This window comes from Aurantibacter sp. (genome assembly GCF_039941195.1).
Lineage (GTDB): Bacteria > Bacteroidota > Bacteroidia > Flavobacteriales > Flavobacteriaceae > Aurantibacter_A.
Genome location: NZ_JBDVFA010000085.1, coordinates 115,343 through 173,013, shown reverse-complemented (window position 1 = coordinate 173,013; position 57,671 = coordinate 115,343). Strand labels below are relative to the sequence as shown.

Below are 57,671 nucleotides of genomic sequence, written 5' to 3'. Positions count from 1 at the left end.
TAGAATTGGAAAATCAGTATTGAATGTGTACCTCACATTAGAACCTTGGCAAAGAAACCTCGGTATTTCAGGACTATTATTATCCGGTCCCGTATTATGGTTTTATGGTCGGTTATTATTGAAAAAAGAAGGTAGAATTTTTGCTAAAGATTACATTCACCTAATCCCCTTTGTTGGATTCTTTGTTTTTAGTTATTTCATTCCAAATGATGGCACGGCTTTATCGTATTGGATTTATATAGCTGTTTTTATTCATCTGTTGGTGTACCTTATTTTATCTATTTTAATTTATAACCATCACAAAAGTAAAACGGATGTAACAATTAAGATTGTTTATCGAAATCTACTCATAGGAACTGGTTTAATATGGGTCTTTTATATGGGCAATTTAGCAGGCATTTTTCCATTTTACATCGGAGGTGCCATTTTCTTCTCCCTATTAGTCTATGTTTTTTCTTTTCTTCTTTTAAAAAAACCACTATTTGCTGTTGAAAAATATGCTAATTCATCTATGGATAAAGTGACATCTAAAAAACACATAATACAATTAAAAACTCTTCTTAAAAACGAACAGTTGTATTTAGACAACATGATTAATTTAGAGCAGATTGCAGAAAAAATGAAAATTTCGCCTCGAAATCTCTCACAAGTGATTAATGAAAATGAGCAAAAAAATTTCTCTGAATTTGTTAATGAATATCGTATTGAAAGAGCCAAAGCATTATTAATCGACTCGAAATACGCACAAGAAAAAATTGCCACAATCGCCTATGATTGCGGCTTTGGAAATGTAACTTCATTTAATCTAGCCTTTAAATCGGCAACTAAACTCACCCCTTCACAATACCGTAAGCAAAACAAATCCTAGATTTAAATTAGTAAGTTTTCGTTTTAAGAATCATGATTTTTAAAGGATTTTAATCTGATTGTTCTGATTTTTGAATCATCAAATTATCAAGAATGAAAACGATTCTATTATTCATCGCACTTAGCTTTTTTGCTTGTGCACAGACAAAAAAAGACAACCTTTCTCCATCTGAAATTATTCCTAAAAAAGAAGTAATTATCGATAGTCTGTCTCGACCTTGGAGCATGGCATTTTTATCTGAAAATGAAGTACTAGTTACTGAAAAAGATGGCGACCTGTTACGAATAAACTTATCGACTAAAAAAAGAGTTCGAATCAAAGGTTTTCCCAAAGATCGAATAGATAGTTTATTGTATGAAAAAAGGAATTATGAACCAGGCGTATTCCCAAGTCGGATGCCAAATAGTATTAAAGAAACTTTTAATGCGGGCATTTTAGACATTCAACTTGACCCTAATTACGCCAAGAACAATAACATATTCGTTTCTTATGTAAGCAAAGGCATTGGTGGGTCTACAACAAAAGTGATTAGAGCTAAACTAGAAAACGACTCCTTAAAAAATATAAAATCTATATTCTTAGCATTGCCCTATTCTCATGGCATGTACCATTATGGAGGTGGAATGACATTTGGACAAGACAACAAATTATACGTAACTGTTGGTGAACGTTTATTCAATGAAGACAATCAACCCGAAATACCAATAGCACAAAACACAGCAGACCGCAGAGGTAAAATTTATCGCCTTAATTCTGATGGAACGATACCTTCAGACAATCCCGATTTTGGAATGGATGCCATTCCAGGATTATACGCCACCGGAATTAGAGCAGCCCAAGGCATAACAGTTGAGCCAGAAACAGGAAATATTTGGTTTAGTGAACATGGTACCACACAAGGTGACGAAATTAATTTACTAACCAAAGGAGCCAATTATGGCTGGCCGATTATCACTACCGGAAAATATAGGGGCAGCAAATTCATTCCAAAAAAAATAAAGGGCATAACATATACAGATCCTATATGGTTTTGGCTACAGACTGTAGCCCCTACCGGTCTTACATTTTACACTGGAGATGAATTTCCACTTTGGAAAAATAATTTGATAGTTCCTGGCCTATCTAGAGGTAGCCTTTGGAGAGTCCGAATTGAGGGAGAAATAGTAAAAAGTATGGAAGAACTATTTGTTGATGACCGCGAGCGTTCGAGAAAGGCAATTTTAAGCCCCGAAGGCAAACTATATATTTTAACTGAAGACCTATCTAATCGGACAAACGGGAAAATAATCCGAATTAAACCAGAATAATAATTTAAAGAAAAAAGTATGTACAAATTAATATTTACTATCGCATTACTATTTACAATTGGATCAATTAACGCACAATCAGAAGAAAATGAGATTCGCCAAGCGCTTCAATTATATATAGATGGCAGTTCTTATAACGATCCTGAAAAAATAAGTGAACCATTTTATGAAGATGTTCAAATGTTCTTATCAAAAAAAGATCAGCCCATTTACATTCTTTCTATTTCGGAATATGCCTCATTGTTTGAAAAAAGAGAAAAAGGAAAATTCAATGGAAGGGTTGGAAAAATATTATTTGTGGACCAAGAAAATGATATAGCATTGGCAAAAGCTGAAATACTAATAACCGAAGAAAACCTCCGCTTTATTGATATGTTTATCCTTAAAAAACTTGAAGACGGTTGGAAGATAATTAGCAAAGCAGCAACGTTAATGCCAGAAGAATAATCAACCCAACGTCTTAGAAATTTCCCGTTTAAATAAACACCCTTTACAATCGTTAACAAGACATCCGAAATAGGAAATGACAACCAAACGCATAATTCTAAATAAAAACCTGGAAATGTTAGAATCAATGGAATAAAAATTCTTCCATGACGCGTTAGTGATAAAAACAGTTCCGGTTGTGCTTATTTAAGCATTACAAAATGTTCTCCACTAAAACTAAAAATTCAATTATTATGTAGAAACTACATATTATCGTAATTTAGAAAGCAACTAAGTATAATGTAATTGTATCAACTATAAAAGCTCCCGAAAAAGAAAGCGTATGAAATATACTTTCAAGTCCCTATACATATTACTATTTCTTTTACCTATCATTCACAACACTGTTAATGCACAAAACAATGAAAAACCGCAACCAAATTTTGTTATTATATATTGCGATAATCTAGGTTATGGTGATATTGAGCCTTTCGGCTCTACTGCAAATCGTACTCCCAATTTAAATCGCATGGAAGCTGAAGGCCGCAAATTTGAACAATTCTATGTAACTGCTGGAGTATGCACCCCTTCTAGAGCATCTATAATGACAGGTTGCTATGCACAACGCGTGGGCATGCACTTTAATGAACGTGATGGGCATGTGCTACGACCTATTTCTCCATATGGTCTTAATCCTGATGAAACCACTATAGCTGAAGTATTAAAATCTGCCGGTTATAGAACAGGAATTATAGGCAAGTGGCATTTGGGTGATCAAACTCCCTTTTTACCATTAGCACAAGGTTTCGATTATTTTTATGGTATTCCCTACAGTGATGATATGACACAGGCTGTTGGAGCTACTTTCGGAAAAAAACTTGATGGGAATTTATGGCCACCACTACCAGTAATGTTGAACAATAAGGTACTAAAAGCAGGAATAGATAGAAATAAATTGACTCAAGAATACACTAAAAAAGCGTTAGATTTTATATCTGAAGCAAAAGACCGCCCTTTCTTTTTATACTTACCACATGCAATGCCTGGAAGCACAACCAAACCTTTTGCAAGCGCTAAGTTTCGTGGCAGAAGCAAAAGTGGCCCTTGGGGAGATAGTGTAGAAGAATTGGATTGGTCTACAGGTCAAATAATGAAAAAACTGGAAGAATTAGGTTTAACCAATAAAACTTTGGTGCTTTTTACTTCCGACAATGGGTCACCGATGGGTAAAGATATGAATGCATTGGTTCGAGGAACAAATAAGCCCTTACATGGAAGAGGCTATACAACCTCAGAGGGCGGTTTTAGGGTGCCTACTATAATGTGGTGGCCTAATACTATTCCTAGGGGCACTATTTGCCGTGAACTGACCACTACAATGGATTTACTACCTACATTTGCAGAAATGGCCGGAGTAAAAAAGGACCTAATTATACCTATTGACGGCTATGATATTAGTTCCCTTATCTATGGTAAAACCATAGGTCATTCACCTTATGAAGTTTTCTATTATTATGACCAAAATCAATTGCAAGCAGTACGTCGAGGGCCCTGGAAACTATTTGTCCCATTATCAAAATTTCAAAATCATCCCCACTTCACTGTGGGAAATAGCCAAAAACCTCTACTATTTAACTTAAAAGAAGATATTCAATCACTCCACAATCTCGCAGATGCAAACCCAGATGTTGTAAAAGAGCTTATGGATTGGGCAGAAAAAGGCAGGAAAGATTTAGGAGATTGGAATAGAAAAGGGGAGGGACAAAGACCACCAGGAAAAGTAGCCAAACCTGTTCCAGTAACTCTAAACTAATCTACTACATAGAATAAATTGTCCAAAAAACTTTAAGGCAAAACGCCTTCTTTTTCCCAATTATTAACCCAATCAGACATAACTGATACCCAAGCATCACCATCATTTAAACAAGAAATATGACGGTAATCTCCACCACCTGCTTCTTGAAATTGATCTTTCCCTTCCATCGCAATTTCTTCTAAAGTCTCTAGACAGTCTGAAACAAAAGCTGGTGTAATAACTGCCAAATTCTTTTTACCTTCTTCTGCAAACCGAACAAATTCAAAATCTGTATATGGCTTCAACCATGGGTCGTTGGGCAGCCTCGACTGAAAAGAGTTACTAATTTTATCATCTGGCAAATTTAAATACGCCTGAACTTTTTTAGTTGTTTCAAAACACTGATGACGATAGCAAGTATTATGCGCTACAGAATTCGTATTACAACAACTCCCATTTATTTTACAATGAAAACGTGTTGGGTCACTTTTTCGAATATGCCGTTCTGGAATACCATGATACGAAAACAATATATGGTCATAGTCAAAGCCTTCCAACCCTTCTTTTATGCGTTCCGAAAGCACTCTAATAAAGTCCTCGTTTTTATAAAATGCAGGTAAAGTGGTTATTTTAATATTTGAAAAATATTCTTCTTGAACCTCCATAGTTTTCACCACTACGGTTTCAAAACTAGACATCGCATAATGTGGATATAATGGCACCAACAAAACTTCGTCTACTCCTTTATCTACAAGTTCTTGTAAAGCATTTTTTATTGTCATCGTACCATAACGCATACCCAATGCAACTGGCAACGTAGTTTGTTTTTGCACCTTTTCTGTAAATCGTTCAGAAATTACAACTAAGGGCGAACCTTCTTCCCACCAAATTTTTGCATAGGCTTCTGCCGATTTTTTAGGGCGTGTTCTTAATATAATACCGCGGACAATAATATTTCTAAGCCAATTTGGGACATCTATAACCCTTTCATCCATTAGAAATTCATCTAAATAGGGTTTTACATCTTTCGCAGTCGGACTTTCAGGTGATCCTAAATTTACAAGTAGTACTCCTTTCATCTGTTATTTCTAATATTTTTCAAAGGCAAGATTTAATTTACCGACAACCATAATTTAATGGCTTTTATATTCTTGCGTCTCATTTCACAATAATAGCTTCTTTTTCGGGTGTAAAAATACTACATGTAACCAAATTCCGTTAAAATAATTCGTGGCATTATTTATAGCACAATAAGAAATGGTTATAATAGACTGCTCTTACGTTTATGTAATTGTTAATACAATTAATTTACAAGTGTTTTTAGGCAACTAAATTATCTCAAAATTCCCGCAAGAATATATATGCAAAAGAAGTTTACTTTAGTTCTATTGTTCTTTGTTGCTGGCCTCTCAGCCCAGTCAGGCAGTAATGCTATCAACAAGAACATGAACAGTTTACTTTGGGAAATTTCCGGTAACGGATTGCCCCAATCTTCATACCTCTACGGTACAATGCACGTTAGCAAAAGGATTGCATTTCGTTTAGATGATGTTTTTTACGAGGCTTTAGATAAAAGTGAAGTTGTTGCTCTTGAATCAGACCCCGATACATGGCTTGAAAATTCTGATAATTTCGGAGGTATGGGCACAGGTTTAAATCCCAATGGATTTTACTCAACCCGATTCGCCATAAAAAATCCTAAAAAAGAAGAAATTGGCGCTTACCTTTCTTTTGAAGACCGACGCGTTAACAATATTCTTTACCGTACAAACGAATATTCTCAAAATTTTGAAGAGGAAACCTATTTAGATATGTTTATCTATCAGGCAGGTAAGAAGTTTGAAAAACCGGTGGTTGCCTTAGAAGACCTTGAAGAATCAGCCGCTCTCGTTGGCCGCGCCAGTCTAAACGCAATGAAGCAAAAACCAGACGAATGGCTGCAGAAAAAAATGCAAGAGCAAGATCCTATGAGCATCTTACAAGACGCTTATAGAAATCGAAATATTAATCTACTTGATTCTATTGATAACGCAATGTATACAAAGCATTATTTAACAAATATGCTATATACGCGGAATCGAAATATGGCCAACAAGCTAGATTCGGTAATGCAAACCTCCAAAGTTTTCACCGGAATTGGCGCAGCACATCTACCAGGAAAAAATGGAGTGATTGCTATGCTCAAAAATAGAGGCTATACCGTAAAACCACTGACCTCCAAAGCCACTTATAAAGGAAGGCGTTTAAAGGAAATGTTTGAAACTAAAATTAGACAGAACGGCTACAAAACTACTAAACCCGATGATAGTTTCTTTACTATTGATTTACCTAATAAATTATATCCGGTTGCCGAATATTCAAGTACTACCTACATTTCGCCAGATCTTGCAAATGGTAGTTATGTTATGGTCAATAGAATCCCGACATTCCAATACCTTAAGCAAGATGATGTTTTTTCATTGGATGATATCGATAAACTATTATTTGAAAACATCCCAGGTAAAATAATAGAAAAAACAAGATTTAAGCGTAGCGGTTTTGAAGGTTTAGATATTAAAAATAAATTGAAAAATGGAGACCACCAACGGTATCACATTTATCTAAGCCCTCTTGAAATTGTTATTTTTAAAATGGGTGGTGAAGGCGATTTTGTAACGCAGCATTCGGACACTATTTTTAATAGCATACAATTTAGAAAGCCTATTAATAAAGAAGTTTCCATAGCTTCTGCCTTTAAAGATTTTGAAGTTACAATGCCTTCTTTATATAACTTTAAAAACCAATTACGCAATGGCGATCGCTTTGCTGAGGCTTATGATTCCATTTCGGACTCGTATTATTTTCTACGAAAAATCACTTTAAATGATTTCAATTTTATTGAAGTCGATTCTTTTGAACTCAAACAAATTCAAAAACGATTTTATCAAGATTTAAAATTGAAGCCTAAATATAATGTAGTTGATAGCAACACCCTTACTTCTAATGCTACGATTAATGCCGCGCAACAAAAAAACATCTATCTAAAAACTGCATTTAAGCGGGGGGACTATTATTTATTAGGAATCGTTACTAAAAATGAAGAAAAGGTTGCTCCATTTTTTAAGTCCTTCAAAATAAAAGAAACTACCTACCGTAACAAATTTGAGACTATACGAGATACTGCCATGCTTTTTAGTACAGTTTCCAATGTAAAACCTCCAAAATTTGTTGAGAATTCTAACAATTATTACACTGGCACCGAAAAGCCAAAAGCTTATAGCTCTTTCAATAAAAAATCTGTTTATCAAAACAAAAATAATGAAGCGATAACAGTAGAATTAAATAAGGCTCATGATTTTATGATGTTACCTTCAATTGATTCATTATGGTCTATTCGCAAAAAAAATCATGCCTACAAAGAATTTATTATTTACAGTGAAAAAGACACCACCTATACAGACGGAACACATGAACTACAATTAACATTAACCGACACAGCGAGCACCAGAGGCATCTTAGTAAAAAATGTTGTTAAAAACGGACTTGCATATGAATTAAAGGCACAAATAGATACTCTTGAAAAACCAAGCAAATTTGTTGGTGAGTTTTTCGACAATTTTAAACCTATCGATACTGTTATTGGTAAATCTATTTTTGAAGATAAAACTTTAGCCTTCTTTAAAGCACTTCGAGAAAATGACAGTATACTAATAGATGGTTACAACTTAATATCTTTTAAGCATACAACTGTAGACTCGTTGAAGTATTATATTGAAAATTTTGATTTTAAAGATGACCAAAAATATATTCAGTCTTTTCTTATTCAAAAACTAGGCAAGCTAAATGACCCTAAGGGAATTGATTTCTTTAAAAGATTTTATGCCAAATCTTACAATAATTCAGATGCGCAGACTAAAATTTTAAAGTCGGTTACGAAAAATGCTGATGTTAAATCGGTTAAATTACTATTGGAATTATTAGCTCAAGATTTACCGCTTACTTCCAATAAACATGAGATAACTCAAATCTTTAGACCTTATATGGATAGTCTTCCGATGGCTAAAAAATTATATCCTGACCTATTAGATTATAGTGGTATAGAAGAATATAAATCGCCTATTTTTTCGCTGCTCGCACGTTTGGTAGAAAAAGAAATTATTAAACCTAAGAGTTATAAGAAATACCGAAAACAAATATTGAATGATGCCAAAATTCAACTAAAACGACAATTGAGCAGATCTGGTAATTATGGAAGTGCTACCGCAGCATTTACTGAATCTAACAATTCGAATAATGGGATATTAGAAGCCTACGCTGTCTTGCTCTACCCGTTTATAAATGAAAAAGATATTACCCAATTTTATAACCGATTGCTTTTAGTTAAGAATAATCGCATTAAAACAACCTATTTATCGCTATTAGCACAAGATGAAACAACGTTACCCGCTGGTATGTTACATGAAATTGCCGAAGATATTAACGGACGATTGTTCCTATTTAATAAGTTGAAAAAAATAAAGAAACTGAATCTTTTTCCATCTGACTATAAAAATGAACAGGCACTGGCCGAAGCCAGCGTTTTTGAGTTTTCTTATTACAATAAAAAGCAAGATTCAATTCTGTTCTTAGACAAAAAGCCTTTGAGTTATGAAGGCAAATCGTATACAGGGTATTTCTTTAAGACAAGAGATAACAAAGAATACGATAAGAACTTTACAATGAACTTGGTTGTCTTTGAAAAGGGAAAACCACTTACTACCAATCCTTATTATAAAAATGCAGGAATGCGTATTGAAGACACAGAAACTGACCAAGATGTTATTGGCTTTGTTATTGAAGAGTTTCAATTAAAAGACCGAAATAGAGCAGAAGTCTACAAGCCAAACGGTTATGGCATGTATGGGTATCATGGTTATTAATTCTTATTTTTGAATATCACCTTTCTATTATGAAGAATATTTTATATTTATTCTTATTATGCTCTGTTTCAGCATTATCCTATGCCCAACAGATAACCTGCTCCCCAGCTGACAAACAGGCTTTCGAAGATAAAACTATCGAAATCGATGGACTTTTAGAGAACGATTTCGGCAAAACTTTGGTTGCGATTGGAAAGACTTTTAAAGGCATACCCTATGTTGCAAAAACCCTAGAAATTGGTGAAACCGAATCGCTAGTTGTAAACTTACACGGACTCGATTGTACCACTTTTGTTGAGAATGTACTTGCCTTCGGTTTGCATTTAAAAGAAGGAAAATCGGGTTTTAATTCATTTACCAAACATCTTGAAACCATTCGGTATAATGATGGAAACCTCAATGGATACGGGTCTCGTTTGCATTATTTCTCTGAATGGATAACGAACAATGAAGAAAAAGGTTTGGTTAAAAATATTACCAATGAATTAGGGGGAGTTGCCATAGATAAGGAAATCAATTTTATGGGAACTCATCGTGAGCTCTACCCATTTTTAGAAGATCATACCAATTTCGAGAAGATTTTAATAACTGAAAAGGAATTGGCAAAAGAAACCTTTTGTTATCTCCCTCAAGATGAAATTGCCAAAAATGAACATCTTATTAAATCGGGAGATATTATAGCATTGGCAACCTCCATTAACGGATTAGATGTTACGCATACTGGTATTGCCACTCGAGAAAAAGATGGGCGCATTCATTTATTACATGCCTCTACTGGCTCTATGGAAGTAGAAGTTTCGAAGCTACCCTTAGCTGAATATTTAAAAGGAATTAAAAAGAATATTGGTATTTTGGTTGCACGGCCCAATTAATATTAACGCTCCAAGCAGTATGCTATACCCCCCAATAAATGCTCTTTAAAATCTGACAAGTCGTACACTTCTTCATTATGACCAATGCCAGTATAAAACGAGCGACCACCATCATATTCTTGATACCAAGCTATAGGATGATTTTCGCCATTTGCACCACCAACATAAGTAGCTTCGTCTAAATTTAACAAGACGCTTACATTCGGACTAATTTCTTTAAAATCGTACCATTCATCAGTTAATTCCCAAGAATCACTTAAATGATTTGTAGCTTCATGTGTATTGTTTACCACATCAATAGTAGCTTCTTGAATTTCTGGGTGACTTAAAAAGTATGCGCCCACCAATTCTCCATACCATGGCCAATCATATTCGGTATCACATGCCGAATGAACACCCATAAAGTTTCCGCCGGATTGAATATAGTTTTCAAAAACTTCCTGTTGCGTATCGTTTAAAATATCACCGGTTGTGTTTAAAAAAATAACCAAGTCATAATTTTGAAGATTTTCAGTAGTAAACAACGCACTATCATCAGTGCTTTCCAATAAAAAACTATTTGCTAACGCTAATGCTTCAAGTGTTTCAATGCCTTTCGCTATGGATGTATGTTTAAAACTAGCCGTTTTATAAAAAACTAATACGGATTCTTCAGTTACCTCTTCCGAATTCATCTTCTCGAGAATTGCCTTCTCTTCAGTAGCTTCGATATCTTGTATTAACTCATTGTCTTTCTGGCAACCTACTGCACAAAGTAGTGCAGCAAAAAGTATTAATTGTAGTTTACGGGGGAACATAATTTCATTTTTGCAGTTGCAAAAATATACCTTACAGTCTAATAAATCTTACTAATAAGGGTCAAGTTTATGTTAATTTGATGACATCACGTACTTCTTGGGCGTTGTCCCATACTTCTTTTTGAATGCAGAAATAAAGTGACTGGCAGTACTATAACCAACACGCAAGCCTACTTCGTTTACATTATGTTGTCCAGTTTCAAGCATTTTACGAGCAAATTCCATTTTATAATCGAAAAGAAAACTATAAACCGAATCGCCATAAATTTGTTTAAATCCTTCTTTCAATTTTTTAAGACTAAGCCCTATTTCTTCTGAAAGTTCAGCCAATGTAGGAGGCTCAGCCATTCTAGAAATCATTATCTCTTTTGCCTGGCGGATGCGACGCACATTATCCTCATCTACCAAAAACGGACATTGTTCAATATCGGCATCATCACTTTTGTTAAAATATAAGGCAATTAACTCATACACCTTACCCTTTATATATAAAGTCTTAATGGAAGGATGTAAGTTATAATTAATTAACTGGCTTAAAATAACTGCAATAGCAGGGGATACTTTTTCTTGAGAATAATATTTCTTCTCTTTATTATCCGCACTTAAAAATGGAATATAATCTGCTTCAGAAGAAAACAAAGAGTGAAACTTTCGAATGGTCATAACGACAGAAACCAACCAAGATTTTTCACTTAATTCCAAATTTAATGGCAAGTCTACCTGTGTATTGTACAGTAAAAGTGAATTCTCTTCGGAAACCTCTAAAGCATAGCGACCATCATTAAATATAAACTTGGCATTGCCTTTTAAACAAAAATGAAATTGAATAAAAGAACTATCAATTTCACGCGTAACTTTCTGAATGCTAGACTCATCGTTTTGTAATTTCAATACAAAAAAGCCATCATCTATCAATACTTCCTGAAAGGAACCTTGAGCGATGTTTTTTACTTCGAGTAGACCTTCTTTTTTCATAATATTTATTTAGAAACGTTCTAAATAGGAACATTGTAAAACGCAGTATTTACTACGAAAATACTGGATTTCAACGTATTTACATTCATTTATAACTAAAAATACTCATATCGATACTTATTGTTCCTCTAGCGTTATTTTTAGAAGTTGAATGCCATTATTTTTGCTTCCGTTTCACACTTACATGAAAGCTTACCACTTATCTAAACATAGCTCATTCTATACCATTGGCCTCAACTACAAAAAGGCTGATGCAGTAATTCGTGGTAAATTTAGTCTGAACGACACTGCAACCAATAATTTATTGGTACAAGCCAAGGAAATTGGTTTGGATGGTATTTTGGCTACTTCAACATGTAACCGTACAGAACTACATGGTTTCGCGCAGCATCCGTTTCAATTAATAAAATTACTTTGCGACAATACCAAAGGTTCGGTTGAAGAATTTCAAGAAGTTGCTTATGTGTATAAAAACAATGAAGCGATTAGTCATCTTTTTAAAGTAGGCACTGGACTAGACAGCCAAATTTTAGGTGATTTTGAAATAATTAGTCAGTTACGATCAAGTTTTAATAAGTCGAAAAAACAAGGTCTTGCCAATCCATTTATAGAACGACTTTGCAATTCTGTTATTCAAGCAAGCAAACGTATAAAAAACGAAACCGAAATATCCTCTGGTGCTACTTCTGTCGCTTTTGCTTCTGTACAATATATACTTAAGAACATTCCCGATATTTCTCAGAAAAATATTTTGTTATTTGGTACAGGAAAAATAGGAAGAAATACTTGTGAAAACTTAATAAAGCATACGAAGAATAACCATATCACCTTAATTAACAGAACTAAAGACAAGGCAGAAAAGATTGCCGGTAAGTTTAATTTAGTAGTTAAAGACTATGGAGATTTACAAACAGAAATACGCAATTCTGATGTTTTAATTGTAGCAACTGGTGCGCAATCACCAACGATTTCTAAAGAATTAATTTACAATAAAAAACCGCTATTAATACTAGACCTTTCTATTCCAAAAAACGTCTCCGATGATGTTTCCGAATTAGAAAATATCACTCTTATTCATTTGGATCACCTTTCTCAAATGACTGATGAAACTTTAGAGCGTAGAAAACTTTTTGTTCCACATGCCGAATCTATCATAAGTGAAGTAAAAGGTGAATTTAGTCAATGGCTAGAAACCCGAAAGTTTGCTCCAGTGATTAAAGCTTTAAAGCAAAAGCTTAATACAATGAAAGACGAAGAGCTAGATTATCAGTCCAAAAAAAGAATTGATTTTGATGCGCAGCAAGCCGACGTTATTTCAGGTCGTATTATTCAAAAAATTACCAAACAATTCGCCAACCATCTTAAAGGCGATAATGTTGATTCCGATACTAGCTTAGAACTTATTCAAAAAGTATTTCAACTAGAACTAGACCCTGTTACCACAGCAAATGAGTAAAACCATACGCATTGGCACTCGCGATAGCGAACTAGCCTTATGGCAAGCAAACACCGTTAAGAATAAATTAAACGAACTTGGATATGCCACCGAAATTATTGCGGTGAAATCTACAGGCGATTTAATTCTCGACAAACCACTTCATGAATTAGGCATTACGGGTGTATTTACAAAAACGCTCGACGTTGCCATGCTCAAAGGTGAAATTGATATCGCAGTGCATTCAATGAAAGATGTACCAACAGTTCTACCACAAGGTATTGTGCAAGCTGCAGTTCTTGAAAGAGGTAACCATTTCGATATTTTAGTCTATAAAAACAATGAAGAATTCCTCGGACATCGTGATGCTACAATTGCTACAGGTAGTCTTAGAAGAAGAGCACAATGGCTAAATCGATATCCCACACATTCGCTTGTAGATTTACGCGGCAATGTTAATTCTCGAATGCAAAAACTAAATGATAGCGAATGGAACGGAGCTATTTTTGCTGCAGCAGGTTTAGAGCGTATTGGCATTGAACCAGAAAATACTATTGGACTTACTTGGATGCTACCGGCACCGGCACAAGGTACTGTAATGGTTGTGGCAATGCATGATGATGAGTACGTGCTGGATGCTTGTTCTTCATTAAATCACGAACCAACTGAAATATGCACGAAATTGGAGCGGGAATTCTTAAACAAATTAGAAGGAGGTTGTACTGCTCCTATCGGGGCTTTAGCAAAAATTAATGAAGAAGAAATAACACTACAAGGTGTTTTATTAAGTGTTGATGGTGGCAAGAAACTGGAAGCAGAATTAACTGCTCCATTAGGCAAACATGAGAATTTAGGAATAGATTGCGCTAATAGTATTTTAAGTAGAGGAGGAAAACGCGTCATGAGCGAAATGCAAAAGGCAACCTTAAAAAATAATGCCGACAACGCTACTATTTTCTCTACTAAAAAACTCACACACGACCAACAAAATCGAGTAAACGATAAAGTAATTATTGACTCAGAAGACTTTATTAAAATAAGTCCAAATAGACTTTCGGCAGCAATTTTAAAACAAGAATATCAGAATGTTGTAATTACGAGTCAGAATGCTGTAGATGCCTTATTGAAAAACATTTCTGCTGATGAATTACAATTCAAGAACATTTACTGTGTAGGCCGTAAAACAAAACGATTAATTGAAAAAAGCATTGGACCAGTAAAACACAGTGAGCGGAATGCAAAAAAATTAGCAACACATTTAGTAGATTTTATTGAAGGTATAAAAGTAACTTATTTCTGCAGTAATATTAGAAGAGATGAATTGACCGATATATTGACCGCAAATAATATTCAAGTAAATGAGCAGGTTATATACGACACAAAATATGTTGCTCAAGCACTCGACGAAAATATAAAAGCTGTTTTATTCTGTAGTCCTTCTGCAATTGCTAGTTTTTTAACAGTAAATGAAGCCAACAAAATAGCTTATTGTATTGGAGAAACCACAGCTAAAGAGGCCAGAAAAACCTTTAAAGATGTACGGGTAGCTAAAATACCCACTGTTGAGAGTTTGATAGATCTTGTTAATGAAGATGCCATAGGTTAATTAGCAATGTAAATGATATGATAAAAAACGATTTATTTCTTAGAGCGATAAAAGGTGAAACTGTTGAAAGACCACCTGTTTGGATGATGCGCCAAGCTGGACGATATCTACCTGAGTTTATGGAAATCAAAGCTAAATATGATTTCTTTACAAGGTGTCAAACTCCTGAATTAGCATCGGAAATTACAGTTCAACCCATTCGAAGATACGGTATGGATGCTGCCATATTATTTTCAGATATTTTGGTTATTCCGCAAGCGATGAATATTGAAGTAGAAATGAAACCTAATTTCGGTCCATACCTACCTAATCCAATTCGAACACAAAAAGATGTAGACAATGCAATTGTACCAGATGTAAATGATTCGCTAGACTATGTAATGCAGGCCATAAAAGCCACAAAAGAAAAACTGAATGACGACGTGCCATTGATTGGCTTCGCTGGTTCTCCATGGACCATTCTTTGCTATTGTGTGCAAGGGCAGGGCAGCAAAACTTTTGACAAGGCTAAGGAGTTATGCTTCACTCAACCTGATGCTGCCCATCAATTACTACAAAAAATTACAGATACTACAATTGCATACCTAAAAGCGAAAGTTAAAGCAGGTGTAAATGCAGTACAAGTATTTGATTCTTGGGGAGGTATGCTTTCTCCTGTTGATTATCAAGAATTTTCATGGAAATATATTCAACAAATAATTGATGCACTTAAAGATGAAGCGCCAGTTATAGTTTTCGGAAAAGGATGTTGGTTTGCCTTAGGTGACATGGCAAAATCTGGTGCTTCAGCATTAGGGGTTGATTGGACATGCTCTGCAAGAAATGCAAGATATCTTACCGGTAGCAATATTACATTACAAGGAAATTTTGATCCAGCAAGACTACTTTCTCCACCGGCAGAAATTAAAAAAATGGTCACCCAAATGATTCACGAATTTGGAAAAGACAAGTATGTTGTAAATTTAGGACATGGCATTCTACCAAATATTCCTGTAGAAAATGCAAAGGCATTTATAGACGCTGTAAAAGAGTACAAACCCCTGTAAATATTGATAAAATACTTTAAGGTATAAAATTATATCAAAGTGATTGTTACGTTCGAAAAATACGGCATCGATAGCATTAAGGAAAAATATGCTTGGCGTATTTGTGATTTAATGATTGTAAATGCAGAACGCTTTAAACGTTATTTCCCTTTAACACTTGAACAAAATCTCACTCCTGATTTATCGAAATATTTTGTTGAGAAAAAAGTCAAAGAATTCAATAAAAAGGAAGAATTTCTTTTCGTTTTAAAGTCGATTAGTGAAAGTAAACTAATCGGCCTTATTTATATAAAAGAATTGGATTGGGTTAAAAAACAGGCAGAACTTGCATACTGTATCGATTATCAATACACTGGCCAAGGTATTACAACAGAAGCTGTTCAATATCTTTCAAACTATGCATTTAAGAACTTAGGGCTCTCTTCCCTTCAAATAATAGTTCACAAATCGAACAGTGCAAGCATTAAAGTGGCTAAAAAATGTGGCTATATTTGGAAGCAAACTTTAGAAAAAGAACATAAACCACCTAACGAAGCCCCATTAGACATGGAACTTTATGAATTATATAAATGAAAGATAAATTCTACGCATACATACAACAATTGCAAAATAAAATTACTTCCAAACTTGAAGAAATTGACGGGCAAGCAAAATTTAAAGAAGATAAATGGACACGCGCCGAAGGTGGCGGTGGTCATTCCAGAGTTATAGAAAACGGTGCCGTATTTGAAAAAGGTGGTGTAAATATTTCTGCTGTTCATGGTGCTTTACCAGAAAGTATGCAGAATTATTTTGGTGTTAAAGATGCAGATTTTTTTGCTTGCGGACTGAGCTTAGTAATTCATCCAAAAAACCCAATGGTGCCGACTGTTCATGCTAATTGGCGCTATTTTGAAATGTATGATAAACATGGAAAAATTGTGGATCAATGGTTTGGAGGTGGACAAGATTTAACCCCATATTACCTTTTTAATGAAGACGCCGCACATTTTCATTCGGTTTGTAAAAAAGCATGTGACGCACACAATGCTAATTTCTATCCTACCTACAAAAAGAGATGTGATGAATATTTTTATAATGCACACAGAAATGAAGGCCGAGGTATAGGCGGACTGTTTTTTGACTATTGTAAAGCAACTGACGAAATGTCAATGCAAAACTGGTTCGATTTTGTCACCGAAGTAGGCGACAGTTTTTTAGAAGCTTATGCACCTATCGTTGAAAAAAGAAAAGCATTAGCTTACACTCCTGAACAGCGCGATTGGCAAGAAATTAGACGTGGTCGATATGTTGAATTCAACCTGGTGCATGATAAAGGAACATTGTTCGGACTTAAAACTAATGGGCGCATTGAAAGTATTTTAATGAGCCTACCGTCTCATGTGCAATGGCGTTATAATTATCAACCCGAAATAGATAGTGAAGAAGCTCGATTGGTTGAAATTCTTCAGAATCCTAAAGATTGGGTGTAATAAAATAAAAGTTGACGGAAAATAGACAACAATATGGCTAAAAAAGGAAAAGCAAAAAACACCGTCAATAAAGCAAAGCACACCAAGCTGTTAAATAGGAAAAAGGCAAAGCTAAAAAAGGAACAAGAGACCCGTAAAGAACGACTGAAAGAGATTTCTAAAATGAAGACTTCTAAAAACGAAAATTTTTGAATACTACTAAATGCTATTGTGGCCTACCAAATGATTATACAAATTGTTGTGGTAAAGTTCACGCAAATATTAATAATGCATCCACAGCAGAACAATTAATGCGTTCTAGATATTCAGCTTTTGTATTGGCGGATGGCAACTATTTAATGAAAAGTCATCATTCATCAACAAGACCACTAAAAGATAAAAAAGCAATTGTAAACTGGGCGAAATCGGTAACTTGGGTTAAACTTGAAGTAACAGCAAAATTCGAAGGCAATAAAGAAGATGATGAAGGCACAGTAACTTTCGATGCCTATTACTATGAGCATGGAAAATTGGAGGTAATTCATGAAAAATCAGCTTTTAAAAAAGAAAATAAGCATTGGACATATTTAGGTTTAGCAACATGAAATTATTTAAAAGCGTTTTAGCACTTACGCTCTTCGGCTTTCTCTTAATAGGATGTCAGTCGAAAAAAGGTAAAAGTGAAATAGAAGTTATCTTTACCCCAGATACTTTAAATGTTGGCTATACCTATTGGTGGCCAGAATCTGGGCCTTTTATTGGCAATTGCGGTGAAGAACTCTCTCTTGTTTTTACTGGTATTGTTAAACAAATAGAAGATACCACAGAAGATGCTGGACCATTATACACCTCGCAAAACGGAATTGTAGCAATTGACAAAGTCTATAAAATCAAGGAAATTGGCAGAAATACATATTCCACCCAAAAGTTCTTTAAATCGGATTGTTTTAGTGAATCTGGATTACAAACCGGTGACCGTGTATTGGTCTTTTGTTACGATTACGAAGATGATTATAGTATTCCTGGAGGGCAATCAATATTAAAAATTGAATCGCTTGATGATCCACTTATTACTTCTATTCGAAAATATATTGATAGCGACCAAAACGCCAAAAAATTAAAAAAGGATACAGGACTCTGGTCTACCCAAAATCTTGGGCGAGCATTAGAAGAGATTATTGAATGCCAGAATGAGATGGAAAATAATTCAACAGCAGATAGCAGTATGCAATAAGTAGTTTTATTTCCAAGTAATTGCTTTTTGAGACACTTCTTTAAACTGATATAAAATATGAGAAAGCCTAGCTTTTAATAAGGACTTTCTACCTTCCTCGGAACGGGTATATAATAGTTTAGAAGAATCTACATGTTCTTTCCAAGACTTATGAAATAACTCCGCATCTTCTTTTCTTCGCCCATAAATTTGTGGCACCACATAATAAGTGCGAAGTCCCCAATGTCGTTTTATCCAATGCCTATAAACCAACAAATACCTTGGATTCTCAACAGGTGCTAATATTTCAGCCAATAAATTCACAAACATTTCACTTTCAGCATTAGTCGCACCTTGTAAATAACAAACAAAAGTTCCATTCGCTTGTTGTTCTGCAATTACATCAACATCATAAATAGATGAACGCAATGCTTTTGTTTTAACCATTGCAGCGAGTAAAGCTGCTCCTATCTTTTTAGTTTTTTTATAGGTATTCCCAAATAAAAAGTAAAGTTTAATCGCTTTGTACGTTTTTGGCGCAAACCCAACAAAGACGGCAGCTAAAAAAGCATATAAAAATTTGAAAACACCCTGACTTAATAAAGTGCCTAGATTTTTAGCTAAAAATTCTGGAAAAAAAAGTCCTGCACCTACGACCACTTCCAAAAACATAAATCGCGATGCATTTCCCCATCTTAATTTGCGGACCTCTTCAAATGGTATCTTATCTATGTATGGAATCTTTACTTCTCTAACTAAAACATCGCCTATAGAAATAGCCTTAAACCAACGTGACTTTAAAAATTTTCTTTCTGAAGCTATCTGTACAGATTTTATATTCAACTCTTCCAAACTAGTCTCCACAGAAAAAATCTCCGGCAGCTTAAGTCTATCTAAACCATTCTCAATATATGCATCCCCTGACACAGAAACACCCGAAAAAGCTTCAAATCTTCTTTGTAACTTTTCAAAATCTTTTCCTCCATTTTCAGTAGTTGGATCTAAGCAAGCTAAATGCCAAATATTTCCAGTTTTGTCAGAATTTTTCGGATTGATTCTAATGGCGCGCCCCCTCATTTGATTAGATGAAACAAACGAACCAACATACGATGCGAGAATCAAAGTGTTTATTGCCGGCGCATCCCAACCTTCCCCCAAAAGGGATTTTGTACCAATAAGTATTTTAATTACCCCGTTTTGAAATAACTCCGTAACTCGCCCTACTATAGCACTTTTTGCTTTCCCAAATGAATTAACAACCACAAATTCATTATCCGTAGCCATTGGTGTTACATTAAATTGTGCATCGCTAAATTTACTTTTAAACTTGGCTGCTGCATCTTTATGCAATATCACCAAAGACCCTGTTAATACAGCAATATCCTTTTTCCAACTATGAGTTGTTCTTAAATATTGAAAAATAGAAACAACACCTAATTTATTTAATTTACCAGTATCGCTACCTTCGAAATCCAAATACTCTTTACGAATAAAATCTGTTAACACCACCGCTTTAATATCTGTCCCAAGATTTTCACTTTCGGCAATAATAATATCAGAGATACTTTTTAACTTAGAAGGACTATTTGCCAACGTTCGATACAATTGTTCATCCCCTATAAAATTGACTTTCTTCTTCTCGAAAACACCAATTTTTGCAAGCTCCTTTTCAATTGTGTGTAGCAACTCTTCATATACTAGTAAAGATTCTCGTTGTGCAACAATAAGTTCTTGTAATAAAACCTCTAACCACTCGTATGTCAGGTTAGGAAACTCCACTTCTTTACTTTTGAATCCGAGAAATTCCAACTTTTCATTCTCTATTTGATGTCCCGCGGCATTTAGAAATATTAATATCGAAGAAAAAAATTTTGGATTGTCATAAATGGCTTCGAGTTGGTTTTCTGAATTTGCATAAATTGGCAACGTTAATAATAGTTCGTTAAAAGTCGTATTTGAAAGCAACTTATTATTAAAATCAATTATTTGCTCCCGATAAGAAACATTATATTTTATTTTAATTTCATCTGGTTTTGAAAAATACACAAAATCTTGATGTGGACATAAATCTTCATTTTTGATTAAATCGGGCACCGCAATTTCATCATCTAAAGGTCCACAAAGCTCAAAATATTTATTTAATTCATGGTTTGTGCTATCGTAAGGTGGAGTTGCTGTTAATGAAATTATTGTAAGGCCTTCAATTTGCTTTAAGGCAATTAAGCATTTCCACCACTCGTTTTTTAAATGATGTGCTTCGTCTAATACAATTGTATTAATTCCATTTTTATGAATAAAATCAGCTAGTGATTTACCTTTCTCTACTAACGATTTATTTAAAGCATGTAAAGATTGATAGGTTGAAAAGGTTAGAATAGCTGGATGTTTTATATCCATGGTATAGTCATCAAATCCTTTATCCTTAATAAAAAAAGACTCAAGCCTACTTTTCCATTGATTTCTTATGGTTAGATTAGGAGCTAACACCAAACACCTTTTATTAACTCTACGCAACATCTCAAGACCCAAAATAGTCTTACCAGATCCAGGTGGAGCGACTAAATGCAAATGATTATCCTCCAAATGACTTTCAAAATTCTTCAGAAATCGTTCTTGATAGCTACGCCAAGTAAATTTAAATTCTAATTTTTTAGAAAGTTCAATCAAGAGTTAAAGGTTTTCGCAATTTAAAAGGATAATAAGTACCTTAGGGCTTCTAAAAACAGGTCTATTAATGTATCCTTTAAGAAGAAACCGCAGACTAAGAAGTAACGAAGCTATCCGCAATCTAGTACGTGAAACTGTAATAACTCCCAATGATTTTTTAGTGCCCCTTTTTGTAGTAGAAGGTAAAGGCGTTCGCGAAGAAATCGCCTCAATGCCGGACTATTATCGTTTGAGTCTAGATAATCTAGAAAAAGAAGTAAAAGAACTATGGAATATGGGACTGTGCGCAGTTCTACTTTTTGTAAAAGTTCCCGACAATCTAAAAGACAATTTTGGAAAAGAAGCCTTAAATGCTAATGGATTAATGCAATTGGCTATTAAAACGGTTAAAAATGCTTGTCCAGATATGCTAGTAATGACGGATGTAGCCCTAGATCCATATTCAATATATGGACATGATGGAATTATTGAAAATGGCAAAATTCTAAACGATGAATCCGCAGAATTCTTAGCAAAAATGAGTGTTTCTCATGCCCTTGCAGGTGCAGATGTTGTTGCACCAAGTGATATGATGGATGGCCGCATTCAAATAATTAGAGAATCTTTAGAAAACGAAGGGCTTGTAGACACTGGAATTATGAGCTATAGTGCGAAATATGCTAGTGCATTTTATGGCCCTTTTCGTGATGCATTAGATTCTGCTCCTGTAGATTTAGTTGATATTCCAAAAGATAAGAAAACCTACCAGATGGATTTTGCTAATCGTGAAGAAGCGATTCGCGAAACTCGCATGGATGTTGAAGAAGGTGCCGATATAGTTATGGTAAAACCCGGACTTTGTTATTTAGATATTGTGCGCGATATAAAAAACACTTTTGATGTGCCCGTAGCTGTATATCAAGTCTCAGGAGAGTATGCTATGCTAAAAGCGGCAGCTGAAAAAGGATGGTTAGATCACGATGCCGTAATGATGGAACAAGTGTTGGCAATTAAAAGGGCAGGTGCTAGCATCATTGCCAGTTATTTTGCTAAAGATGTAGTGAGATTGATAGGGTAGGCAAAAGAGAATTAATTACAAGGAACACCGAAATGCCTTTACGATGAATAAAATAATTTTTATACTAATTGGTTTATTATTAACTACTACATACGCGCAAGAAGGCGCATCTACCCCATTAAATATAGGAGTATCGGACGAACTGACACTAGGACTTCCATCTGAAGTAGGTTTAGATTCAACCTATATTTATCAAAAAGTTGATTCCATTATGTCGCTTGGCATTCAACAAGAAGCTTTTCCTGGAGCACAATTATTGGTAGCTAAAAACAGTAAAATTGTTTTTCATCAAGCTTATGGTTTCCACACTTATGACAGTATTCAACCGGTTGCACTCAACGACATTTATGATTTAGCATCCGTAACAAAAGTAACTGCGGCATTACCGGCCTTAATGAAATTACATGGTGAAGGCAAACTGGACTTGGACAAACCTTTTAGCACCTATTGGAAGCCTTGGCAAAAAAAAGCTGATAAAAAAGATTTAACCGTTCGTGAAGTACTAGCACATCAAGCAGGTTTAACACCTTATATTATCTTCTTAAATGAAATCATTAAAAAAAATGGCAAGCTTAAAAAGCGTTGGGTAAGCAATCATCCTAGTTCAAAATACAACAGCCATGCCTACGAAAACTTATACATTAGCAATCGATTTAAAAAGAAAATTTATCGTGAAATAAATAAATCTACAGTTTCTGATGAAAAAAAGTACAAATATTCGGGACTCACATTTTTATTGTATCCGCAGATAGTAGAGAATTTAACAGGAATGGAATATTCCAAGTATTTACGTACTAATTTCTACGACCCCTTAGGAAATACTACAATGGGTTTTAATCCTAAAGAAAAAGGGTTTCCCAATAAAATTGTACCAACCGAAACCGATACTATTTTTAGGCACACTTTAACTAGAGACTGGGTTCACGATGAAAATGCCGCACTTATGGGTGGTATTTCAGGTAATGCAGGACTATTTGCAACTGCCGAAGATTTAGCACGCTTGATGCAAATGTATATGAACTATGGAGTTTATAAAGGCAAACGATATCTCGAAGAAGCCACCATAAAAGAATTTATACGTGTACAATACCCTGAAAATGAAAACAGACGAGGATTAGGCTTCGACAAACCGCTATTAGATAATTCGGACCAAGACTTAAAAGATGCTTACCCTGCGCCACAGGCCAGTGCAGAAAGCTTTGGACATTCTGGTTTCACCGGCACTTTTATTTGGGCAGATCCAAAGAATGAAATGGTTTTTATATTTCTTTCAAATCGAGTAAACCCAACACGTGATCATCGAAATATATATCGATTAAACATCAGAACTGCTTTGAATTCTGTATTTTATGAAGCAGAACGCACTAAATTAAATTAGTATTTTCTTAGTAAATTTGAGCCTTAAAACCACTATATGGGTCTGTTGATTTTTTTCGCAATTGTTTCTATTTTTTTCTCCTTTCTCTGTTCCATTTTAGAAGCAGTGTTACTTACTATCAATCCTACTTTTGTTAACATCAAGAAAAAAGAAGGTAAAGCGTATGCTGAAACCCTCGAAGAACTTAAGAAGGATGTTGACAAACCTTTAATTGCCATTTTAACACTAAACACTATTGCGCATACTGTTGGCGCAATATTAGTAGGGGTACAGGCCAAAGTTGCCTATGTAGAGCTTTACGGTAATTCTACACGTTCTTTTTTTGGAATTGAATTTACGGAAGATTTAATGGTTGGTGTTGTATCTACTATAATGACCATCTTAATTTTGGTAGCTTCTGAGATAATACCAAAGACTATTGGAGCAACGTATTGGAGACAACTAGCTAATTTCACTGCCAAAACTTTGAAAGTAATGGTATTGATTTTAAAATGGACCGGCTTATTATGGCTTCTACAACTTTTTACCAAACTAGTTGGTGGAAAAGGGCATCACGGCAGTGTACTTAGTAGAGATGATTTTAGTGCCATGGCCGACATTGCACATGAAGAAGGTGTTTTTGAACAATCAGAATCTACTATCATCAAAAACCTTTTACGTTTTGACGAAGTAAAAGTAAAAGATGTGATGACCCCGCGCACGGTAATGAAAATAGCTTCTGAAGGTCAAAGTATACGCGAATATTTTGATGAAAACCCAAAAATGCGATTTTCGCGAATTCCTGTCTTTAACGAAAAGGTAGACCATATTACAGGCTATGTCCTAAAAGATAATATTTTAGAAGAATTGGTTCATGAAAACGGTGACACTCCTTTAGGTGAAATCAGACGCGATTTACTGATTACAGATAGAAATACCCCAATACCAGAATTGTTTGATACGCTCATTGCTAAAAGAGAGAATATAGCTCTAGTAGTAGATGAATATGGATCGGTAAGCGGAATTGTAACTACAGAAGATGTTATTGAAACATTATTAGGACTCGAAATTATGGATGAGAGCGATAATGTAGCCGATTTACAACAATTAGCACGTAAAAACTGGGAACTAAGAGAACGTTCTGTAAACACAGAAAAAGATAATAAAAAAGAATAATGGAGACAGCATTTATTCAAACTCCCTTAGGTATCGCAAAACTCATAGGCGATTCTAATGGTCTTGAATCTTTTTCAGTTTTGAATAATGAGGAAACTTTAACCGATGTAATCCCTGAAGTTTTAGAAGACGCTGTTTATCAATTAAACGAATATTTTGAAGGCAAAAGAGAACACTTCGATTTAGAACTGAACCCACAAGGAACAGATTTTCAACAAAGGGTATGGAAAGCACTTTCTGATATCCCTTTCGGAAAAACTACATCATATTTAGATTTATCTAAAACTTTGGGCGACGTAAAAGCTATTAGAGCCGTTGCGGCTGCAAATGGCAAAAATCCACTTTGGATTATTGTTCCATGCCACAGAGTTATTGGCAGTGATGGTTCTTTAACAGGATATGCTGGCGGTTTGCATCGTAAAAAATGGCTTCTAGATCATGAAAGTCCTGTAAAACAGCAATCCTTATTTTAGTTTTTACCAACTACATGGTTTGTAAATAAGTTTCTTCAATAAATATCAAACGGAAAGAATCCGTTTATCGATAAATTGCCCATTTACATAGTGTTTACAGTAGTGAATCCACAATTATTGGCTCACTTTACCGACTACATAGTCAGTAATCATAATTTACCTCTAATTTAAAATACAAACCATCTCAATATCATTTCTGTCAATAGACAGTACAACAAAGCCCGTGATTTTAACATATCACAGCGCAAATTTTGTATCTTGTTTTGCACTAAAACCAAAAAAGAGCACGCTTTCATCTCATGCTACAAAAACTTAATTTAGAACATATCTTATTTCTTGATATTGAAACTGTTCCTCAAAAAGAAGGTTTTGATGAGCTTGATGATGAGCTAAAATCACTTTGGGAACACAAAACTCAATACCAACGCAAAGATGAATTTACTGCGGAAGGGTTTTATGATCGCGCTGGAATTTGGGCTGAATTCGGCAAAATTGTATGTATCTCAGTTGGGTATTTTAAGCACGAAGGCAGCACTAGAAGTTTTAGAGTAACCACCTTTCATGGTACAGAAATAAAACTTCTTAAAGAATTTAAAAACCTAATAATTACACATTTTAGCGCTACTAGACATCTACTTTGTGCGCACAATGGTAAAGAGTTTGACTTTCCTTATATCGCTAGACGAATGATTATTAATGGGATAGAATTACCATATAAACTCGATTTATTTGGAAAAAAACCTTGGGAAGTTGCACATTTAGACACCATGGATTTATGGAAATTTGGTGATTATAAAAACTATACTTCTTTAAAACTAATGACAAAAGTACTAGGTATACCTTCTCCAAAAGATGATATCGATGGCAGCCAAGTACGTGATGTCTTTTATGAAGAAAATGGAATAGATCGTATTATTAATTATTGTGAAAAAGATACAATCGCTGTAGCTCAAGTACTACTCCGATTAAGAAATGAGAAAATTTTATCAGCTGATGAAATTAGACATGTATAACTCTTTTATTTTATAGAAAAAGCCAACTATTTACGTCTTAAAAGGTATTGCTTTTCTATATTTGTCCCCTAAAAATTATGCCTTTTATGAAATATGCTGTTTCCCTCCTATTAGTATTTATTTGTTTCGCTTGTGCGGATGACAAGAAATCTGAACAAATAGATTATACTGCACAAAACGAAGAAGATATTACCGCATACATTGCCGAAAACAATTTAACTGCTGAAAAGAGTGCCACTGGCCTCTATTATGTTATAAACAATCCTGGTGCAGGTGAACAACCAACTTCAAACTCTAATGTAACAGTTGCTTACAAAGGCCATTATCTTGATGGAACAGTATTCGATCAAAGTGATGCTGAAGGAATTTCATTTGGCTTGCAAAATGTTATTCGTGGTTGGACAGAAGGTATCACCTACTTTAAAGAAGGCGGTAATGGCATTTTATTAGTCCCTTCTCATTTAGGTTATGGCAGTTCTAATTACAATGGTATACCAGGTGGTTCGGTACTTATTTTTGATGTAAGCCTACTAACTGTAAACTAATTATATCTACTTATTATATTTAAGTTGAATATACACTGGAAAGTGATCACTATAACCTCCAATATATTTACGTCCGGCATACGTTCTATAAGGAGAACCAGAGTATTTACCTTTAATTTCCTTTAGGAATTTTTCATCAAAAATATTGGCATGTGCAAAACTATGCGTGCCTTTTTCATAGTTGAAGAAATTATGAGAGAATAGGATTTGATCAAACAACGACCAAGACCGCTTATAGTTAGCACTACCCCTTTCTTCGGTTAGCAATTTCTCCATCGGATTATATAAGGTAGTATCTTCCATTAAAGTAGTGATGCTTTTCTCAAATGGACCATCATTAAAATCACCCATTACAATGTAATTAGGATTTATAGTATCCATTTCTATTTGAGACATGAACTCTTTAAGTGTCTGAGCAGCCTTTACCCTTTTAAATCCAGTTTCTTGGTCACCATCGCGCCGAGATGGCCAATGGTTTACAAAAACATGAAGCTCTTCACCATTTAACTCGCCTTTTACATAAAGTATATCGCGTGTAGTGTCTCGTACTCCATTCTTTTCAATTAAAAGCAACGTAATAGGTTCTGAATGCAAAACCTTAAAACTCGGTTTATGGTATATTAATGCCGTATCTATTCCACGTTCATCTGGTGAATCGTAATGTACAAATCCGTAATCAATACTTTGTAATGGTTGTGCATCAATTAAATCCTGAACAACGGCCTTATTTTCCACTTCTGCTACTCCTACTAAAACTGGAGGTTTATTCGCTGAAATTTTTCCGATTTCTGAAATAGTTTTAGCTAACTTATATAGTTTACGCTTGTAACGCTTCTCTGACCATTTTTTAAAACCTCTAGGTGTAAAATCATCATCTAAAGTATTCTTGTCATCTTTAGTATCGAATAGATTCTCTAGGTTATAAAAGGCAATAGTGCTAAGCGAATTAGACTTCTTTCGCTTTAGAAATGATAAAAACATCTATTGATTCGTATTTGATAGTCTGCAAAAGTACGAAATCCAAGGTATTGATTAGATTTGCAAAAGATAATAAAGTATGCTAGAGAAGAAAACAATAGAATATGAAAAGGCTGTATTGATAGGAGTAATCAATAGGGAGCAAAGTGAAGAAAAAGTAAGTGAATATTTAGACGAACTTGAATTCTTGACCTATACAGCTGGCGGTGAAGTTACCAAGCGCTTTGTACAGCGTATGGATGTACCTAATCCTAAAACATTAATAGGTAGTGGGAAAATACAGGAAGTGGAATCCTATGTTAAAGAAAATGACATTGGCTCTGTAATTTTTGATGATGAGCTCACTCCTGCCCAACAAAAGAACATTGAGAAGCAATTAAAATGTAAGATTCTTGATAGAACAACTTTAATTCTCGACATATTTGCCCAGCGTGCGCAAACTAGTTATGCACGTACTCAAGTAGAGCTCGCTCAATACGAATATCTATTACCTAGATTAACCGGACTATGGACGCACTTAGAGCGGCAAAAGGGGGGTATTGGTATGCGTGGACCTGGGGAAACTGAAATTGAAACGGATAGACGTATTGTTCGTGACCGTATTTCTTTACTCAAGAAAAAATTACAAAAAATTGATCGGCAAATGGAAACACAACGCGGTAATCGCGGTGCGTTAGTTAGAGTTGCTCTTGTTGGCTACACCAATGTTGGTAAATCAACCCTAATGAATGTTATAAGTAAAAGTGAAGTATTTGCTGAAAACAAATTATTCGCTACCCTAGACACTACTGTGCGGAAAGTAGTAATTGGTAATCTTCCTTTTTTACTAAGTGATACAGTAGGGTTTATTCGAAAATTACCAACCCAATTAGTAGAAAGCTTTAAAAGTACATTAGATGAAGTTCGTGAAGCCGATTTATTATTGCATGTTGTTGATATTTCACACCCTCAGTTTGAAGAACACATTGCTTCGGTACATAAGATATTGGGAGAAATAAAAAGTGCAGACAAAAAAACCATAATGGTTTTTAATAAAATAGACCAATACGAGCACGAAGTTATCGAAGATGATGATTTAATTACCGAAAAAGGAAACATTCATTTCACAATTGACGAATGGAAAAAAACCTGGATGGAAAAAATTGGCGATCGCGCTCTATTTATCTCCGCACTTAATAAAGAAAACTTAGACGATTTTAGAACACGAGTATACCGTGAGGTCAGAGACATTCATGTTACCCGTTTTCCGTATAATAATTTTCTTTATCCTGAGAATTTGGACGAATACCAATAGAAAATTTAGAGTATTAAAGTGCGTTTCATCGATGAAATTTACCGTTCATATTTTTCACAACATTTGGCGCCTAGTTCACAACAATAATTTAGCAAATTTCGAATTCCGACATATATTTACAGTGTAATTAAGTGATAGTGTTCACCCCAAATCGAATCTTGAACTTAACCAAATAAAAATGATGGTTTCCCTAAAGCCTGACTTTTAACCTACTTAAAGTAAGACCCAATCTTACGAAACCCTACTTATCAAAGAAAAAACGCCCCTTTTAGGGGCTTTTTTTATATAATTAATGGGGATTTCAAAAAAAATATAAGACTCCCTAACCTCAACAGGTACAGTCCATTACATGTATTTCATCGAAGAAATTAACCGTTGGTATTTTTCACAACATTTTAAGCTTAGTTCACAACAATAATTTAACCAAATTCAATTTCTATCATACATTTACAATGTAATTAAGTATGAGGCTTTACCCCAAATAAAGCAAATACATAAACGAAATTATAAGCGCCTTTTTTCCCAAATCGGAACTTTAAAACATAGAAAACCACTTAGTCAAAATCTACTTAACTAAAAAAGTCCCAAGTTAGCATGGGACTTTTTTAGTTTTAAAAACAGGCTAAAATTACAAAGCCTTTTACGCTCCTTTAATTTTTAATTCTAATTATTTTTTACTCAAATATGTAGTTCGTCGAAGAAAATTAATACTTCATATTTTTCACAACATTATTGCGTGTCTACACAACAATAATTTAGTCTTATTTAAAAAGCATCATACATTTACAAAGTAATTGGACGAGAGATGATAAATCAATCTAAAGTTACTACGAAATTATAAGCGCCTTTTTTCCCAAATCGGAACTTAACACAAACAAACCAATATTAGACAAAACCTACTTTAAAAAAACTCGACATAACTGTCGGGTTTTTTTATTTTAAATAAATCTCCTTTTGTGTATTTCATCGGTAAAATCCTACATTTTAACGTGGTTCACAACAATTTTACAATTGTTGGCAACAAAAATTACTTTAGATGAACCTCAAAATTTAATTTCGAATTGTATTTGAGATTTAGTGTTTGTTCCGAATTTAAAGTACTTAACCATCTTTAAACTATACTTTTAAGTCTATGTTTAAATATAGACCGCTGTGCAACCAAATTTAAAGCATCCTACTTAACAAAAAACGTCCCGCAATTGCGGGACGTTTTATTTTTATATAATAGTATAACTACTATTCTTAGAAGGCATAGTTAAGTCCAAATAACCAATACGATTGAATATCGTTATCAATACTATCGAATGTAGCAGTCGGATCTAAAGTTGGAGCTTTATTTATTGCATAGTCTAATGCTTCCTGTTTGTTATTTCTTAAACCAAATTCAAAACCAAGTCCAATTCCGTTCCAAATAGTATATCCGAAAGAGTTAATCCATGTCCAGTTAGACAGGTCACTACTTTTATAACTTTGAAAGGTTGAAAAGTTAGTCTTAAAATTAATAGCACCTATTTGTCTTGTATAATCCGCTACTATTTTAGCACCTAAAGAAGATTCGTAAACCGCATCATTCTTAGCAAATACAAAGTTGTAGTTTAATGGATGTATAACAACTACTAAATCTGTTATTGGCGTCCACGTGGCACCAAAACCAAGGTCTAAATAACCTGGGTCATTGAAGTTATCCAAAATGGTAGTTCTGTACTCACCAAGACCTGAAATCGCAAACTTATCACTTAGCTTTCTACCGTACAAAGAGCTAATAGTGAAAACATCAGTAGTTCCACTAAAGCTATCATCATCAGTTGCATCATCTTTATTATCCAACTTAACCCATTGAAGGTTAATATTACCAGAATTCCTCCAGAAAAATTTCTCGCGGTCTAAATTTGCAAAACCGTTTATGGTAATACCAATATTTCCAGAAGAGTTATTTGGCTTTCCTTGAGAGTACCAGTTACTAAAGCCAGATAAATTAGCACCTACAGTACCAAAAGCACCTGTTTTCCAACCTGGGAACGCATCTATTTGACCTTGTAAAGCATCAACTCTACCTTGAATATCAGCTACAGAGTCCTTCTTAGCTGCTTGTTCTGTTTTCAGCTCTTCTAATGTTTGACCTGAAACTGCCATAAAAGTTAAAGTGGCAACGAGGGTAAATACTACTTTTTTCATTTTAAAAATGTTTAGTTTTCTTTGTTTATATTTATGACACACAAAAATACGAATAGTCACTTATTCGAGAATAAAAAACCAATTATTTTCTTTTAAATAGTGGTACAGCAGAACAGGCTTCACCATACATAAGTGACTTAGCAATTGGCCTTAGAAGCATAGTGGCCTGTATATATGCATTTGAAGGAACAGGTTTATTACTACAACCTTTAATAATAACTAATTTGTCTTTATATTCTGAAAAGTCAAGATGTTGTAATGCTTCTTGATACAAGAAATTTTCTAGTGCTTCTAAATCACCTTGCACTACTTCTTTAGCAAAGGGTTGAATATGGGCTGTTACCAACATATAAGCCCAACCTGGTACTATTGCATCTGTAGAACAATAGAGAGCAACATAGGCATCTTGATATTGTTCCCAATTATGATTGGATACAAATTTTCGAAATTCTTTTTCCTTAACTATTATACCCTCGTGCAACCATTCTTTTATATCTAAGCGCTTCCTTAGCCCTTCAAGATAATAATCTTCAAGATTAAAAGTTACAAGCTTACTCTGAGCTACTCTATTAATTATTTCTTCAGCCATAATTACGGTAGAATATTAAATTATTAAAGAAAACCCAGTTCTAGTTTAGCTTCTTCACTCATCAATTCTTGAGTCCATGGTGGATCAAAAGTTATTTCCACATGAGCATCATTAACCAAGTCTAACGACTTTACCTTTTCTTCCACTTCCGCAGGTAGCGATTCTGCTACCGGACAGTTTGGAGAAGTTAATGTCATTAATATTTTAACCTCATTATCTTCATTTACTAAAACATCATATATTAAACCAAGTTCATATACATCTACTGGAATCTCTGGATCATAAATAGTTTTGAGCACTCGCACTATTTTCTCACCTAACTCTTCTGTATCTACGGTTGTAGTTTCTTCGCTCATCTTTCTTCAATTTATTTACTTTAATAATCGTATCAATACCTATATAGACGGTAAAAAACACATTTACTTAAGTCTCTTTTATTCTATCTGCGTTTGGTAAGCAATAGCATACAGTTTTATTTGCTTTAACATACTTACTAAACCATTTGCTCTTGTAGGAGACAAATGTTCTTTTAATCCAATTTCGTCAATAAAAGCAGTATCTGCATTAATAATATCCTGCGGTGTTTGATTGCTAAAAGCACGTATTAAAATCGCAATTATACCTTTCGTAATTATTGCATCACTATCTGCCGTAAAAATCAATTTATCACTTTCTAATTTTGCGTGGACCCAAACTTTACTTTGACAACCCTTAATAATATAATCTTCAGTTTTATATTGTTCGTCAATTAAAGGCAACAATTTACCTAATTCTATCATGTATTCATAGCGTTGCATCCAATCTTCGAACATTGCAAACTCATCAATAATTTCTTCCTGAATTTCTTTAATCTTCATGCACTAATTTTCTACAAAAATACGATAAGAATAAGTGGCAATCAATTCTTTAAGGTAATGATAACAAATGACTACTGTAGCATATTTTTTGCCCGTTCTACCCCTTCAACTAGAACATCTATCTCTTCCTTAGTATTATAAAAACTAAAACTAGCTCTTACCGTACCAGGAATCTTGTAAAAATCCATTATGGGCTGTGCACAATGATGACCCGTTCGAACAGCAATTCCAAGCTTATCTAAAATTGAACCTATATCATAAGGATGCAAACCTTCTATATTAAATGAAATTACTCCTGTTTTATGTGCTGCCGTGCCATAAATTCTTAACCCATCTATTGCTAACAATTTTTCCGTAGCATACTGCAAAAGCTCATTTTCATAAGCAGCAATTGAATCAAAACCAACAGTATTCATGTAATCTAATGCTGCTCCAAAAGCAATTCCACCACAGATATTAGGCGTACCTGCTTCAAATTTATGCGGAAGTTCTGCATATGTAGTTTTCTCAAAAGTTACTTCAGCAATCATTTCTCCTCCTCCTTGATAGGGAGGTAATATTTTCAACCAATCTTCCTTGCCATAAAGCATGCCAACACCAGTCGGGCCACAAACCTTATGTGCTGAAACCGTATAAAAGTCAACATCTAATTCTTGAACGTCTGCAACTAAATGCGGAGCAGCTTGGGCACCATCAATTAACACAGCCGCACCTACATTATGAGCTCTTTTAATAATTTCTTTAATTGGATTTATTGTTCCCAAGGCATTAGAAACATGATTGCAAAAAACCAATTTCGTTTTTTCAGACAACAATTCTTGATATACATCCATCAATAATTCCCCTTCTTCATTCATAGGAATTACTTTTAAGATGGCACCCGTTCTTTCACACAACATCTGCCAAGGCACAATATTGGAATGATGTTCCATTGCAGAAACAATTATTTCATCTCCTTCTTTTAAAAACGATGAAAAACCGTTCGCTACTAAATTTATAGCATGCGTGGTTCCTGAGGTAAAAATGACCTCAAAAGCATTTGCAGCATTAAAATGTTTTTGAATTTTTTGCCTTGCCAGTTCATATTTATCAGTGGCCTCTTGCGACAAAGAATGTACCCCCCTATGTATATTGGCATTATAATTAGAATAATAGTCGACAATACAATTAATAACCTGCACAGGTGTCTGAGAAGTAGCTGCATTATCAAAATAAACTAGGGGTTTTCCATTAACCTCTCGATTGAGAATAGGAAAATCTTTTCGAATTTTTTGCACATTAAACATAGTGAAGGTTTTGAATTGTAAAGATACTTACAAAGCATTAAAATTTAGAAATATTACTACTTGCAATTCTAATCTACTAGAAGAATCTTATCTAAATAAATAATTTACAGAAAGCTGAATTGCGGCATTGTAATTCTGAACATTATCACCTAGGCCATTTAGCCGATTACGTAGACCTAAGTAGAACCTAGGGGCAACGGACAGTTGATCATTTAAAACAAATCCGACCCCTACTGCTGCTCCATAATCTAATTGAAAATCACCAGAAATTTTACTTTTAGATGTCGTATTTGCACCATCTAACTCATCGAGATTCTTAATTTTAGTTACTTGATTTAAGAGAAAACCAAATTGCGGTCCAAACTCCAACCAATAATTTTCATTCATCTCAAATTTACCCAAAATAGGAACGGTCAAAAAATTCAACTGCACATTAGTTCTATAGTCATTTTGATCACCACTACTACCCTGATTTTCGATAGCATTTAAATCTGTACTATATTGAAAACCCTGCGAAGAATACAGTAATTCTGGTCTTAAAGCGAACTTATTGGAAAAATCAACTTCTAGAAAAACACCTCCATGACCAGAAAATCTAAACTTCATTCCGTTAGTTAAATCACCTACGATCGAAGAATAATTTAATCCACCTTTTAGGCCAAAGCGAGCTTCTTGGGCCTCACTTTCTTTTGGAAGCAAAATCAACAACACAAACACTAACAAAGTGTTCACAATTGAATGTTTATAGTTATTAGGCCTAAATATCAAAACCCAGATTTACACCTAATTTCTTAGCAATCAATTTATTGATTCTTGCTTTTAACTCCGGAATACGAACACTTTCAAGCACATTGTTAGCAAAAGCATACATTAATAATGCTCTAGCCTCTTTCTTAGGAATACCTCTAGATTGCAAATAGAAAAGTGCATCTTCATCCAACTGCCCTATGGTACAACCATGAGAACACTTTACGTCATCAGCGAAAATCTCCAATTGAGGTTTGGTATTTATCGTAGCTTTATCGCTTATTAGAATGTTATTATTTTGCTGGAATGCATTTGTTTTCTGTGCAATCTTATCTACAATAATTTTACCGTTAAACACCCCTGTTGATTTCTCACCATAAATTCCTTTATAATCTTGATGACTTTCACAATTTGGTTCTATATGATGTACTAAAGTGTGGTGATCTACATGCTGTTTTTCACCTAATATGGTTACACCCTTCATGGTAGAATCTATATACTCTCCATTTTGATAGAAATTAAGATTGTTACGTGTCAATTTACCACCAAACGAAAAAGTATGCACCTTAACTACACTCTTATCCTTTTGATCTATATACGTATTATCAATCATTGAGGCAGTACTAACATTGTTCTGCACTTTATAATAGTCAATTATTGCATTTTTGGCCGCAAATATTTCGGTAACTGAATTCGTTAGCACCTCATTTGACGTAAGACTCTGATGTCTTTCGATGACCTGCAATTCTGCATTTTCTTCAGCAATTATTAAATTACGAGGTTGCAGCATTAAGGTAGCTTCATTTCCTGTAGCAAAATGTACTATTTCAACAGGCTTCTTTGGCATCTTATTTTTAGGAATGTAAATAAAAGCACCCTCTCTACTAAAGGCAGTATTTAATGATGTTAATGATTCATCTTTTGCAGCTACCTTATTAAAATAAACCTCTATAACAGGTTTGTACATTGGCTTTGTTAGCGCCGAGCTCATTAAACAAATATCTACACCATCATGAGTGGTTTCAGATAAGTAAGAACTATAAATACCATCTATAAACACAATTTTATACGTGTCTATTTCATGAATAAAATATTTCTTGACATCGTTATACTCAATTTTGCTTTCTTCCTTAGGAAAAATACTAAAATCAACTTTTTGCAGACTATTTAACGAAGTATATTTCCATGCTTCATTCTTTTTAGAAGGAAACCCTTTTTCTTCAAAATTCTTTATCGCACTTGAACGTATGTCGTGCACTGGATGTTCTACATCAACATTATTCTCAAACGCCATAAAAGACGATATCAACTTCTCTTTTAAATCCATATATCTTTAGTATTAAGTGCTTAGTACAAAGTAATAAGTGCTCTGTACCAAGTACTTTGTACTTAGTACTAATTTTTTAAACCGCTGTTTCTTGTTTTAACCAATCGTATCCTTTTTCTTCAAGCTCGTGTGCTAATTCTTTACCACCCGACTTTACAATTTTTCCGTTGTGTAATACATGCACAAAATCTGGAACGATATATTCAAGTAAACGCTGGTAATGTGTAATTACTATTACTGCATTGTTCTTACTTTTCAACTTATTTACGCCATTAGCTACAATACGCAAAGCATCAATATCTAATCCTGAATCTGTTTCATCTAAAATAGCTAGCTTAGGTTCTAACATCGCCATTTGAAAAATCTCATTTCGTTTTTTCTCACCACCAGAAAAACCTTCATTTAAAGAACGCGACAAGAATTTGCGATCTATTTCTAACAATTCTGATTTTTCTCTGATAAGTTTCAACATTTCATTAGCTGGCATATCTTCTAATCCTCTAGCCTTTCTAGATTCATTAATGGCCGTTTTCATGAAATTCGTTACCGAAACTCCTGGAATTTCTACAGGATATTGAAATGAAAGAAAAATTCCTTTGTGTGCTCTTTCTTCAGGGGAGTCATCTTCAAGATCTTCCCCATCTAGAACCACGGAACCTTTCGTTACTTCAAATTCTTCTTTACCCGCTATAACTGAAGCTAAAGTACTTTTACCTGATCCATTAGGACCCATAATAGCATGTACTTCACCTGGGTTTACCGTTAAATTTATACCCTTTAATATTTCTTTATCGTCAACACTTGCATGCAAGTCATTAATTTTCAACATCTTACTTTAATTTAAATATTTTGGCGCTACTGGCTTTTTCTCAAAATCTACTTTTTGGTGCTGCAAAGGCTTTGAAAGCACCTATACTTTTTCACAATACAAATTTGCTATCCTACCGATCCTTCCAAACTAATTTCTAACAATTTCTGAGCCTCTACCGCAAACTCCATTGGAAGTTTATTCAATACCTCTTTACTAAAACCATTTACAATCAATGCAATTGCTTTTTCAGTATCGATACCTCTTTGGTTGCAATAGAATATTTGATCTTCACCAATTTTACTGGTGGTTGCTTCATGCTCAATTTGGGCACTTTTATTCTTTGCCTCGATATAAGGAAAAGTATGTGCACCACATTCGTTACCCATTAACAAAGAATCACATTGCGAAAAATTTCTAGCATTCTCAGCTCTACTATTCACCTGTACTAAACCACGATAACTATTTTGCGATTTTCCGGCCGATATACCTTTAGAAATAATTGTACTTCTGGTATTTTTACCTAAGTGCACCATTTTTGTTCCGGTATCTGCTTGTTGAAAATTATTAGTTACTGCAATAGAATAAAACTCTCCTACAGAATTATCACCCTTTAAAATACAAGAGGGATATTTCCAAGTAACAGCTGAACCAGTTTCAACTTGTGTCCAAGAAATTTTTGCGTTTTTCTCGCAAATTCCACGCTTGGTAACAAAATTATAAACACCGCCTTTTCCTTCTTTATCACCAGGGAACCAATTTTGTACCGTAGAGTATTTAATCTCAGCATCATCTAACGCGATAAGCTCAACTACAGCTGCGTGTAATTGATTTTCATCTCGAGAAGGTGCTGTACACCCCTCTAAATAACTCACATAACTACTTTCATCAGCAATAACCAACGTACGCTCAAACTGTCCAGTTCCTCCTTCGTTAATTCGGAAATAAGTGGACAATTCCATCGGGCATTTTACTCCTTTTGGAATGTAGCAAAATGAACCATCTGTAAACACAGCTGAATTTAAAGCGGCATAAAAATTATCAGTTTTTGGAACTACTGTTCCCATATATTTTTTTACCAATTCGGGATGCTCTTTAATTGCTTCCGAAATTGGCATAAAAATTATCCCTTTTTCTGCTAAGGTCTTTTTAAAGGTAGTTGCCACCGAAACCGAATCTACTACAATATCAACAGCTACGTTTTGCAATCTTTTTTGCTCATCAACCGAAATTCCTAATTTTCGATACATCTCCAACAAATCCGGATCTACATCATCCAAAGATTTATTAGGATTTGCTGATTTAGGAGCTGAATAGTAACTAATCGCCTGAAAATCTGGCTTTTCATAGTTAACATTTGCCCAATCTGGCTCCTCCATTTTCTCCCATATCCTAAAAGCTTCAAGACGCCATTCAGTCATCCATTCTGGCTCTTCCTTCTTTTTAGAAATGGCAATTACTATATCTTCATTAAGCCCTTTTGGTAAGGTATCTGACTCAATAGCAGTATAAAAACCATATTCGTATTCCTTGGTTTCTAATTCCTTTTTTAATTCCTCTTCTGTATATGCCATAAATTTTCAATAAGTTGATTACCAATAGTAAATCAACAATTTATAATGAAAAACTTTCTCCACATCCACAAGTTCGTTGTGCATTCGGATTATTAAATACAAAGCCTTTACCATTAAGACCACCCGAATATTCTAAGGTAGTACCCACCAAGTAAAGAAAGCTTTTTTTATCTACTACTATACGCACGTCGTTATCTTCAAAAACCTTATCAGTCTCACTCATCTCTCTGTCAAAATCTAATTCGTATGACAAACCGCTGCAACCTCCACTTTTTACTCCAACACGCACATAGTCTTTTGAAGCATCATAACCGCTTTCGGCCATAAGACTTACTACTCTGTTTTTTGCTGTTTCTGAAACTTGTATCATTATCTGTTATGATTCTAAATAGCTTACAAATATAGTTTATTAGTAGGGTTTTACCGCATTTACTTACATTATTATATTGTATGCTATCATAGGTATTTTCTATATATATTTCTTTGTGAAATATGTCTTAAATAGCCCTATCTATCAACTAATTGACGACACCCTACTTACATAGCTCAACAATCTGACAAGCTTTAACACGCTATATTTAATAAATAGGATTGAATATCAAAAAAAATATTGAGACTTTGTATTGATAAAAATCCTGTTTTATATCAATAATTTAATAATGAAGTACTTCTATTAACTTAAACAAATTAAATGGAACATGAAAAGAATTTGAAGAATAAATCAACTATTTTAATTTAACCAGCACGGCATCAGTCGCTCCCTTATTGATTATACCAGGAAAATCTTGACTTAATATTTCTGCCGCTACCATTATACTTCCATCATCATTTTCAATTATGTCGTATCCATAATCTAAATTTGATCCGCCCATAGTTTTTTGCCATTCTAATTGACCCTTTGAATCTGTTCGGATAATCCAAATATCATTCTCGCCGCTACTTTCCACTAAGTCTGAATCAACACTTTTTGAATTTCCAATAATCATTAATCCACCGTCATACGTCTCACATAATTCTTCTGCTAATTCAAATCCAGAACCACCGAGTGAATTTTCCCATAGCAGTTCTCCATTGTCATTTAGTTTGATTAACCAAATATCAGACTCTCCATTATTTTCACTTACATCTAAATCGTCACTCAAAGTATGCCCTGTAATTGCATAACCCCCATCTGAGGTATTAACAATATCATAAGCTCGATCAATACCCGTGCCTCCATATGCCCGCTCCCATACAAAATCACCCGCGCTATCCACTTTAACAATCCAAAAATCGTAACTCCCTCTGTTGTTAGAAATATCATAATCGGTACTCTCCGTAAATCCAGCTAAAACAAATCCGCCATCTTCTGAATTCACCACCCCATATGCGCGATCATTATTAGTGCCACCAAAATATTTTCTCCATAGTACGTTTCCATCCGCATCTAATTTAGTTCCCCAAAACTCTCCAACACCGTGCCTAGTTAAAAATTCTCCCTTTTCAGAGAAGCCATCTTCCCGAGCTGCAGTAATATCTATAAAACCCGCAAAGAATAAACCTCCATCATCCGTCTCTATTATATCATACGAATGATCATGACCTGAGAAACCAAAACTTCTTTCCCACAAAATAGTTCCTTGATTATCTAATCGGATTATCCAATTGTCGTGATATCCAGCATTACTACTTCCATCGCCATCGGCACTTTGAGCATAACCTGTTAATGCATAGCCTCCATCACTTGTCTGCAAAATACTTTGGCCAATATCTTCACCACTTCCGCCATAAGTTTTACTCCATTGCAAATCACCCTGAGCACTCAATTTTAACATCCAATAATCTACAAAAGGATGTGTTTTATCTGAAATATCACCATCAATACTGTTGGTATAACCTAAAACTGCATATCCTCCATCATTCGTTTTTATTATGGACCTCGCAGTATCTGAACCTGAACCTCCAAAACTTTTCACCCATTCTATTTCACCATAAAAAACCTCAGTAGCATCATCAAGTGAAACTATTTTTGAGTCATCTGAGCAGGAGAAACTAAACAAGAATAAAATACAATAAATAAGTTTTTTCATCAATTAGATTTCTTGACAATAAATAGTCCTCGATTTATATCGCTAATTAATATCTTACCACTTAAAAAGAAAGGGTAAACACTCCAAACCCCATTAAAATCTGCCTTATCGGTAGAAGGGTGAGTATCAAAAAAGCCCACTTCCGAAATATTTTTACCCTCTATATTTGAAATATCAAGCACCCGCATACCGGCCGTATAATTGGCTAAATAAAACTGATTTCCTAAAACATACCCATTGTGATCAATTGCAGCTGTTGGTCCCAAATAGGTGTCATGTAAAACGGGATTATCTAAATCAGCAAAGTCAAAAATTAAAGTTCTTGAGTTAAAACCAAAATTTGTTTCATCGGTTTCATCACCAAGAATAAAATATTGTTGATCTTCTGTAAACCACCCTTGATGCGTATAGCTGAAATTATCGTAGGTAATTGTACTTATTTCTTGTGGGTTGGCTTTGTCAGTTACATCAATAATCGCTACTCTGTCTTCATTTGCACCGATGAAAATCTCTTTGCCACTATAATCAGAATCTGGCCCATTGTAGGTAATCGCTTGAGCATCGTGGGTATATCCATTCGCTGAATGACCCCCTGAAGCAACCGGTAATTTCGGATTTTGAATATTTACAAAATGTCCTCCCCCACTAAAAGTAGTGGTGCCAACAGCATATGCAAAACCTGTTTCTTCATTAACCACAATATTATGAGCATTACCAAATTCGGTATATTGAAAATCTGCATCAAATGTCTCCGGCGGACTTCCTACATTTCTCAATCGTGTTAAATCGAAAACTTGCATTCCATGGCCTTGAGCTTCCGAAACAATGTAAGCATGATTTTCATAAACTTTAACATCACGCCAAGAACTTGCTACCGTTGCTGTAGGTAGTTTTCCTAAATAAACTAAATTTTGATCATCAGAAATATCGACAAAAACAGTCCCATTATCCAAACCCATTAAGGCATATTCTTTACCACTATCTGGATCCGTCCAACCCCAACAATCATTACCCGAACTAGCACCGAAAGTTGCAAGGGTAATATTACCAATTTGATCATAGTCATTACAAGGATATTCTCCTGCCAATCCACCCTCACAAGGTACATTCCCAGTTTGGGTTATAGGAATAACATCTATTTCTTCCTCAGAATCTATATTAAAATCATCATTGTTTGAACAAGCTAGAACTACACTAATAAACAAAGTAAACAACAGAAATTTTTTCATAGCAAGAATATTTCTTTTGATACATAAAGATACGGTTTTCAAAAATTGCATTTATAAAATGACCATTGTTAAGATACCATTACAATAGTAGTAAATAACACAAATAAGTTTCATGTGTAAATTCTATTTTAGCAATTGGGAGAATTCGAAATATTAATTTACCTTGATCTTTATTGATTTAATCAACTAATTATATCGAAAAATGAGTGAAAAACGTAACAAATTGAAAAGTGATTCGCGCCGTAAATTTCTTAAAAATACCGGATTGGCGTCTGCCGGATTTATGATAGTACCAAGACATGTATTAGGCGGACCTGGATTTGTTGCACCTAGTGATACTTTAAATATTGCTGGTATTGGTGCAGGTGGCAAAGGGAGAAGTGATATGACTTCTTTTACAGAAAGTCCAAATGCTCGAATAGTAGCCATGTGCGATGTTGACGATAGACAAGCAGTTGAGTCGAGAAAAAATTTCCCTAAGGCTAGTTATTACAAAGATTTTAGAACAATGCTAGATAAAGAGAAGGATAATATTGATGCTGTTTCTGTATCAACTCCTGATCACAACCATGCCGTAGCAACATATAAGGCCATGGAGATGGGCAAGCATGTATATGTGCAAAAACCTTTGACTCATGATATTTGGGAAGCAAGAATGCTTACTGAAGCTGCAGCTAAATTTAAAGTGGTAACCCAAATGGGAAATCAAGGTGGATCTGGAGACGGTGTTCGTAAGATGCAAGAAATTTATGATACTGGAATTATTGGTGATGTACATACTGTTAAATGTTGGACAAACCGAGCTATCTGGCCTCAAGCTCTTGAAACACCGACTAAAAAGAATAAAATACCGAAAGGTTTAGATTGGGATTTATGGCTAGGTACAGCTGAATATCGCGATTATAATGATGCTTACCTACCTTTTGATTGGAGAGGTTGGTCTGATTTTGGCACAGGGGCATTAGGTGATATGGCTTGCCATATTATGGATCCCGCTTTCAGAATACTTCCTATTTTATATCCAGATTCAGTAGAATGTAGTGTCTCAGATGCTTTTAAAGGTAAATTTGAAACTGCTAATTACCCAAAGAGTTTCCCTAACTCAAGTAAAATACATATTAACTATCCAAGAACAGATGGTATGGGTAATATTAAATTTACTTGGATGGATGGTGGTCTTATTGCTGAACGTCCAGAAGAAATGGGTGATGATGAGCCAATGGGCAACTGGGATGGAGGCATTCTTTTCATTGGAGACAAAGGAAAGTTATTAGCTGATTGTTATGGTGCAAACCCAAGATTACTTCCTTTAACACTGAATGAGCAATTTGAAGTTGAACAAACTATTAAGCGTGTGCCAGAAGGACATTACGTACAATGGGTAAATGCTTGTATGGCCGGATATGGCAATGCCGAAACAAGTTCTTCTTTCGATTATTCTGGTCCATTTACTGAAAGTGTACTTATTGGTAACATTGCATTGAAATCATATTTCGAAATAGATCCTAAAGCTGAAAATAAAGGATTCTGGAGTGGTGGATCAATGTATCATGGTAGAAAACGTCTACAATGGGATGCTGAAAACATGAAGGTTACAAACTTCGATCCAGCAAATAAATATGTAAAACGTGAATACAGAAAAGGTTATTCTGTTGGATAGTCTTCTTCTATATATTTAGTATAAAACAACCAGAGTCCTTAAGCTCTGGTTTTTTTATGCCTATATTTTTACATATACTCCTTATTTTTGCCTTATGCTAGAAGATAAAAACCAAGAACGTACATCGTTGGAACAATTAGGTGAATTTGGACTAATAGAACATCTGACACAACATTTTAAAATTGCACATAAATCAACTGTAAAAGGTATTGGAGATGATGCCGCAGTGCTTAATTTTGGAGAAAAGAAAGCTATAGTTACTACTGACCTCTTAATTGAAGGCATTCATTTTGACCTAAGCTATATGCCCTTAAAACATCTCGGTTACAAATCGGTAATGGTAAACCTTTCTGATGTTTATGCAATGAACGCCAATGCTACTCAAATTACAGTATCTATAGCAGCTTCTAATAGGTTTCCAGTTGAAGCTTTAGAAGAATTGTATGCTGGAATCCACCAAGCATGTAAAACATTTGGTGTTGATTTAATTGGTGGGGACACCACCTCATCACTAACTGGTTTACTCATTAGCATCACCGCTATCGGAGAAGCAAATGAAGATGAGGTTACTTATAGAGACAAAGCAAAACCAAATGATTTATTGGTAGTTAGCGGCGATCTAGGTGGTGCATATATGGGACTTCAAGTTTTAGAACGTGAAAAAGAAGTTTTTAAAGTAAACCCCAATAACCAACCCGACTTAGAACCATACACTTACATTGTTGAAAGGCAATTAAAACCTGAAGCAAGAAAAGACATTGTTAAGCTACTAAAGGAGCTAAATGTTTTGCCAACGGCAATGATTGACATTAGCGACGGACTATCTTCTGAAATTCTACATCTCTGTAAAAATAGTGCAGTGGGCTGTAACTTATTTGAAGATAAAATTCCACTAGACCCAACAGTAATAGCTGCTTGTGAAGAATTTAAAGTGGATAGCACTATGATTGCTCTGAGTGGTGGTGAAGATTATGAATTGCTTTTTACCGTTGATCAAAACGATTTTGACAAAATAAAAGGCAATCCAAACTTAACGGTAATCGGACATATGACTGAACCCGCAGAAGGATCACATTTAATAACTAGAGCCAATACTAAAATTCCTTTATCTGCTCAGGGTTGGAATTCATTTGAAAAATCATAATCTCTCAATAAAATGATAGCTGGCAAAAATTTTAAAATTTTATTTTATGTATTTGGCCTACTATTCATAATTGCCAGTTGCACTTCAATTCCTAAACTTTCTAAAGCCGATAAAAGCCTAATAAAGGAAGCCCTAAAAGCTCCAACCACTAAAATTATTACCGGTGAATCAGGTTTTGCAAAAAACGCTAGTCATTCTATTTGGTACGAAAAAATTAATCCGGAAATAGAATCTAGAGGAACTATTTTATTGATTATGGGTAACGGCCAAGATGCATTAAGTTGGCCCCCATCATTAATTTCGAATTTTACGAAATCGGGGTATCAAGTGGTACGTTTCGACCATAGAGGAACAGGGCTTTCAACATCAACTGAAAAGTGGAAAAAGAAAAATGCCTATTCCCTTACCGACATGGCATCAGATGCACTTGCCATATTAGACAATCTGGCAATTGAAAAAGCTCATATTGTTGGTGCATCGATGGGCGGTATGATTGCACAAATAATCGCAATAGAACAACCGGACAGAACTGCAACGCTTACTTCGATAATGTCTTCCGGTGATGCAATGGATTCCGAATTAGAGCCAATGTCTAATGAAGTAATTCCACAAATGATAAGCGCTATTCTTAAACATGGTTTTTTTGGAAGCAAAAAAGGACAGATTAAAAGACAAATTATTCAAAAAAGAATTTTAATGGGAACGGCAACTGGCGATATAGATATTAAAACTATGGCTGAGGTTTCCGCCTATAATCTAAAAGAAAGAGAAGGTTATAAACTAATCGCTGCAAAACATCATTTTGAAGCAATTTTAATTTCAGAAACACGGAATAAATATCTAACTAATTTAACTATTCCTACACTAATAATCCACGGTGAAAAAGATCCAGTAATGCCAATTAGCCATGGAAAAAAAATGAAGACCATAATTCCTAATGCTCATAGTTTATGGATTAATAATATGGGACATGATTTGCCGGATTCCAAAATCGACGAAATTACAGATGCTATGTTAGTACATTTCGAAAAAACTATAAAATAAAAAACCTCAATCATATAGATCGAGGCTTTTCTGCTTTAAAGCAGTTGTAAATAACTAGATAGAATTGAACTTGTGTAACTCTAAGTAATTACAGATTTCGTTAAAAAAATATTCCCGAAAATCAAGGGCATTTCCCATATATGACGGTTGTGGGGCGAACGACGGTCAAGAAGAAGGGCGCTTTCTTAAATTTCCAGGAATAAAACTTAGATCTCTTCCTAAATGGTTAAGATTGTTATTGCCATAACATAATTAGGCTACTTGCTGTGAAGCCTGATGTCTTTTTCTATAAATACTTTCTAAAGTATGGTTGATGTCCTGAAGCTCAGGCGTAAGGGTTGATAAATTCCCACTTACATCTGTTGTAACTTCTCTACCACAATGAACGCATTTGTACTCTTTGATGTGCAGCGTAACATTTTTGGAGACTGAGTAATGGTGACCAAAAATGCTGCAAAATAACTTTTTCATGCTAAGTAGGTTTTGGTAACTAATTCAGTATTTAGGGGTACCGAATTAGCGGCTTTATTTGTATTTAGATTTTCGACTTTAAAATACTTTCTTAGAACGCAATCGTAGTTTATTTTATTGGCTGACACATCTCAATATTGCCGCTTTTTCGATGAACGACATTTTATTCGATAAACGGTCGATTTATCGTGCCATAAAGAAGTGACAAATTGCTTTTTGTTACTTCAACAGAAAAAGCAATCCGTTAATCCTTGTTTTTTGACGATGAAAATTGAAACAATCGTTCAATGAACGAAATAAACTTTTTAAACCTTCACTTAATTCAATAAAAAAGGGAATTCATATATACGCCTTATTAATATGGTATAAAATAGAAGAATATCCAGCATCTATATATAAGGTAAAGTCGAGTACCATATCTATTTAAAAAATGCGACTACCCATTTAATTATGCGCGCAAAAAAATCTTTATAAATGGGACTGCATTAAACTCTCAATCTCTTCAAGCTCTATAGGTATATTCGCCATTAAATTAAAAGGGACTCCACTTTCTTGAATTACTACATCGTCTTCAAGTCGAACTCCCATTTTCTCATCAGGAATATAAATGCCTGGTTCTACTGTAAAAACCATATTGGCTTTCATAGGGGTTTTTAATTCCCCGTAATCATGTGTATCCAAACCAATATGATGACTTGTACCGTGCATAAAATATTTTTTATATGCCGGCCAATCTGCATTTTCATTTTGAACATCAGCCTTATCAAGCAATCCTAAACCCAATAACTCCGAGGTCATTATTTTGCCACATTCTTTATGGTAATCGGCCCAAATAGTTCCTGGAACTAACATTTTTGTTGCTTCATTTTTCACTCTTAGTACTGCGTTATAAACTGCTGCCTGCCGCTGTGTAAACTTTCCATTTACCGGTACCGTTCTCGTTAAATCGCTGGAGTAATTAGCATATTCTGCTGCAACGTCCATCAATATAAGATCACCATCTTTGCATTCCATATTATTCTCCAGATAATGCAACACGTTCGCATTATTTCCTGAAGCGATAATGGGTGAATACGCAAAACCTTTAGACCTATTACGTATAAACTCATGCAACAATTCAGCTTCTATCTCATATTCCCAAACGCCTGATTTAATAAAACCCAATAACCGACGAAATCCTTTTTCAGTAATATCACAAGCCTTTTGCATTAATGCTAATTCTTCGGGCTCCTTTACCCCACGAATATTCTGTAAAATAGAATTACTTTTAGCATACTGGTGTGCAGGAAATTGTAATTTGCACTTTTGAATAAAACGATCTTCACGAGTTTGTGTTTCTACCGCTTGCCGATAATGTTCATTGGTATTAAAATAAATGGTATCGGCTTCGGTCATTAAATCAAAAAATATTCTCTCAAAGTCCGATAACCAGTATATAGTTTCGATTCCTGAGACTTCAGTAGCTTTATCCTTAGTTAATTTAGCACCCTCCCATATAGCAATGTGTTCATTGGTTTCTCTAACAAACAATACTTCTCTATGTTTTTTATTCAACGCTTCTGGAAATAAAACCAATATGGTTTCTTCCTGATCTGCACCACTTAAATAAAAAATATCTCGGTGTTGTTCAAATGGCAAAGTACTATCAGCACTTACTGGATATATGTCGTTGGAGTTAAAAACAGCAATGCTTTTTGGCTTCATTTGCGCCATGAATTTCTTGCGGTTTTTTATAAAAAGAGTATTCTGAATTAATTCGTATTTCATAATATATAGCTTCGAATCGATAAAATTAAGGAAACAAAATAGAATTCTTAATCCATATAGTTCTGATATATATTTTTTAATTCCTTTTTCTTCATAACTATAATATTTACATCCAAAGTAATAGGTAGTATTGGCTCATCTATTGAATCTCGTTTTACATTGACGATTTTATCAATAACGTCCATTCCTTTTATAACTTTTCCAAACACGGTGTAATCACCATCTAACCTGTGTTCGCCATTTTTGTTTTGTACAATATAAAATTGACATCGCGCCGATAGTTTTTCTGCATTCGCATCACGACCAGCACCTAAGGCCCCATAATTATGCACTAGCTTATCATTAAATTCTGGTGCCAATAAATATTCAGGGTCGTTAAATCCCTCGGGAGTATCAGGGCAACCTGCTTGAGCAACAAAATTTGGAATAACACGATTGAAAGATAATGAATCCCAATAACCATCATTTGCTAATTGAATAAAACTAGCTTTGTGTTTTGGCGTTTCATTATGCAACCAAACCAAAATTTCACCTTCTGGAGTTAAAATTTGTCCAATTTCATAAGTTTTTTGAGCCGAACATATTTTTACAAAAAGAATTAAAGGTAAAAAAAAAAGATATTTCATAAATTATAGAATTGTGTTTTTCAAATATAAGTGATTCAGAAAAGCGAATAAAAAAACACTAACATTACGGCCTAGATAACTCGTTTAATAATTTAACATGCAATAAATAGCTAACGTAAAAAGTGCATATATTTAAAATATCAGCCATACAAAAATTAAAAAATAACTTTTAAAATCGAATTAATTTGGAAGCAAGAATAGAAGAACTTCACGAAAAATTACTTATTGGAAAGTCGATAATAATGTCGTTAATGAATAATAAAACGCATCAGCTGTGGAATAGTTTTATGAAAGAAAGAAATCTTGTTTCTAATACTATTGGCACTGATTTATACTCAATTCAAACATATGATGAATCCGATTATTTTCAAAATTTCAATCCACGTACAGAATTTACAAAATGGGCAACCGTTGAAGTAAAATCAATAGATAATATACCAAAAGGTTTCAATAAATTTATACTAAAAAAAGGGCTTTACGCAGTTTTTACTCACAGAGGTTCGGCTAGTGAATTTTCTAATACTTCTCAGTATATTTTTGAAGAATGGCTGCCTAAATCGGCATATATTTTGGACAACAGACCCCATTTTGAAATGCTAGGAGAAAAATACAAAAACAACGATCCAAGTTCGGAAGAAGAAGTATGGATTCCCATAAAGAATAAGCCATAGTTGGTAATCCATCTTAAAAATTCTACATTTAAAAATCAAAATTTGAAAATGAAAAACATAAGAATTATTTTATTGTTGAGTTTGTTTGTCTTGTCATCAACTGTTTTAAAAGCGCAAGAATCTAATCCAATTATTAAAACGCTTATTGTTGATGGACAAAACAACCATGACCAATGGCCAAAAATTACTTTTTTGCTCAAAGAACAAATGGAAGCTTCAGGATTATTTACTGTTGATGTTGCCCGTTCGGCATATACATGGAAAGGAGAAAAATATATTTCTGAATTTCCTATAGATGGAATTTCAAGTACGATTGCCTTAGAAGAGCCAAAAACAGATCAAGATTTTAATCCAGATTTTTCTAAATATGACCTTGTAATTACAAATTTCGGCTGGAACGCAGCCCCTTGGCCCGAAACGACTCAGAAAAATTTTGAAAAATTCATGTCAGAAGGTGGTGGTTTAGTTGTCTTTCATGCTGCAGATAATTCGTTTCCGAAATGGGAAGCATATAATAAAATGATAGGTCTTGGTGGCTGGGGAGAGCGAACCGAAAAAGATGGCCCTTATGTATATTATAACGATGCTGGCGAACTAATACGCGATAATTCTGTTGGCAAAGGAGGGGCACATGGCCCTCAAAGCGAATATCAAATTCAGTTAAGAAACTCAGAGCATCCTATCACTAAAGGCATGCCTGAAGTTTGGATGCATACGAAAGACGAATTATACAACAGCCTAAGAGGTCCAGCAGAAAATATGGAAATTATAGCAACGGCTTATTCAGACCCAAATAACAAAGGAACTGGACGGCATGAACCCGCACTTATGGTTTTAAATTATGGTAAAGGACGTATTTTTCATAATATTATGGGACATGTAGATTATTCTGTTGCTTGTGTTGGCTTTCTTACATCAATGTTGCGTGGTGCTGAATGGGCTGCAACAGGGGCTGTAACGCAAGAAATTCCTGTAGATTTTCCAACAGCTAAAAAATCTAGTTCTAGAGAATTTTAAAATAAAAAATGGAGTTAACCCTTAGTATACCTGCATTATTATTTCCTGCCATTTCTTTAACGATGTTAGCCTACAATGCTCGCTATTTAGCAATAGCCGCACTTATTCGCCAATTGCATCAAAAATATCAAGAAACAGAATCAGAATCGATAGGACTACAGGTTAAAAAACTAAATAGAAGATTGACAATTATTAAAAATATGCAAGCATCAGCAATAGCAAGTTTTTTGCTCGCAGTAATTACCATGGCCTTAATTTATTTACAGTACTCACAATTTGCCAATATAGTATTTGGTATTAGTCTATTAGCGTTAATGGTTTCCTTAGTATTAAGTTTGATAGAAGTTCAAATATCAACTAAGGCACTGGCTATCCAATTAAAAGACATGGAATAGCTTCAATTAAAAATCGAACTATTCTGAAGGAGTTGTTCCGAGGTGAAAAAGTGCATCACCTTGGTTTACTACAGCTTGATTGTTAATACAAATTACATATCCATCTAAAGGTGCTTTGAGTTCTTTATATCTATGAGCAAAAGCATCAGCAATAACCCCAATTATTTGACCTTTTCTTATTTCTGTACCATTTAGTATTTTCGGCACGAACATTCCAGCTGTAGGGGCGCGAAGCCATTTTCTGTCTGCTAAATATATTGTTTCACTATTGTCAACCGCTACGTTTTCACGCATACTAAAATGTCCCAAAATATTTATAATACCTTGCACTCCTTTTTGAATTGAAAAATCATCAAATCGCATACTTTCTCCCGATTCGTAAACAATGGTAGGTATGCCATTTTTATATGCTTCTTTTCGAAAAGACTTGCTAATTAAATCAGAACTAAAACTAAAAGGAGCATTAAATAATGCTGCGAGCTCCTCGCTACTTTTATCACCCTTTGTAAATCTAATTTGCGGATAATTATGCCTTCTACCTCCGCCTGTATGTAGGTCAACTCCAAAATCTATTTGTGGTAAGATTGCATTCGAATAATGATACGCAATTCTACTTGCCATCGACCCTAATTTAGAACCAGGAAAACTTCGATTTACATCTTTGCCATCGGGCATATCTCTTGAAAAGTGAATAAATCCAAATACGTTTAAGATAGGAACTGCTATTATAGCCCCCTTTTTGATTTTAAAGTATTTTTCATGAATCATACGGCGAACTATTTCTATACCGTTAATCTCATCTCCATGTAATCCCGCTTGTATTAAGATTACTGGCCCAGGTTTCTTAGCATTGAAAACGTAAATAGGAATATCAATTAACATTCCTGTAGGCAAACGGTCTATGCCAATATGAACCAATTTATCGTTCCCAGGAGCAATTTGCTCAGCTCCTATTTCAATGGTTCTATTTTCTTCTTTTGCGCCCATTTCTTTCTACAAAATGAATAATTTCTTCTGCAATATTCACATCAGTTGCGGCCTCTATACCTTGCAAACCAGGCGAAGCATTTACCTCAATTAGTAATGGACCGTTTTTAGAACGTATTAAATCAACACCAGCCACTCCTAACCCTAAATGTTTAACAGCATTAACAGCTATCAATTGCTCTTCGCGCGTTGGTATAATTTTTTCTGTTGCACCACCTCTATGAACATTTGACCGAAACTCGCCGACTGCACTTAAACGTTTCATACTAGCCACAACTTTATCACCTATAACAAATATTCTAATATCCTCACCGTTACTTTCTGCAATAAACTTTTGAATTAAAATACTTGTATCCATTTTATAGAAAGTATCTATAATTGATTTGGCAGATTTTTGAGTTTCCGCTAAAATAACTCCCAAACCGTGCGTACCTTCTTGCAGTTTTACAATCACTGGCGCACCACCTAGCACTTTTAATTGCTCTTCAATATTAAATGGATTCATAGAAAATAAAGTGTCTGGAATGGGGATTCCTTTTTTAGCCATAATTTGCATTGTTCGCACTTTATTCCTGGCTCGATTTATACCTATGGCACTTGCAGTACTGAAAATACCATTCATCTCGAACTGCTCTACAATTGCAGCACCATGTTTTGTTACTTTCGCCCCAATTCTTGGAATTATAACATCAAACTCATCCGAAATATTGGCTTCATTCAAATAAATCTGAGGTACACCGGCACCTAATTTAACCGAGCATTTTGTATGATCAACTTGTTCAACATAATGACCACGATTCTCAGCTTCCTCAGCTATTCTCATAGTAGAGTATACATTCATGCTTATAGAAAGTAGTCCTATATCCATTACACAATTTTATTGATACTTAATTCAGCATGAATATCGGGCAAAAAAGGATGCCGTACCACTCCCAGCACAACAAATTCATTAAAATTTCTAGAATTCTATAAAAAAGAAAGTCATGCTCATTTTTTGTTAACCCAAAAAATGAAAGAACATAAAAGTATAAAGTAAAACAATTAAGACATGAAAAATGCTTTGATATAATTTAGGATTGACAAGCCTGATGCTCAGAAATAATCCACTGATTATATGTCAATTTCATTATACACACCCATGTCTTACCGAACAGCTTTTTGCTTCCGAATAGAAAATAAAACTATTAATTATGGAAATTCACGATACCTTAAGCACTTTAGATGAAATTAAAGCTATTAGCTTTTTTTCAACTTCTTTAAGCACCAAAGAATCCATTGATGAGATACTTTGGGACATTACCAAAAATGTTATTCATCGTTTCGGGTTTGTCGACTGTGTTATATATACTTATAATTCTAGCAAACTCGAATTGTTACAACATGCCGCGTATGGAAATAAAAATCCATCAAATGAATGTATATACAACCAAATTAAGCTTGAATTAGGTGAAGGAATTGTTGGTAGCGTCGCCATGTCAAAATCAGCGGAAATCATCAACGACACTTCCAAAGACCATAGATATATAATTGATGATGCACCCCGACTTTCAGAAATATGTGTCCCCATACTTATAAATGGTAATCTTTTTGGTATTATCGACTCCGAACATCCCGAACCAGCTTTTTTTACAGAGAAACATCTTTGTTTATTGAATATTATTGCAGCACTTTGTTCACAACGCATTAAAGAACTTGATTCTAAATCAAAAAAACCGTTTAGCAAAGCAAATGAGTATTTTAAAAAATTAGAAGAGTTAATGCGTTTCAAAAAACTTTATCGAAACCCGAGTCTAAGCCTTACTTCGGTTGCTGATGTTTTGGGTATATCGGCCTGTTACCTTTCAAGTATGATTAATAGTCTTTTAAACAAAAGCTTTATTGATTTTATAAATGAATACAGAGTTGCCGATGTAAAGCGAAACTTAAGCTCAAATGCTTTTGACCACTACACCGTTGTATCTGTTGGACTAGAATCCGGTTTCAATTCGAAATCGGCCTTTTACTCTGCTTTTAAAAAACATACAGGACTCACCCCAGTACAATATAAGAACAGTTTATACGCAATGATCTGATTGCATTCAAAAAGACAGTTGCCCCTGTTTTTTGTCCTAATTCTTTAAGACTAAAAAATCTAGGACATTCGCACATGACATAAGAATTAGGTTTGTACAAATAATAATTCTTAAATCAATAATTATGGAAACTTGTAATGTTACAAAACAATTGCTTAGCGTATTGTTCATAGCCACTTTGTTTGTTGCTTGTTCAAAAGACGATGGTACTGACGGCGCTGTAGGACCACAGGGACCTCAAGGTGAACAAGGCATAGCGGGCACTGATGGTGAAGACGGTGTTGACGGCGAAGATGGTGCCGATGGCACTGACGGAGCTGATGGCGCTACAGGCACAGCAAATGTTATTTACTCCGAATGGTTTGATTCCCAGTTTCAAGAAAATATAGAGAGTTCATCTTCATTTTTTGAGATCGATTTTCCAGAGGGAAACACTCAAATAATGAATTATGGTGTGATCTTGGTGTTTGGGAGACAAATAGTACCCACACCACCTAATATTATTAATGCATTATATCAACTACCTATAGCCGGAAAAGAATTGAAATATAATATGTTGGTAATAAATGGGGATTTAATTAGGATTGTTATTCTTACCCAAGATGGAAGTGATATTGGTACAAGAGATACAATACAACAATACCGTTACGTAGTCATCCCCGGAGGAATAGCGTCTAGCGGCAAATCTATATCTGAAGACTACACTAAAATGAGCTATGAGGAGATTTGCAACCATTTTAATATTCCCAAATAATTTTACTCTCAATTCATAAATGAATTATAAAAATAATTGAATACTTCAACCAATGAAAAAGTTATTAGCTAAAATAATAACCATGTTACTTGCCACCATTTTACTGGTGGCATGCAACAAGGGTAAAGATAATTTGACTCCAGTTGTTACAAGCAAAACCTTTGTACCCAAAGTTATTACATTAGTTTATAGCTATGGCCGAACGGCAGTGTACACGATGGATTATAATGACTTGCTTCAATTAAAGACAATTGATATTTTATATAAGACCGACGATGGGGAAAATAAATTACAAACAAAAATTGGTTATGATGAAACAGGTTTGATGACAACAATAAATATAGAAGACGCAAACAACGAGTTAAACTATGCGACCACTTTTTACTATGATTTAAATAATGATATTTCCGATTTAGAATTCGTTATAGAAGGCGTTATTCAAGAAACAAACTTTCAATACGACCCAAATAACCGAATTTATGCAGTTGATGGCGAATTGGGCAACTTTCCTATGGGTTGGCGCTTTGACGAAGACAATAATCTAACGGAAATGAGTGTAACGTCTAACCTCTTTATGTTGACATCTTCAGAAAGCGAAAAGGGCGTTTTCCAACATCTAGATCTACAACCGGCTTTGACGATTTGGTACGGATTACTTTTCTACCTGTCCCCCTACGAACTTTATTTTTTCAATCAAAAGGACCTTGACCGTTTTAAGGCCACCGAATTCTATTACGATTACGAAGAGAAAGTACGTGATGAGAACGGAAACCTAATCGCATTTAAAATGGTTCCAGACAATCCTCTGGCCGGTACCATTAGCTATACGATTAGTTATAAGGAATATTGAGTAAGTATGGCTCTATTTGCTCAAGAGCAAAGTATAATGCTATGTAAATTTTTCAAATGAAAACGATAAAAACATACCACATATTCAAAGCTTATGTTATTTTTTTTATACTCATAAACTTTCTAGAATCTTGTAATAAAGATGATGCCCTGGTCCAAACGGATGTTGACGAAAAAAATGGCATATCATTAAAGTATCCTGACTCTTTGGTGCAAACTACTTTTAGAAAACAGGGCAGTATAGCACCTATTGAAATTGACTGGAATGGGGAAAAAGGAACACTTTCAATTTCATCTACTACAACTATTCTTGAAAGTAACAATATTAAATTTGAAGAAGATACAGGTATCATTTTTTGGAGTCGTCTTTTACCTCTGGGGGAATTTGACCTGACTGTCTCTGCGAAAAACAATACGGATTCCGTAAGTACAAAGATAAAGTTAAAACACAATTTTGATAAAGGTTACTTTAGTGGTGGATTCAAAGCCGGAAACCCTACTGAAATAGACCCAACAACCATTTCAGATGTGTATGGACTTACGCTTCATGAAGACCATACTGTTGACTTAAACGAATATTCCGACCCCACATTTTCAGCATCTGGCACATGGCAACCTTTAGAAAACGGAACTATTACTATCGAATACATTTCAAATGGTGAAACCACCTACATGAAAGGAGAATTATACATTGAAGAGTTAGAGAATAAACCAATATTAGATGGTGTCTATAGTAATCAGAAAAACGAATCTTGGGATATTCCGAATCCGATAGGAAGGTTTGTTTTTAGGTGGGATTAAGTATCATATAATAGTATCAAAGAATTAAAACTTATGAAAAATCTAAACTTTATTCTGACAATCTTACTTTTAATAACTGCTTGTTCCAAAAACGACGACACCATCGTACTGGCTCCAGAATTTATAGTTGAACCTATGCTCACGGCCAACTATTTTCAACATGGAGAAGGCCCTTTACCGGAAGTACACTGGAATGGAAATCGGGGCAAGTTTGGATTGGAAAATACGATTAAAGGACTTTCAATCAACAAGGAAACCGGCCAACTATCATGGGATAATTCTATGCCCGTTGGGGTACATACAATAACAATCTTTGCATACAACGAAGCAGGTAAAAAATTAGAATCGCTAATCATAAACAATCAATTTCAAGGAACCTTCAAAGGAACCTTTTCAACAAATAGCAATTTTTCTTATACTCTTTTCAAGGTTATGGAAATAATTTTTAATGAGAATGGCACATTCATCGGTAATTCACAATCGGAACTTAAAGATGGTGACATATTAGGACCAAATTATTTTAGTGGCAACTATGTGCTTATAGATAATAAAATGAATGGAACCCTTCAATATGAAGACAATGAATCTACCTACCCATTGGAGGCTGACCTAAATAAACAAGGTAAACTCATTGGACAATTTACCAACGAACTCACAACCACAACATTTAAACTTAACTTTCTCATACAGCAATAATAGCAGTGCAAATTTAATCAATAATAAGTGTTAACTGCTATTGAACAATTTAGTAGCCTTTTATACTACATATTAAGTTTAAAGCATCCCTTTGAGAGAAATTCAGAATCTTTTTTGTTAACCTAACTAGTGAAAAAACATTAAAGTACTCAGCAAAATAAATTGAAACATGAAAAACAAAATGATTTTATTACTTATAGGCCTTGCAATTAATTTAAACAGTTGCACTAAAGATGAACTAGTATTCGAATCGGCTGTTGAAACCAAGTTAAAAGTTGAGATTAGTGACTTTAAATATGAATTTGATAATAACACTAAAAACCTTGATGCCACACTTGTAAATAATGGTAAACGTCTTGACCCAAGAAGTTCACATACTTCCTTAGTTTTTGATAATAAAATGTGGATAATTGCAGGCACTTCAAATGGCACACTCCGCAATGATGTGCTTTGGAGTACGGATGGAATTTCTTGGAATTCTTCCGATGCTAGAAGAAAGAAATTTTCGGAACGTCGAGATCATGCCTCGGTTGTATTTAATGGTAAAATGTGGGTTATAGGAGGCAGAAACGATAACGACAGTTATGCTTTAAATGATATTTGGTCATCACAAGACGGTAATAATTGGGTTTTGGAAACTGATTCTGCAGATTTTCCTCCAAGATGGAGTCATACTGTAACCGAGTTCGAAAATGCACTTTGGCTAATTGGTGGATCGACTGTCGAGCCTTTTCAATCAGATGCTGTATGCTGTGGATTTAATGATGTTTGGAGAAGCACCGATGGCGTAAACTGGACTCAAATTTT

At 34.6% G+C, this 57,671-nt stretch carries 55 protein-coding genes (2 of these 55 running past the window's edge); 33 read left to right on the top strand and 22 right to left on the bottom strand.

All coding sequences use genetic code 11. The features are described from left to right. The 4 genes from ABJF52_RS14215 to ABJF52_RS14200 form a co-directional block, all read left to right on the top strand. Window positions 1-868: the 3' portion of a helix-turn-helix domain-containing protein gene (locus ABJF52_RS14215; protein ID WP_348151559.1), read on the top strand. It extends 143 nt beyond the left edge of the window; only the last 868 of its 1,011 coding nucleotides appear in the window; its start codon lies beyond the left edge, outside the window; the stop codon is at window positions 866-868. Window positions 869-960: 92 nt separating this feature from the next. Then, entirely contained in the window at window positions 961-2,175 is a 1,215-nt protein-coding gene (locus ABJF52_RS14210) for a PQQ-dependent sugar dehydrogenase (protein ID WP_348151556.1), read from the top strand. 18 nt (window positions 2,176-2,193) lie between these two features. Beyond that, on the top strand, window positions 2,194-2,622 hold the full coding sequence (locus ABJF52_RS14205) for a nuclear transport factor 2 family protein (protein ID WP_348151553.1): 429 nt from the start codon (window positions 2,194-2,196) through the stop codon (window positions 2,620-2,622). A 322-nt stretch (window positions 2,623-2,944) separates the two neighbouring features. Further along, the gene (locus tag ABJF52_RS14200; RefSeq protein WP_348151550.1) at window positions 2,945-4,414 is read left to right on the top strand and encodes a sulfatase; all 1,470 of its coding nucleotides are present in this window, start codon (window positions 2,945-2,947) and stop codon (window positions 4,412-4,414) included. Window positions 4,415-4,446: 32 nt separating this feature from the next. On the opposite strand, the gene hemH is transcribed toward ABJF52_RS14200, so the two are convergent. Further along, window positions 4,447-5,475, bottom strand: a complete 1,029-nt coding sequence (hemH, locus tag ABJF52_RS14195; protein WP_348151548.1) for a ferrochelatase — start codon at window positions 5,473-5,475, stop codon at window positions 4,447-4,449. 282 nt (window positions 5,476-5,757) lie between these two features. Here hemH and ABJF52_RS14190 point away from each other — a divergent pair, with 282 nt between their 5' ends. Both ABJF52_RS14190 and ABJF52_RS14185 read left to right on the top strand, forming a co-directional pair. Continuing rightward, on the top strand, window positions 5,758-9,294 hold the full coding sequence (locus tag ABJF52_RS14190; RefSeq protein ID WP_348151545.1) for a TraB/GumN family protein: 3,537 nt from the start codon (window positions 5,758-5,760) through the stop codon (window positions 9,292-9,294). Between the two features lie 29 nt (window positions 9,295-9,323). Beyond that, window positions 9,324-10,166 carry an N-acetylmuramoyl-L-alanine amidase-like domain-containing protein gene (locus ABJF52_RS14185; RefSeq protein ID WP_348151542.1) on the top strand — a complete coding sequence of 281 codons (843 nt, stop codon included), beginning with the start codon at window positions 9,324-9,326 and terminating at the stop codon, window positions 10,164-10,166. 2 nt (window positions 10,167-10,168) lie between these two features. Here ABJF52_RS14185 and ABJF52_RS14180 read toward each other — a convergent pair whose 3' ends face one another. Beyond that, window positions 10,169-10,963 (bottom strand): ThuA domain-containing protein, encoded by a 795-nt coding sequence (locus ABJF52_RS14180; protein ID WP_348151539.1) that lies wholly within the window; start codon window positions 10,961-10,963, stop codon window positions 10,169-10,171. Between the two features lie 72 nt (window positions 10,964-11,035). Beyond that, a complete protein-coding gene (locus tag ABJF52_RS14175; RefSeq protein WP_348151536.1) occupies window positions 11,036-11,938 on the bottom strand; it encodes an AraC family transcriptional regulator in 903 nt (300 codons plus the stop codon). Window positions 11,939-12,122: 184 nt separating this feature from the next. On the opposite strand from ABJF52_RS14175, the gene hemA reads away from it, so the two are divergent. The 8 genes from hemA to ABJF52_RS14135 are packed head-to-tail and all read left to right on the top strand — an operon-like array spanning window position 12,123 to window position 18,710. Continuing rightward, window positions 12,123-13,394, top strand: a complete 1,272-nt coding sequence (hemA, locus tag ABJF52_RS14170; RefSeq protein ID WP_348151533.1) for a glutamyl-tRNA reductase — start codon at window positions 12,123-12,125, stop codon at window positions 13,392-13,394. Continuing rightward, window positions 13,387-14,979 carry a hydroxymethylbilane synthase gene (gene hemC / locus ABJF52_RS14165; RefSeq protein WP_348151531.1) on the top strand — a complete coding sequence of 531 codons (1,593 nt, stop codon included), beginning with the start codon at window positions 13,387-13,389 and terminating at the stop codon, window positions 14,977-14,979. Before hemA ends, hemC begins: the two co-directional genes overlap by 8 nt. Window positions 14,980-14,996: 17 nt before the next feature. Next, window positions 14,997-16,025: a uroporphyrinogen decarboxylase gene (gene hemE, locus ABJF52_RS14160; RefSeq protein WP_348151529.1), complete on the top strand. Its 1,029-nt coding sequence runs from the start codon at window positions 14,997-14,999 to the stop codon at window positions 16,023-16,025. Window positions 16,026-16,064: 39 nt separating this feature from the next. Continuing rightward, window positions 16,065-16,598 carry a GNAT family N-acetyltransferase gene (locus tag ABJF52_RS14155; RefSeq protein WP_348151527.1) on the top strand — a complete coding sequence of 178 codons (534 nt, stop codon included), beginning with the start codon at window positions 16,065-16,067 and terminating at the stop codon, window positions 16,596-16,598. Further along, window positions 16,595-17,497 carry an oxygen-dependent coproporphyrinogen oxidase gene (hemF, locus tag ABJF52_RS14150; protein WP_348151525.1) on the top strand — a complete coding sequence of 301 codons (903 nt, stop codon included), beginning with the start codon at window positions 16,595-16,597 and terminating at the stop codon, window positions 17,495-17,497. Before ABJF52_RS14155 ends, hemF begins: the two co-directional genes overlap by 4 nt. A 33-nt stretch (window positions 17,498-17,530) precedes the next feature. Then, on the top strand, window positions 17,531-17,689 hold the full coding sequence (locus ABJF52_RS14145; protein WP_348151523.1) for a hypothetical protein: 159 nt from the start codon (window positions 17,531-17,533) through the stop codon (window positions 17,687-17,689). Beyond that, entirely contained in the window at window positions 17,686-18,081 is a 396-nt protein-coding gene (locus tag ABJF52_RS14140; RefSeq protein WP_348151520.1) for a YchJ family metal-binding protein, read from the top strand. The genes ABJF52_RS14145 and ABJF52_RS14140 overlap by 4 nt, the downstream gene beginning before the upstream one ends. Beyond that, window positions 18,078-18,710: a hypothetical protein gene (locus tag ABJF52_RS14135; protein WP_348151518.1), complete on the top strand. Its 633-nt coding sequence runs from the start codon at window positions 18,078-18,080 to the stop codon at window positions 18,708-18,710. The genes ABJF52_RS14140 and ABJF52_RS14135 overlap by 4 nt, the downstream gene beginning before the upstream one ends. A gap of 6 nt (window positions 18,711-18,716) precedes the next feature. Here the strand turns inward: ABJF52_RS14135 and ABJF52_RS14130 are convergent, their stop codons facing one another. Beyond that, the gene (locus ABJF52_RS14130) at window positions 18,717-21,356 is read right to left on the bottom strand and encodes a DEAD/DEAH box helicase family protein (protein ID WP_348151515.1); all 2,640 of its coding nucleotides are present in this window, start codon (window positions 21,354-21,356) and stop codon (window positions 18,717-18,719) included. Window positions 21,357-21,423: 67 nt separating this feature from the next. Between ABJF52_RS14130 and hemB the strand changes: the two genes are divergently transcribed. The 6 genes from hemB to ABJF52_RS14100 all read left to right on the top strand — a co-directional run bounded on the left by hemB (window position 21,424) and on the right by ABJF52_RS14100 (window position 26,977). Further along, a complete protein-coding gene (gene hemB, locus ABJF52_RS14125; RefSeq protein ID WP_348151512.1) occupies window positions 21,424-22,413 on the top strand; it encodes a porphobilinogen synthase in 990 nt (329 codons plus the stop codon). A 43-nt stretch (window positions 22,414-22,456) separates the two neighbouring features. After that, entirely contained in the window at window positions 22,457-23,791 is a 1,335-nt protein-coding gene (locus ABJF52_RS14120) for a serine hydrolase domain-containing protein (protein WP_348151509.1), read from the top strand. A 36-nt stretch (window positions 23,792-23,827) separates the two neighbouring features. Then, window positions 23,828-24,946, top strand: a complete 1,119-nt coding sequence (locus tag ABJF52_RS14115; RefSeq protein WP_348151506.1) for a hemolysin family protein — start codon at window positions 23,828-23,830, stop codon at window positions 24,944-24,946. Then, complete coding sequence (locus ABJF52_RS14110; protein WP_348151503.1) at window positions 24,946-25,419, top strand: methylated-DNA--[protein]-cysteine S-methyltransferase; 474 nt, start codon at window positions 24,946-24,948, stop codon at window positions 25,417-25,419. The genes ABJF52_RS14115 and ABJF52_RS14110 overlap by 1 nt, the downstream gene beginning before the upstream one ends. Before the next feature lie 299 nt (window positions 25,420-25,718). Beyond that, window positions 25,719-26,432 (top strand): 3'-5' exonuclease, encoded by a 714-nt coding sequence (locus ABJF52_RS14105; protein ID WP_348151500.1) that lies wholly within the window; start codon window positions 25,719-25,721, stop codon window positions 26,430-26,432. 86 nt (window positions 26,433-26,518) lie between these two features. Then, window positions 26,519-26,977, top strand: coding sequence for an FKBP-type peptidyl-prolyl cis-trans isomerase (locus ABJF52_RS14100; protein ID WP_348151497.1), 459 nt, complete (start codon window positions 26,519-26,521; stop codon window positions 26,975-26,977). 6 nt (window positions 26,978-26,983) lie between these two features. On the opposite strand, the gene ABJF52_RS14095 is transcribed toward ABJF52_RS14100, so the two are convergent. After that, complete coding sequence (locus ABJF52_RS14095; protein ID WP_348151494.1) at window positions 26,984-27,958, bottom strand: endonuclease; 975 nt, start codon at window positions 27,956-27,958, stop codon at window positions 26,984-26,986. A gap of 76 nt (window positions 27,959-28,034) precedes the next feature. On the opposite strand from ABJF52_RS14095, the gene hflX reads away from it, so the two are divergent. After that, a complete protein-coding gene (gene hflX, locus ABJF52_RS14090) occupies window positions 28,035-29,249 on the top strand; it encodes a GTPase HflX (RefSeq protein ID WP_348151491.1) in 1,215 nt (404 codons plus the stop codon). Between the two features lie 1,242 nt (window positions 29,250-30,491). On the opposite strand, the gene ABJF52_RS14085 is transcribed toward hflX, so the two are convergent. The 12 genes from ABJF52_RS14085 to ABJF52_RS14030 all read right to left on the bottom strand — a co-directional run bounded on the left by ABJF52_RS14085 (window position 30,492) and on the right by ABJF52_RS14030 (window position 41,910). After that, window positions 30,492-31,424 (bottom strand): DUF3078 domain-containing protein, encoded by a 933-nt coding sequence (locus tag ABJF52_RS14085; protein WP_348151488.1) that lies wholly within the window; start codon window positions 31,422-31,424, stop codon window positions 30,492-30,494. 82 nt (window positions 31,425-31,506) lie between these two features. Further along, window positions 31,507-32,013, bottom strand: a complete 507-nt coding sequence (locus ABJF52_RS14080; protein WP_348151485.1) for a DUF2480 family protein — start codon at window positions 32,011-32,013, stop codon at window positions 31,507-31,509. A gap of 23 nt (window positions 32,014-32,036) precedes the next feature. Continuing rightward, the gene (locus ABJF52_RS14075) at window positions 32,037-32,369 is read right to left on the bottom strand and encodes a DUF59 domain-containing protein (RefSeq protein WP_348151482.1); all 333 of its coding nucleotides are present in this window, start codon (window positions 32,367-32,369) and stop codon (window positions 32,037-32,039) included. A gap of 78 nt (window positions 32,370-32,447) precedes the next feature. Continuing rightward, window positions 32,448-32,870 carry a SufE family protein gene (locus tag ABJF52_RS14070; protein ID WP_348151479.1) on the bottom strand — a complete coding sequence of 141 codons (423 nt, stop codon included), beginning with the start codon at window positions 32,868-32,870 and terminating at the stop codon, window positions 32,448-32,450. Between the two features lie 71 nt (window positions 32,871-32,941). Next, window positions 32,942-34,156, bottom strand: coding sequence for a cysteine desulfurase (locus ABJF52_RS14065; RefSeq protein WP_348151477.1), 1,215 nt, complete (start codon window positions 34,154-34,156; stop codon window positions 32,942-32,944). An 87-nt stretch (window positions 34,157-34,243) separates the two neighbouring features. Further along, the gene (locus ABJF52_RS14060; RefSeq protein ID WP_348151474.1) at window positions 34,244-34,888 is read right to left on the bottom strand and encodes a porin family protein; all 645 of its coding nucleotides are present in this window, start codon (window positions 34,886-34,888) and stop codon (window positions 34,244-34,246) included. 25 nt (window positions 34,889-34,913) lie between these two features. After that, entirely contained in the window at window positions 34,914-36,230 is a 1,317-nt protein-coding gene (gene sufD, locus ABJF52_RS14055) for a Fe-S cluster assembly protein SufD (protein ID WP_348151471.1), read from the bottom strand. Between the two features lie 76 nt (window positions 36,231-36,306). After that, window positions 36,307-37,059, bottom strand: coding sequence for a Fe-S cluster assembly ATPase SufC (gene sufC / locus ABJF52_RS14050; protein ID WP_348151468.1), 753 nt, complete (start codon window positions 37,057-37,059; stop codon window positions 36,307-36,309). Window positions 37,060-37,166: 107 nt separating this feature from the next. Next, the gene (gene sufB, locus ABJF52_RS14045; protein WP_348151465.1) at window positions 37,167-38,612 is read right to left on the bottom strand and encodes a Fe-S cluster assembly protein SufB; all 1,446 of its coding nucleotides are present in this window, start codon (window positions 38,610-38,612) and stop codon (window positions 37,167-37,169) included. 40 nt (window positions 38,613-38,652) lie between these two features. Then, window positions 38,653-38,982, bottom strand: coding sequence for an iron-sulfur cluster assembly accessory protein (locus ABJF52_RS14040; protein ID WP_153756113.1), 330 nt, complete (start codon window positions 38,980-38,982; stop codon window positions 38,653-38,655). 355 nt (window positions 38,983-39,337) lie between these two features. Beyond that, the gene (locus tag ABJF52_RS14035; protein ID WP_348151462.1) at window positions 39,338-40,681 is read right to left on the bottom strand and encodes a hypothetical protein; all 1,344 of its coding nucleotides are present in this window, start codon (window positions 40,679-40,681) and stop codon (window positions 39,338-39,340) included. Beyond that, window positions 40,681-41,910 (bottom strand): choice-of-anchor B family protein, encoded by a 1,230-nt coding sequence (locus ABJF52_RS14030; protein ID WP_348151459.1) that lies wholly within the window; start codon window positions 41,908-41,910, stop codon window positions 40,681-40,683. The genes ABJF52_RS14035 and ABJF52_RS14030 overlap by 1 nt, the downstream gene beginning before the upstream one ends. Window positions 41,911-42,112: 202 nt before the next feature. On the opposite strand from ABJF52_RS14030, the gene ABJF52_RS14025 reads away from it, so the two are divergent. The 3 genes from ABJF52_RS14025 (at window position 42,113) to ABJF52_RS14015 (ending at window position 45,758) form a co-directional block, all read left to right on the top strand. Beyond that, window positions 42,113-43,570, top strand: coding sequence for a Gfo/Idh/MocA family oxidoreductase (locus tag ABJF52_RS14025; RefSeq protein ID WP_348151456.1), 1,458 nt, complete (start codon window positions 42,113-42,115; stop codon window positions 43,568-43,570). Window positions 43,571-43,664: 94 nt separating this feature from the next. Further along, window positions 43,665-44,714 carry a thiamine-phosphate kinase gene (gene thiL / locus ABJF52_RS14020; RefSeq protein WP_348151453.1) on the top strand — a complete coding sequence of 350 codons (1,050 nt, stop codon included), beginning with the start codon at window positions 43,665-43,667 and terminating at the stop codon, window positions 44,712-44,714. A gap of 12 nt (window positions 44,715-44,726) precedes the next feature. Continuing rightward, window positions 44,727-45,758, top strand: a complete 1,032-nt coding sequence (locus tag ABJF52_RS14015; protein WP_348151450.1) for an alpha/beta hydrolase — start codon at window positions 44,727-44,729, stop codon at window positions 45,756-45,758. 252 nt (window positions 45,759-46,010) lie between these two features. On the opposite strand, the gene ABJF52_RS14010 is transcribed toward ABJF52_RS14015, so the two are convergent. The 3 genes from ABJF52_RS14010 to ABJF52_RS14000 all read right to left on the bottom strand — a co-directional run bounded on the left by ABJF52_RS14010 (window position 46,011) and on the right by ABJF52_RS14000 (window position 48,622). Then, window positions 46,011-46,229: a hypothetical protein gene (locus ABJF52_RS14010; protein ID WP_348151447.1), complete on the bottom strand. Its 219-nt coding sequence runs from the start codon at window positions 46,227-46,229 to the stop codon at window positions 46,011-46,013. A gap of 468 nt (window positions 46,230-46,697) precedes the next feature. Beyond that, window positions 46,698-47,996 carry an aminopeptidase P family protein gene (locus ABJF52_RS14005; protein WP_348151444.1) on the bottom strand — a complete coding sequence of 433 codons (1,299 nt, stop codon included), beginning with the start codon at window positions 47,994-47,996 and terminating at the stop codon, window positions 46,698-46,700. Between the two features lie 47 nt (window positions 47,997-48,043). Continuing rightward, window positions 48,044-48,622, bottom strand: coding sequence for a peptidylprolyl isomerase (locus ABJF52_RS14000; protein ID WP_348151441.1), 579 nt, complete (start codon window positions 48,620-48,622; stop codon window positions 48,044-48,046). A gap of 185 nt (window positions 48,623-48,807) precedes the next feature. Between ABJF52_RS14000 and ABJF52_RS13995 the strand changes: the two genes are divergently transcribed. From ABJF52_RS13995 to ABJF52_RS13985, 3 genes are read left to right on the top strand one after another with little or no spacing between them, the layout of a single operon-like run. Beyond that, entirely contained in the window at window positions 48,808-49,293 is a 486-nt protein-coding gene (locus ABJF52_RS13995) for a GyrI-like domain-containing protein (RefSeq protein ID WP_348151438.1), read from the top strand. A gap of 48 nt (window positions 49,294-49,341) precedes the next feature. Next, the gene (locus tag ABJF52_RS13990) at window positions 49,342-50,310 is read left to right on the top strand and encodes a ThuA domain-containing protein (protein WP_348151436.1); all 969 of its coding nucleotides are present in this window, start codon (window positions 49,342-49,344) and stop codon (window positions 50,308-50,310) included. An 8-nt stretch (window positions 50,311-50,318) separates the two neighbouring features. Further along, window positions 50,319-50,705 (top strand): DUF2721 domain-containing protein, encoded by a 387-nt coding sequence (locus ABJF52_RS13985; RefSeq protein ID WP_348151432.1) that lies wholly within the window; start codon window positions 50,319-50,321, stop codon window positions 50,703-50,705. Window positions 50,706-50,723: 18 nt separating this feature from the next. Here ABJF52_RS13985 and ABJF52_RS13980 read toward each other — a convergent pair whose 3' ends face one another. Next, entirely contained in the window at window positions 50,724-51,692 is a 969-nt protein-coding gene (locus tag ABJF52_RS13980; protein ID WP_348151429.1) for a succinylglutamate desuccinylase/aspartoacylase family protein, read from the bottom strand. After that, window positions 51,670-52,560, bottom strand: a complete 891-nt coding sequence (locus ABJF52_RS13975; protein WP_348151426.1) for a RimK family alpha-L-glutamate ligase — start codon at window positions 52,558-52,560, stop codon at window positions 51,670-51,672. Before ABJF52_RS13975 ends, ABJF52_RS13980 begins: the two co-directional genes overlap by 23 nt. Window positions 52,561-52,882: 322 nt before the next feature. Between ABJF52_RS13975 and ABJF52_RS13970 the strand changes: the two genes are divergently transcribed. The 6 genes from ABJF52_RS13970 to ABJF52_RS13945 all read left to right on the top strand — a co-directional run. Further along, window positions 52,883-53,764, top strand: a complete 882-nt coding sequence (locus tag ABJF52_RS13970; protein ID WP_348151423.1) for a helix-turn-helix domain-containing protein — start codon at window positions 52,883-52,885, stop codon at window positions 53,762-53,764. Window positions 53,765-53,888: 124 nt separating this feature from the next. Continuing rightward, a complete protein-coding gene (locus ABJF52_RS13965) occupies window positions 53,889-54,518 on the top strand; it encodes a collagen-like protein (RefSeq protein WP_348151420.1) in 630 nt (209 codons plus the stop codon). A gap of 52 nt (window positions 54,519-54,570) precedes the next feature. After that, window positions 54,571-55,368 (top strand): hypothetical protein, encoded by a 798-nt coding sequence (locus tag ABJF52_RS13960; RefSeq protein WP_348151417.1) that lies wholly within the window; start codon window positions 54,571-54,573, stop codon window positions 55,366-55,368. 56 nt (window positions 55,369-55,424) lie between these two features. Then, the gene (locus tag ABJF52_RS13955) at window positions 55,425-56,168 is read left to right on the top strand and encodes a hypothetical protein (RefSeq protein ID WP_348151415.1); all 744 of its coding nucleotides are present in this window, start codon (window positions 55,425-55,427) and stop codon (window positions 56,166-56,168) included. 33 nt (window positions 56,169-56,201) lie between these two features. After that, a complete protein-coding gene (locus ABJF52_RS13950) occupies window positions 56,202-56,864 on the top strand; it encodes a hypothetical protein (RefSeq protein ID WP_348151412.1) in 663 nt (220 codons plus the stop codon). Between the two features lie 169 nt (window positions 56,865-57,033). Next, on the top strand, window positions 57,034-57,671 hold the 5' portion of the coding sequence (locus tag ABJF52_RS13945; protein WP_348151409.1) for a kelch repeat-containing protein. The gene runs 463 nt beyond the window's last position; the window shows 638 of its 1,101 coding nt (coding positions 1-638); the start codon lies at window positions 57,034-57,036; its stop codon lies off the right edge, out of view.

Coding starts and splice junctions, on each gene's coding strand:
- ABJF52_RS14025 (WP_348151456.1), top strand. CDS start 42,113: ATGAGTGAAAAACGTAACAAATTGAAAAGTGATTCGCGCCGTAAATTT.
- sufB (WP_348151465.1), bottom strand. CDS start 38,612: ATGGCATATACAGAAGAGGAATTAAAAAAGGAATTAGAAACCAAGGAA.
- ABJF52_RS14075 (WP_348151482.1), bottom strand. CDS start 32,369: ATGAGCGAAGAAACTACAACCGTAGATACAGAAGAGTTAGGTGAGAAA.
- ABJF52_RS14010 (WP_348151447.1), bottom strand. CDS start 46,229: ATGAAAAAGTTATTTTGCAGCATTTTTGGTCACCATTACTCAGTCTCC.
- ABJF52_RS14200 (WP_348151550.1), top strand. CDS start 2,945: ATGAAATATACTTTCAAGTCCCTATACATATTACTATTTCTTTTACCT.
- ABJF52_RS14135 (WP_348151518.1), top strand. CDS start 18,078: ATGAAATTATTTAAAAGCGTTTTAGCACTTACGCTCTTCGGCTTTCTC.
- hemC (WP_348151531.1), top strand. CDS start 13,387: ATGAGTAAAACCATACGCATTGGCACTCGCGATAGCGAACTAGCCTTA.
- ABJF52_RS13965 (WP_348151420.1), top strand. CDS start 53,889: ATGGAAACTTGTAATGTTACAAAACAATTGCTTAGCGTATTGTTCATA.
- ABJF52_RS14115 (WP_348151506.1), top strand. CDS start 23,828: ATGGGTCTGTTGATTTTTTTCGCAATTGTTTCTATTTTTTTCTCCTTT.
- ABJF52_RS14120 (WP_348151509.1), top strand. CDS start 22,457: ATGAATAAAATAATTTTTATACTAATTGGTTTATTATTAACTACTACA.
- ABJF52_RS13970 (WP_348151423.1), top strand. CDS start 52,883: ATGGAAATTCACGATACCTTAAGCACTTTAGATGAAATTAAAGCTATT.
- ABJF52_RS14065 (WP_348151477.1), bottom strand. CDS start 34,156: ATGTTTAATGTGCAAAAAATTCGAAAAGATTTTCCTATTCTCAATCGA.
- ABJF52_RS14185 (WP_348151542.1), top strand. CDS start 9,324: ATGAAGAATATTTTATATTTATTCTTATTATGCTCTGTTTCAGCATTA.
- ABJF52_RS14180 (WP_348151539.1), bottom strand. CDS start 10,963: ATGTTCCCCCGTAAACTACAATTAATACTTTTTGCTGCACTACTTTGT.
- ABJF52_RS14095 (WP_348151494.1), bottom strand. CDS start 27,958: ATGTTTTTATCATTTCTAAAGCGAAAGAAGTCTAATTCGCTTAGCACT.
- ABJF52_RS13960 (WP_348151417.1), top strand. CDS start 54,571: ATGAAAAAGTTATTAGCTAAAATAATAACCATGTTACTTGCCACCATT.
- ABJF52_RS13955 (WP_348151415.1), top strand. CDS start 55,425: ATGAAAACGATAAAAACATACCACATATTCAAAGCTTATGTTATTTTT.
- ABJF52_RS13980 (WP_348151429.1), bottom strand. CDS start 51,692: ATGGGCGCAAAAGAAGAAAATAGAACCATTGAAATAGGAGCTGAGCAA.
- ABJF52_RS13985 (WP_348151432.1), top strand. CDS start 50,319: ATGGAGTTAACCCTTAGTATACCTGCATTATTATTTCCTGCCATTTCT.
- ABJF52_RS14205 (WP_348151553.1), top strand. CDS start 2,194: ATGTACAAATTAATATTTACTATCGCATTACTATTTACAATTGGATCA.
- hemE (WP_348151529.1), top strand. CDS start 14,997: ATGATAAAAAACGATTTATTTCTTAGAGCGATAAAAGGTGAAACTGTT.
- sufC (WP_348151468.1), bottom strand. CDS start 37,059: ATGTTGAAAATTAATGACTTGCATGCAAGTGTTGACGATAAAGAAATA.
- ABJF52_RS13950 (WP_348151412.1), top strand. CDS start 56,202: ATGAAAAATCTAAACTTTATTCTGACAATCTTACTTTTAATAACTGCT.
- thiL (WP_348151453.1), top strand. CDS start 43,665: ATGCTAGAAGATAAAAACCAAGAACGTACATCGTTGGAACAATTAGGT.
- ABJF52_RS14040 (WP_153756113.1), bottom strand. CDS start 38,982: ATGATACAAGTTTCAGAAACAGCAAAAAACAGAGTAGTAAGTCTTATG.
- ABJF52_RS14035 (WP_348151462.1), bottom strand. CDS start 40,681: ATGAAAAAACTTATTTATTGTATTTTATTCTTGTTTAGTTTCTCCTGC.
- ABJF52_RS14005 (WP_348151444.1), bottom strand. CDS start 47,996: ATGAAATACGAATTAATTCAGAATACTCTTTTTATAAAAAACCGCAAG.
- ABJF52_RS14190 (WP_348151545.1), top strand. CDS start 5,758: ATGCAAAAGAAGTTTACTTTAGTTCTATTGTTCTTTGTTGCTGGCCTC.
- ABJF52_RS14070 (WP_348151479.1), bottom strand. CDS start 32,870: ATGAAGATTAAAGAAATTCAGGAAGAAATTATTGATGAGTTTGCAATG.
- ABJF52_RS13990 (WP_348151436.1), top strand. CDS start 49,342: ATGAAAAACATAAGAATTATTTTATTGTTGAGTTTGTTTGTCTTGTCA.
- hemH (WP_348151548.1), bottom strand. CDS start 5,475: ATGAAAGGAGTACTACTTGTAAATTTAGGATCACCTGAAAGTCCGACT.
- ABJF52_RS14145 (WP_348151523.1), top strand. CDS start 17,531: ATGGCTAAAAAAGGAAAAGCAAAAAACACCGTCAATAAAGCAAAGCAC.
- hemF (WP_348151525.1), top strand. CDS start 16,595: ATGAAAGATAAATTCTACGCATACATACAACAATTGCAAAATAAAATT.
- ABJF52_RS14110 (WP_348151503.1), top strand. CDS start 24,946: ATGGAGACAGCATTTATTCAAACTCCCTTAGGTATCGCAAAACTCATA.
- ABJF52_RS14175 (WP_348151536.1), bottom strand. CDS start 11,938: ATGAAAAAAGAAGGTCTACTCGAAGTAAAAAACATCGCTCAAGGTTCC.
- hemA (WP_348151533.1), top strand. CDS start 12,123: ATGAAAGCTTACCACTTATCTAAACATAGCTCATTCTATACCATTGGC.
- hemB (WP_348151512.1), top strand. CDS start 21,424: ATGTATCCTTTAAGAAGAAACCGCAGACTAAGAAGTAACGAAGCTATC.
- ABJF52_RS14105 (WP_348151500.1), top strand. CDS start 25,719: ATGCTACAAAAACTTAATTTAGAACATATCTTATTTCTTGATATTGAA.
- hflX (WP_348151491.1), top strand. CDS start 28,035: ATGCTAGAGAAGAAAACAATAGAATATGAAAAGGCTGTATTGATAGGA.
- ABJF52_RS14015 (WP_348151450.1), top strand. CDS start 44,727: ATGATAGCTGGCAAAAATTTTAAAATTTTATTTTATGTATTTGGCCTA.
- ABJF52_RS14080 (WP_348151485.1), bottom strand. CDS start 32,013: ATGGCTGAAGAAATAATTAATAGAGTAGCTCAGAGTAAGCTTGTAACT.
- ABJF52_RS13975 (WP_348151426.1), bottom strand. CDS start 52,560: ATGGATATAGGACTACTTTCTATAAGCATGAATGTATACTCTACTATG.
- ABJF52_RS14100 (WP_348151497.1), top strand. CDS start 26,519: ATGAAATATGCTGTTTCCCTCCTATTAGTATTTATTTGTTTCGCTTGT.
- ABJF52_RS14000 (WP_348151441.1), bottom strand. CDS start 48,622: ATGAAATATCTTTTTTTTTTACCTTTAATTCTTTTTGTAAAAATATGT.
- ABJF52_RS14210 (WP_348151556.1), top strand. CDS start 961: ATGAAAACGATTCTATTATTCATCGCACTTAGCTTTTTTGCTTGTGCA.
- ABJF52_RS14085 (WP_348151488.1), bottom strand. CDS start 31,424: ATGAAAAAAGTAGTATTTACCCTCGTTGCCACTTTAACTTTTATGGCA.
- sufD (WP_348151471.1), bottom strand. CDS start 36,230: ATGGATTTAAAAGAGAAGTTGATATCGTCTTTTATGGCGTTTGAGAAT.
- ABJF52_RS14030 (WP_348151459.1), bottom strand. CDS start 41,910: ATGAAAAAATTTCTGTTGTTTACTTTGTTTATTAGTGTAGTTCTAGCT.